At 59.8% G+C, this 47,284-nt stretch carries 39 protein-coding genes and 3 pseudogenes (1 of these 42 only partly in view); 27 read left to right on the forward strand and 15 right to left on the reverse strand.

Translation table 11 applies throughout. The features are described from left to right. The 4 genes in view from AYK65_RS19560 to AYK65_RS19575 are tightly spaced (each overlapping or abutting the next) and all read right to left on the reverse strand, a layout consistent with a single transcriptional unit that may run on beyond the window. On the reverse strand, positions 1–162 hold the 5' portion of the coding sequence (locus tag AYK65_RS19560) for a PIN domain-containing protein (RefSeq protein WP_210190414.1). 522 nt of this gene lie to the left of the window's left edge; only the first 162 of its 684 coding nucleotides appear in the window; the start codon lies at positions 160–162; its stop codon lies beyond the left edge, outside the window. Beyond that, on the reverse strand, positions 137–1,327 hold the full coding sequence (locus AYK65_RS19565) for an XRE family transcriptional regulator (protein WP_081159760.1): 1,191 nt from the start codon (positions 1,325–1,327) through the stop codon (positions 137–139). The genes AYK65_RS19560 and AYK65_RS19565 overlap by 26 nt, the downstream gene beginning before the upstream one ends. Next, positions 1,311–2,702, reverse strand: coding sequence for a 7-cyano-7-deazaguanine synthase (locus AYK65_RS19570; protein ID WP_244560031.1), 1,392 nt, complete (start codon positions 2,700–2,702; stop codon positions 1,311–1,313). The genes AYK65_RS19565 and AYK65_RS19570 overlap by 17 nt, the downstream gene beginning before the upstream one ends. Continuing rightward, positions 2,686–3,249, reverse strand: coding sequence for a hypothetical protein (locus AYK65_RS19575; protein ID WP_081159762.1), 564 nt, complete (start codon positions 3,247–3,249; stop codon positions 2,686–2,688). Before AYK65_RS19575 ends, AYK65_RS19570 begins: the two co-directional genes overlap by 17 nt. A 209-nt stretch (positions 3,250–3,458) precedes the next feature. On the opposite strand from AYK65_RS19575, the gene AYK65_RS19580 reads away from it, so the two are divergent. Further along, positions 3,459–3,920: a hypothetical protein gene (locus AYK65_RS19580; RefSeq protein ID WP_081159765.1), complete on the forward strand. Its 462-nt coding sequence runs from the start codon at positions 3,459–3,461 to the stop codon at positions 3,918–3,920. A 325-nt stretch (positions 3,921–4,245) separates the two neighbouring features. Here the strand turns inward: AYK65_RS19580 and AYK65_RS19585 are convergent, their stop codons facing one another. Then, complete coding sequence (locus AYK65_RS19585) at positions 4,246–5,145, reverse strand: LysR family transcriptional regulator (protein WP_081159767.1); 900 nt, start codon at positions 5,143–5,145, stop codon at positions 4,246–4,248. Positions 5,146–5,252: 107 nt separating this feature from the next. Between AYK65_RS19585 and AYK65_RS19590 the strand changes: the two genes are divergently transcribed. After that, the gene (locus tag AYK65_RS19590; RefSeq protein ID WP_081159770.1) at positions 5,253–6,257 is read left to right on the forward strand and encodes an NADP-dependent oxidoreductase; all 1,005 of its coding nucleotides are present in this window, start codon (positions 5,253–5,255) and stop codon (positions 6,255–6,257) included. Between the two features lie 103 nt (positions 6,258–6,360). Further along, positions 6,361–7,136, forward strand: a pseudogene (locus tag AYK65_RS19595) (SDR family oxidoreductase). Here the strand turns inward: AYK65_RS19595 and AYK65_RS19600 are convergent. Beyond that, a complete protein-coding gene (locus tag AYK65_RS19600) occupies positions 7,122–7,670 on the reverse strand; it encodes a LysR substrate-binding domain-containing protein (RefSeq protein WP_338031417.1) in 549 nt (182 codons plus the stop codon). The pseudogene AYK65_RS19595 and the gene AYK65_RS19600 overlap by 15 nt on opposite strands. Between AYK65_RS19600 and AYK65_RS32495 the strand changes: the two genes are divergently transcribed. Both AYK65_RS32495 and AYK65_RS19610 read left to right on the forward strand, forming a co-directional pair. Further along, positions 7,594–7,776: a type 2 periplasmic-binding domain-containing protein gene (locus AYK65_RS32495; RefSeq protein WP_244560055.1), complete on the forward strand. Its 183-nt coding sequence runs from the start codon at positions 7,594–7,596 to the stop codon at positions 7,774–7,776. The genes AYK65_RS19600 and AYK65_RS32495 overlap by 77 nt on opposite strands. A 170-nt stretch (positions 7,777–7,946) precedes the next feature. Beyond that, the gene (locus tag AYK65_RS19610) at positions 7,947–9,332 is read left to right on the forward strand and encodes an endonuclease/exonuclease/phosphatase family protein (protein WP_081159774.1); all 1,386 of its coding nucleotides are present in this window, start codon (positions 7,947–7,949) and stop codon (positions 9,330–9,332) included. Positions 9,333–9,390: 58 nt separating this feature from the next. Here the strand turns inward: AYK65_RS19610 and AYK65_RS19615 are convergent, their stop codons facing one another. Then, positions 9,391–9,981, reverse strand: coding sequence for an SOS response-associated peptidase (locus tag AYK65_RS19615; protein ID WP_081159775.1), 591 nt, complete (start codon positions 9,979–9,981; stop codon positions 9,391–9,393). A 56-nt stretch (positions 9,982–10,037) separates the two neighbouring features. Here AYK65_RS19615 and AYK65_RS19620 point away from each other — a divergent pair, with 56 nt between their 5' ends. Beyond that, on the forward strand, positions 10,038–10,535 hold the full coding sequence (locus tag AYK65_RS19620) for an SOS response-associated peptidase family protein (protein WP_081159776.1): 498 nt from the start codon (positions 10,038–10,040) through the stop codon (positions 10,533–10,535). On the opposite strand, the gene dinB is transcribed toward AYK65_RS19620, so the two are convergent. Together dinB and ltrA are read right to left on the reverse strand one after the other, a co-directional pair. Further along, positions 10,532–11,656, reverse strand: coding sequence for a DNA polymerase IV (gene dinB / locus AYK65_RS19625; protein WP_081159779.1), 1,125 nt, complete (start codon positions 11,654–11,656; stop codon positions 10,532–10,534). The two genes, AYK65_RS19620 and dinB, sit on opposite strands and share 4 nt — an antisense overlap. Then, positions 11,649–13,163, reverse strand: a complete 1,515-nt coding sequence (gene ltrA, locus AYK65_RS19630; protein WP_244560048.1) for a group II intron reverse transcriptase/maturase — start codon at positions 13,161–13,163, stop codon at positions 11,649–11,651. Before ltrA ends, dinB begins: the two co-directional genes overlap by 8 nt. A 1,119-nt stretch (positions 13,164–14,282) precedes the next feature. On the opposite strand from ltrA, the gene AYK65_RS19645 reads away from it, so the two are divergent. The 3 genes from AYK65_RS19645 to AYK65_RS19655 are packed head-to-tail and all read left to right on the forward strand — an operon-like array spanning position 14,283 to position 19,742. Beyond that, complete coding sequence (locus AYK65_RS19645) at positions 14,283–15,044, forward strand: ImuA family protein (protein WP_081159788.1); 762 nt, start codon at positions 14,283–14,285, stop codon at positions 15,042–15,044. Next, the gene (locus AYK65_RS19650) at positions 14,965–16,479 is read left to right on the forward strand and encodes a Y-family DNA polymerase (protein WP_081159790.1); all 1,515 of its coding nucleotides are present in this window, start codon (positions 14,965–14,967) and stop codon (positions 16,477–16,479) included. Before AYK65_RS19645 ends, AYK65_RS19650 begins: the two co-directional genes overlap by 80 nt. Then, complete coding sequence (locus AYK65_RS19655; RefSeq protein WP_081159793.1) at positions 16,479–19,742, forward strand: error-prone DNA polymerase; 3,264 nt, start codon at positions 16,479–16,481, stop codon at positions 19,740–19,742. Before AYK65_RS19650 ends, AYK65_RS19655 begins: the two co-directional genes overlap by 1 nt. 59 nt (positions 19,743–19,801) lie before the next feature. On the opposite strand, the gene AYK65_RS19660 is transcribed toward AYK65_RS19655, so the two are convergent. Together AYK65_RS19660 and AYK65_RS19665 are read right to left on the reverse strand one after the other, a co-directional pair. Next, entirely contained in the window at positions 19,802–20,584 is a 783-nt protein-coding gene (locus AYK65_RS19660) for a pyrroline-5-carboxylate reductase (protein WP_081159795.1), read from the reverse strand. A gap of 2 nt (positions 20,585–20,586) precedes the next feature. Continuing rightward, a complete protein-coding gene (locus tag AYK65_RS19665) occupies positions 20,587–21,306 on the reverse strand; it encodes a GntR family transcriptional regulator (protein ID WP_081159798.1) in 720 nt (239 codons plus the stop codon). Positions 21,307–21,503: 197 nt separating this feature from the next. Between AYK65_RS19665 and AYK65_RS19670 the strand changes: the two genes are divergently transcribed. The 13 genes and pseudogenes from AYK65_RS19670 (at position 21,504) to AYK65_RS19730 (ending at position 34,836) form a co-directional block, all read left to right on the forward strand. Then, positions 21,504–22,337, forward strand: coding sequence for a substrate-binding periplasmic protein (locus AYK65_RS19670; RefSeq protein ID WP_081160197.1), 834 nt, complete (start codon positions 21,504–21,506; stop codon positions 22,335–22,337). A 61-nt stretch (positions 22,338–22,398) separates the two neighbouring features. Then, positions 22,399–23,169, forward strand: coding sequence for an amino acid ABC transporter ATP-binding protein (locus AYK65_RS19675; RefSeq protein ID WP_081159800.1), 771 nt, complete (start codon positions 22,399–22,401; stop codon positions 23,167–23,169). Positions 23,170–23,181: 12 nt separating this feature from the next. Beyond that, positions 23,182–23,850, forward strand: a complete 669-nt coding sequence (locus AYK65_RS19680; RefSeq protein WP_081159803.1) for an amino acid ABC transporter permease — start codon at positions 23,182–23,184, stop codon at positions 23,848–23,850. A gap of 11 nt (positions 23,851–23,861) precedes the next feature. Further along, a complete protein-coding gene (locus AYK65_RS19685) occupies positions 23,862–24,530 on the forward strand; it encodes an amino acid ABC transporter permease (protein ID WP_172402029.1) in 669 nt (222 codons plus the stop codon). 37 nt (positions 24,531–24,567) lie between these two features. Beyond that, positions 24,568–25,446 carry a 4-hydroxy-tetrahydrodipicolinate synthase gene (dapA, locus tag AYK65_RS19690; RefSeq protein WP_081159806.1) on the forward strand — a complete coding sequence of 293 codons (879 nt, stop codon included), beginning with the start codon at positions 24,568–24,570 and terminating at the stop codon, positions 25,444–25,446. Positions 25,447–25,509: 63 nt separating this feature from the next. Further along, positions 25,510–26,742 carry an NAD(P)/FAD-dependent oxidoreductase gene (locus AYK65_RS19695; protein ID WP_081159809.1) on the forward strand — a complete coding sequence of 411 codons (1,233 nt, stop codon included), beginning with the start codon at positions 25,510–25,512 and terminating at the stop codon, positions 26,740–26,742. Between the two features lie 12 nt (positions 26,743–26,754). Beyond that, positions 26,755–27,453, forward strand: a complete 699-nt coding sequence (locus AYK65_RS19700; protein ID WP_081159812.1) for an SDR family oxidoreductase — start codon at positions 26,755–26,757, stop codon at positions 27,451–27,453. 7 nt (positions 27,454–27,460) lie between these two features. Continuing rightward, the gene (locus tag AYK65_RS19705) at positions 27,461–28,930 is read left to right on the forward strand and encodes an aldehyde dehydrogenase family protein (protein ID WP_081159814.1); all 1,470 of its coding nucleotides are present in this window, start codon (positions 27,461–27,463) and stop codon (positions 28,928–28,930) included. After that, a complete protein-coding gene (locus AYK65_RS19710; protein WP_081159817.1) occupies positions 28,927–29,958 on the forward strand; it encodes a proline racemase family protein in 1,032 nt (343 codons plus the stop codon). The genes AYK65_RS19705 and AYK65_RS19710 overlap by 4 nt, the downstream gene beginning before the upstream one ends. Then, positions 29,955–30,707 (forward strand): SDR family NAD(P)-dependent oxidoreductase, encoded by a 753-nt coding sequence (locus AYK65_RS19715; protein WP_081159820.1) that lies wholly within the window; start codon positions 29,955–29,957, stop codon positions 30,705–30,707. Before AYK65_RS19710 ends, AYK65_RS19715 begins: the two co-directional genes overlap by 4 nt. A 7-nt stretch (positions 30,708–30,714) precedes the next feature. Continuing rightward, positions 30,715–31,467 (forward strand): SDR family NAD(P)-dependent oxidoreductase, encoded by a 753-nt coding sequence (locus AYK65_RS19720; RefSeq protein WP_081159822.1) that lies wholly within the window; start codon positions 30,715–30,717, stop codon positions 31,465–31,467. A gap of 143 nt (positions 31,468–31,610) precedes the next feature. Then, positions 31,611–32,117: pseudogene (locus AYK65_RS19725) on the forward strand (cupin domain-containing protein). A gap of 382 nt (positions 32,118–32,499) precedes the next feature. Beyond that, positions 32,500–34,836, forward strand: a complete 2,337-nt coding sequence (locus AYK65_RS19730) for a toll/interleukin-1 receptor domain-containing protein (RefSeq protein WP_081159825.1) — start codon at positions 32,500–32,502, stop codon at positions 34,834–34,836. Positions 34,837–34,866: 30 nt separating this feature from the next. Here AYK65_RS19730 and AYK65_RS19735 read toward each other — a convergent pair whose 3' ends face one another. Beyond that, on the reverse strand, positions 34,867–36,117 hold the full coding sequence (locus AYK65_RS19735; protein ID WP_172402030.1) for an autotransporter outer membrane beta-barrel domain-containing protein: 1,251 nt from the start codon (positions 36,115–36,117) through the stop codon (positions 34,867–34,869). Positions 36,118–36,891: 774 nt separating this feature from the next. Between AYK65_RS19735 and AYK65_RS19740 the strand changes: the two genes are divergently transcribed. The 5 genes from AYK65_RS19740 to AYK65_RS19760 all read left to right on the forward strand — a co-directional run bounded on the left by AYK65_RS19740 (position 36,892) and on the right by AYK65_RS19760 (position 42,284). Next, positions 36,892–37,449, forward strand: a complete 558-nt coding sequence (locus AYK65_RS19740) for a hypothetical protein (RefSeq protein WP_081159835.1) — start codon at positions 36,892–36,894, stop codon at positions 37,447–37,449. Between the two features lie 293 nt (positions 37,450–37,742). After that, positions 37,743–38,363 carry a glycoside hydrolase family 108 protein gene (locus AYK65_RS19745; RefSeq protein ID WP_051440570.1) on the forward strand — a complete coding sequence of 207 codons (621 nt, stop codon included), beginning with the start codon at positions 37,743–37,745 and terminating at the stop codon, positions 38,361–38,363. 25 nt (positions 38,364–38,388) lie between these two features. Further along, positions 38,389–39,327, forward strand: coding sequence for a hypothetical protein (locus AYK65_RS19750; RefSeq protein WP_081159836.1), 939 nt, complete (start codon positions 38,389–38,391; stop codon positions 39,325–39,327). Between the two features lie 9 nt (positions 39,328–39,336). After that, complete coding sequence (locus tag AYK65_RS19755) at positions 39,337–40,992, forward strand: S1 family peptidase (protein ID WP_081159839.1); 1,656 nt, start codon at positions 39,337–39,339, stop codon at positions 40,990–40,992. A gap of 272 nt (positions 40,993–41,264) precedes the next feature. Then, the gene (locus tag AYK65_RS19760; protein WP_081159841.1) at positions 41,265–42,284 is read left to right on the forward strand and encodes an IS110 family RNA-guided transposase; all 1,020 of its coding nucleotides are present in this window, start codon (positions 41,265–41,267) and stop codon (positions 42,282–42,284) included. A gap of 478 nt (positions 42,285–42,762) precedes the next feature. On the opposite strand, the pseudogene AYK65_RS19765 reads toward AYK65_RS19760, so the two are convergent. The 3 genes and pseudogenes from AYK65_RS19765 to AYK65_RS19780 all read right to left on the reverse strand — a co-directional run. Further along, positions 42,763–43,693, reverse strand: a pseudogene (locus AYK65_RS19765) (IS110 family RNA-guided transposase). A 454-nt stretch (positions 43,694–44,147) separates the two neighbouring features. Further along, positions 44,148–46,322 carry an anthranilate synthase gene (locus AYK65_RS19770; protein WP_081159844.1) on the reverse strand — a complete coding sequence of 725 codons (2,175 nt, stop codon included), beginning with the start codon at positions 46,320–46,322 and terminating at the stop codon, positions 44,148–44,150. A gap of 685 nt (positions 46,323–47,007) precedes the next feature. Then, positions 47,008–47,284, reverse strand: a 277-nt coding sequence (locus tag AYK65_RS19780; protein ID WP_172402031.1) for an aquaporin, incomplete at its 5' end; no start/stop codon positions are given.

The raw sequence follows: 47,284 nt of genomic DNA on the forward strand, positions 1-47,284 counted from the left end.
CTCGTGATCGAGCTCGCCGGCGACGATGTGTGAGACAACAATCGGATTGGGTATCGCAGCGAGCACCTCGACGCCACGCCGGCATGCGTGCAGGTTGATCAACACGCTCGTATCAAGGGCCAACGCGGCGGTCTTGTCACTCAGAATGCTTGAGTAGGTCATCCGTCTCTTTTTCCTCAAGCTCGATCTGATCGACGATCTCTCGCAGCTGAAGCCTGCTGATCTTCAGCAGTTCCGAAAGCTGACCCTCCGACATCAGCTCGCGCTTCCATGCTGCGTGGGCCATCAGGCTCATCCGATGTGAGATCAGCCGATCTGCATCCGCCTTGCCGGCATCGCGCCGATCGGTCGCGCTGCCAAGCACTTCACGGGCGTGGTCATCCGTGATGCCGCCGTTGTTTTCGAACCAGGACCAGGTTCCCTTTTTTACAAGGCCCAGCTCTTCTAAGCGGAGAACGCAGGCCTGGCGGGAGATGCCATACTGGTCAGCGAGGAGGATGATGAGCCGGCGCGTCGTTTTGCCAGTGATCTCCTTGAGCTGGCGGAAGCTCTCGCCAAAACTATCCGCCGGCGTCATGAAGGCGCGGCCGAAAGAATTTGCATAACGCTCGTCCCGCGAGAGAAATTTCTCGTCTTCCTCCAGAACCTCCGGCATACGCCGCGTCCCGTAGAAATGCCCGGTTTCGTGCGCGGCGGTCTGAACTCGTCGAGGGAGCGGATGGTTCGCATTAAGCAGAATGCATGCCCCGACGTTGTCGTCGTAGGTGAAGAGACCTGCGACCCGTGAACGCGAGGACAGCCGCCGCTGGTAGAGGCGAATTCCGAGCCCGTGCTCAATGACGGAAAAAATATCGGCGATAGGACCCGACCCTAGCCCCAGCCAATCTCGAAGCTCCCTCGCATGAGCCTCGCCCAACATTGCTGCGTCGCCTTCGTTTAGGCCTCGCTCAGGCGGATAGTTGTGCCGGCGTTGGATCCCGAGAATATTCTCCAGTTCGACGTCGGCCTTGATAAGGTCATTGAAGAGCCGGATGGCCTCTATCGTATGTTCGTCCTCCGCCTCCCGAAGCTTTCGAAATCGTGGCACCAGATCCGTATGAACAGCCTCGCGACGCAATAGCGCGTTGACCGATACGCCATAGTGGCGGGCCAAAGTCTGGATCTCCTGGATCCGTACCCGTCGTGCACCCTTTTCGATCGAGACAAGGGTCGGGCGGGAGACGCCAATGAATTGCGCGGCGTCGTCTTGGCGAACGTCGGCATTCTCGCGGGCGATCCGGAGTCGGCGGCCGATCTCCTGCGCACTCAGCTCATTTAAAGCGGTCATGGCGACCTCCGTCCAGCCAACTTTTCAGGAAGCTTCCGTCACCTTGCGCGGACAAAAAGGCCCGCCATTCTTTGGCATGCGTCATCAACATCAGTCTCAAGTTTCGAAGGGTCTGCTCATAAGCCTCACCAGTCGCCGCCGCAATCTGCGAGGCAAAAGGGCGCAATGCTGTGTCGGGCAGCTCAGCCATCTCGGCGAGATGTTGAAGATGGCGCGCTCCAACACTCCCATACTCGATCATGATATCGCGATCGGCATCTGCTGCGATTTTCGAAAGGGCTGCCTCAATCTCAACGACAGCGAGATCCGCGATAACATAGGTGTCTTCAGGCTCGACGACTTCCGCTGCGTAAAGGCTCATCCGGCGCAGAAGGCACGCCGCGCAGAGCCCGCATTGCCGGCGCCGCTCAGCATTGACGATCCTGCGCGTTTGCCAGCAGGAGCGAGTGTGAACGAGGTACTCTTTCTTTTTACCGGGCAAGCCGAGGAACGCCGTCAGGGTCTCCCCTTTCGTGGACCAAAGCCGTGGTTGTTCAAACCTGATGTTGGTCCCGAGAAGGGCGCGCGTGAACCGCTCCATTTTTCTGAAGAACGTCGGGAAATTTCGGTAGTCGGTATAGATATTGTAAAGCGGCACGAGCACCGGCCCGAGCGCGCCTTGGCCACTCTCGGGAACCACGATCCTGGTTATATTCGACAGGTGCGAGGCGATCGTCGCGATAGCCGCAAACTGAAATCCGCGTGATCGGAAGCTGCTCTCCTTGCCCTTAAAGCCCTTCACCCTGAAAGGGATCTGCGTGAAGTAGCTGTCACCATCCATCCTGCGCTGTTTGGTGCCGGCAACGCGAATACACAACGCCTCGGCAGGCGCTCCGCTGAGCGCTGAGACAGCGCGTGAATCCAATCCGTTGCTGTAGGCAATTGCGAAGGTCTTGGCCTGATCAAAGACGAGTGGCATCTGCCGCGATCCGATCGGCGAGTTATCAGTGGCTTTGACAAAGGTGAATTGCCAACTGTCGCCTGTAAGAAAGTTCATTGCGCTGCGGAGCGACGATTGAACTTCGGGCCTTGACCAGGAATCGTCGTCGATGACGGGGACGGTAATGTGCAGTTTACGCAGCCACGACGTTGGCCGCTTCCAACGACGATCGGCAAATTCGATTGCGGCCGCCACCACCATCAAGTCGTAGTGCTTTGCGGCAAAGCCCTTCACATCGAAGGTATCGAGAATATCAGGGACGAACCTGATATGTTTTCCAATTTCGGCGAACACCAGATTTTGCGACGTGGGACCTCCGGCGCGCTGACCTTTTTCAAGTGCGAGAAGGTGCTTTTCTTGATGGACGTCCGGGCCCGTTTCAGTCATCTGGTCCATCATTCACATCCTTGCGCGCGGTCCGGCGGAACGCGTTTTTGTTGCCGTTCTCGAGCGCCGCACAAACGCTTCCGACGTCTATGGCAGCGAAGGTTTCTCGGTTTCGCTGTAAGCCTTTCGAAAAGTCCGACCGGCTCATGTCGCCGACATCACGCGCTCGGATACATTCTTCGTCTATGCGGTTCTTGGCATTCGCGAGGATTTCACCGACGGCTTGCTTGAGAGCTAAATCGAGTGACTTCCGTTCAGGCATCCCTTCCCTCAGGTTGCACAGAAGGCTTCGCTCCAACGCGTCGCCGAGCGTCGACCGTTCGTTGTTGTCAAATATCGTTTCAGTAGCCGCGACGGAATCGAGATCCATCTGTTCACGCGAGGCGCGAGCGTCGAGCTCACCGTAGAGCCGATCGAATACCTTAATATCGCCAAGAACGCTGTGGCAGGCCTGCTTGACACGTTCGTCTTGGGAAACTGCGTCGCTGACGAGGTCCTGGCCGTACTGCTTCCATCTCTTGGTCAATGCAGAATTTCGGAAAGGGCCATCAGTCATCGTCGCCTCCAATGTTTGCAATATCGCTTTAAAGTCTGACAAAGTCAACATACGATATAAAAAAACTGACATTATGACGTTGCAGCTTGAAGTCGCAGCCTGCGGTGAGCATTTCAGGAGAGGCTCGCGTCGCGCCAGCCTTCGCTATTAACTGCTTGCACCGCTTAAGTACTGAACGAAATTATGTTTATGGCTAGGAGGAATTTCAAATGTGGACAGACGTCAATTTTGGTAAGTGGAGAGACAAAGGCAAAACGCTGCCGCAGGTTCTGGTTGCGGATCCCGACTGGTTCTTTTGGGCGCTGGATGAAGGTGCATTTAAAGGGGCGCTTGCGACGCAGGCACAGAAGCTGGCGCGTCGGGCCCGGGCTATAAAACTACCGTCAGCGCTGGCGGGCACGCATTGCGTCCAACACTGGATCTCGCACGAGGGGAAATATGCGCATTTCGACCTTATTGAATCAGACCAAGGGCCGCATCATGGCTCCAGCACCGAAGTGCGCCGATCCACCCTCAATATGGAGTTCCCACGTGGGATCAAGCACTACGACAAGCTAGGGTGTAAGCAACTAATGAAAAGCTTCAAACATCACTGGTTTGAAGGAAAGCCTTTGACCAAGGCAAAAGTAGAAGCGTTCTTTGATGATGCGGCGAACTTTGAAAACCCATAGACCACGGACGCAGCTGAGCGTCTCAAATGATTGAGGAGACTGAGAAATTTAAGGCGAAGGACTTCTGTAACAGCGGGGTAGCTGGTTCATATCCCTTCAACTGCAAAACAGATGTCGGATGGCGGGGTCGCAGGTTCTGCTCCCATCAATGGCATGATCTGCGAAATTGCTGTCTGGTCAATTTGGTAGGCGACCTAATGGTCGCTGACTTCCGCAAATGGGCCCAATGCGGACATCCACGCAGGGCGAAAAGCAACTCCTGACGTTCGATCAATAACGAGTTCAGCCGCGAAATTTCGTAAGTTGGGTAATCATCTCGCGGCACTCACGAGCGAAGTCTTGCCTGTACTAAGACCTCGTTGAGATAGTCGATGAACACCCTGATTTTTCGTGGTGTGTGCCTTCTTTGCGCATGGAACGCGAATATCGGCTGCTCGTCAGGTTCATGGTCTGCTAGCAAGCGGACTAGGCGTCCCTCTGCAATGTCCGAGGCGACGACGAAATCCGGTAATAGGGAGTAGCCCCATCCGGTGAGGCATGCGTTCCTAACGGCCCGCGCCGAGTTCATAATGAGATGTTGCGGCACTTCGAAATCTACCGCCTGGCCATCAACGAGAAAGCGTTGTGTCCGGCCCCATTCGCCGCTGACTTGAGTGATAGCTGGCCAGCCTTTCAGCGCCTCGAGCGATGCTGGTGTGCCATGCCTCTCGCAGAATTCTTTCGTTGCGACGATTACGATCTTCTGCGTGAAAATCTTTTGTGCGATCAGCGACGAATCGATCAAGGGGCCCACCCGGATGGCGATATCGAAATGCTCGCCTATGAGGTCGACCAGACGATTGCCGAAATCGATCGAGACGTCGACATGCGGGAAGCGGCTCTTGAACTCCGGCATCAGCGGGGCAATGCATTCGCTTCCGAAGGCGGTCACGCAGGAGACGCGCAAATGGCCCTTCGGGGTCTCTTGGCGTTCTCGGACGGCGTTCCGCATTTGATCAAGCTCCTCGACCAGGCCGGAGCTTTTCGCGACGAATTCGGCCCCCGCATCGGTCAAACTCAACTGTCGCGTTGTCCGGTTAAAAAGCCGAGCGCCCAGATCGGCCTCCAAATCCGCGATGATGCGGCTGACCGAAGGAGCCGACAAACCCAATTCTCGGCTCGCCGAAGAGAAGCTTCCATGTCGCGCGACAGCGACAGCTGTCCGCATGGCCTCAACGAAATCCATCCACCATTCTTTCGGAATTCAAAACAATGTTTCTCACCCTTCGCCTATTATCACGTGCGGCGAGTTGATGCATCAGTTTGTGACAGTTGGAAATCCGGAGCAAAGACATGGAAACAAATCCTAGCTGGACTCTGCGGAGCTATCCCTCGGCGATGCCGACGGTGGAGAACTGGGTCTTGGAAGATCGGCCAATCCCAACGCCCGCCCCAGGAGAGTTGCTGGTGAAAACACTTTGGCTCTCAGTTGATCCCTACATGAGGGGCCGGATCAGTCCCGCGAAAAACTATGCCAGCGGTTTCAAGCTCGGTGATCTGATGTACGGAGGTGGCGTCGGTGAGGTCGTCAGGTCGGAGTCTTCCGACTTCAAGCCGGGCGACGTCGTCATGAGCGACTACTTCGGATGGCAGCCGTTCAGCGTTATCCCGAGCCAGTCGGCCAAACGGATAACGAACTCGGACGCGCCCGTGCAGGCTTCGTTGAGTTATCTCGGAATGCCGGGTCTCACCGCGTATTTCTCCCTTCTCAGGACTGGAGCCGCCAAACAGGGAGAGACCGTCCTTATCTCCGCGGCTTCGGGTGCCGTCGGGCAAATCGCCGGACAGATAGCTCGGATTAAAGGTTGCGATCCCGTCGCTGTTGCGGGCTCCGACGAGAAGCTCGCATGGTGCCAAGAGCTTGGGTACCGTGCTGGAATCAACCACAGGACTTCGAAAGACTTGGTGGCGGACGTGGCCGCTGCTTGTCCGAATGGAATCGATGTCTTCCTGGACAACACTGCAGGCCCCATCCACGACGCCGCCATGCTGAACCTCAACGTCTTCGGCAGGGTGGCGATAGTCGGGACGATCGCCTTGGCCGACCGTTTCGACCAGCCTGACGTCGGACTTCGGCACTTGCGCAAGACGTTGATCACGCGCGCCCGGATCGAGGGATTCTTGCTAGACGATTTCGCGGCCGATTATGCGTCCGCACTGGCTGATCTGCTTTCCTGGTACAAACAGGGCCTGCTTCAAACCCGCGAGGATGTCGCGGTTGGAATCGAATCCGTCCCTCACGCCTTCGTCCGGATGCTGAAGGGAGAAAACTTCGGGAAGCAACTCATCAAGCTCTGAGATCGGCAGACGGCGTTGCCGAGGCAGATCGCTATCCGTTGCCGGACTTGCGCGACCTCCTCAAGTCGTGAATGCTTCGGCGGGTTTGAACCGGGGGACCAACATGGACTTGGGTATCGACGGAAAACGGGCGCTGGTCCTCGGCGGTACGAAAGGTCTCGGCTGGGCCACGGCAGAGGCGCTTGCGAACGAAGGTGCTGTCGTGGGCATCACCGGACGGGACGCGTCTGCCGCCGAGCGTCAGGCTCAAGGCCTTGGGCCCGAGGCTCGGGGATTTGGCCTTGACCTTTCGCGACCTGATCAGATCGATCTCTTCGTTCGCGAAGTGGCCGATAGTCTCGGCGCGCCGGATATCCTCGTCCTCAATGGAGGCGGGCCTCCACCTTCGCCGCCATGCCTGTCGATCCTGACTTCTGGCGCAGACAATTCGAAACGATGTTCGTCGGGCTTACGCGCATCGCCGACTACTATTTGCCGGGAATGCTCGAACGCGGTTGGGGCCGTATTATCATCGTCAGTTCGACGAGCATCTGCGAGCCCCTCGCAGGACTGACAGCGTCGAACGCACTTCGCGCTGAGGTGGCGGGCTGGGCCAAGACACTCGCCGGAGAGGTCGCCGAAAGAGGCGTCACGGTGAACGTGGTTATGCCCGGTAGCATGGCGACCGACAGGCTCGTATCTCTCGATGCTCGTGAAGCGCAGCGTCGAGGCATTTCCATTGAGGAGGTCTCCGCGCGTAATCAAGCTGAAATCCCAGCCCGTCGATATGGCCGCCCTGAGGAATTCGGGTCGGTGATCGCTTTTCTCGCAAGCGAACAGGCTTCGTATGTAACAGGAGTCTCGATTCCGGTGGACGGCGGCGCGCTACGGTCCCTGTGAGGAGATGTACTTGGGACGGTCGGATTTCATCCCAACGCGCCTAAGCCCCGACCCCTCTGTAAGCCACTCCACGAATACCGAGAGCCTCGCGCAGCGGCGTTTCCCCGGTGGAAAAACGATATTGAATGGAAGAGCCGGCCGCCACCACGTCTGAAGAATTTCGACCAGTTCACCCGACCTCAGATAATCTTCGAGCAGACGCGCCGTGAACTGACCCACACCGAAACCTTCTCGGATCATCAGGAGCTGAGTTTCACCGTCGTTGGTCGAATAGGCGCACTCGCTGACCTCGATCCGTTCATCACCGAGTTGGAACACCATGGGCGATAATCGCTCGGTCGAGGCCGAGAAGTGTCCAACACAGGTATGCTCCGACCGCAGCTCCTGCGGAGACGCGGGCGTCCCATGCCGGGCGAGATAAGCCGCGGAAGCGTACGTGCCGTAACCGACGTATATCGTGCATGACGACCTCGCGGCAGGAAGGCTCATCCGTGTTCTGGACGAATGGGAACTGCCTCGCCTTACAATGAACATCGCCTTTCCTACGAGAGCCAACATGGCGGCGAAGACGAGGCTGTTTATCGAGTTCCTCGTGCAGGAATTCAAGGATCGTGACTATGAGGCGGAATGGACTCGATGACGGGGCGAGGCAGGCGTTTGTCGCCCTCGACGTCTCCTCGACCGTCGGGGCGGCGGACCCGACTCAAATCAGTGGGACGTCTCTTGCAACTTTAAGCGGTTAGGGTTTCACTCGTGAACTTAATCCAGAGGCTGATCGTCCTTGCTGGAAGTGGGAGGGGAAGAAAACAGATGCCGTTCTATAGCCGACTTCGCAAGAGCTTTGCCGCAGGGTCCGCAGAAGAGGTGACCCGTAAGCGCACCATCGCGGGATTACGTCGTCTTCGGACAGCGCTCGCCGAACACTTCCCGAGAGAGAGCGACCGGATGACCACGGTCCGTATTGGCACTTGGAATATCCGGGAATTCGGAAATACCACACATGGTGGCCGTGATTCCTATGAGCCGCTTTATTACATGGCGGAGATCATCTCGAACTTCGATATTGCCGCCATTCAAGAGGTGCGCGATGACATGCGAGAGTTCCTCCAACTGCGGCAGATCTTAGGTCCTGATTGGGATTACATCGCCACCGACGTGACTGACCACGGTGCCGGCAATAGCGAGCGTATGGTTTTTCTGTTCAACCGCAACCGCGTGCGGTTCCGCAATATCGCGGGTGAGTTGACGCTCCCCGATGGAAAGAAAGTGCTCGCCAGCTTTGGTGAGCGTATCAGACTGGAAAATGGGATAAAACTGAAACTACCAGATGGCGTCGACCTCTCCGGTATCTACGCCGCTACCTCTGAGGCAAAGGATAGTGGTGCGATCACCCTCGCGGAGGATGTCGAGATTCCCCTGCCGGCTGGCTCGTCGCTGGCGCTGCCGGAAGGCAGTGCGTTGGCCGTGACCAAGGGCACGAAGGTGACCCGGCCGGCGGACACCAGGGGCAAGGTCAATATAGACGTCCCCGTGGGCACGGTCGACGGAAAGAGGTTCCGTCTGCGCTTTCCTGGCGAGGCGCTCGACGAAAGCTTCAAGCAGTTTGCCCGGACGCCCTTCATGGTCAGCTTTCAAGCGGGCTGGATGAAGATCGATTTGGCCACGGTTCACATCTTCTTCGGAAATAATGAAGACGCGAAACTACTTGCTCAGCGCAGGCGCGAGATAGCACGACTAACCGAGGCACTCGGCGAGCGGGCTGAACGGGAAATGGAAAGCGATCCAGACAATCCCGTGCTGACGGCTGTACTTGGCGACTTCAACATCATCAGCGCCGAGCATGAGACGATGAAAGCCCTGGAAGACCATGGGTTCGAAGTTCCCGAAGCCATCCGTGCGATTCCTGGATCCAATGTGCCTCAGGACAAGGCGTATGATCAAATCGCTTTCTGGCAACCCAAGCGCGACCGCGGCTATGTCCGAGTCGATGTCCGCGGCGCTGGCGTCTTCGATTTTTACGACCACGTCTACCGGCTAGACCAACGCGACATGTATCAGCCGGAGCGAAGCGAAGGATCGTACAAGATGTGGCGGACCTATAAGATGAGCGATCACCTGCCAATGTGGATCGAGCTCAGCAGTGATTTTTCGGATGCTTATCTTGATGCGTGTGATGCTACCCAACCGACGGAGTGATATCGGCAAATTATGGGTGGGATTAGTGGGGTTTGCACTTGTTTGAGCACGACAGGCTCTAGCCAACCTGCTCCACTGTCAACGTCCCCGCTGGAAGGGGCTTGATCAGAGATTTCGCTGAGATGGTCGGATCGAGCCAATCGGCCCAGGCGTTCCGCTCCAGAACGACAATCTGCCGGTCGTGATACGGCGCAATGTCCGGACCCGGTTCCATTGTCAGCATGGTGAAAGCTTGGCCAACCTCCGGCGTGTCGCGCCAGATTCCGGCAATGCAGAAGATCGGCTCGTCCTTCTTGGTGAACAGCCACTTGTCCTTGCGCTTCTTTTTCGGATCCTTCGGATCGGTGAACTCGTAGAAGCCATCGGCAATGATCAGGCAGCGATTGGAACTGAACTCCCGGCCTTCCGACCGAAAATTATAGACCGGCCGCTTGTTCGGCCCCGGCCAGCTCCAGCGCCGCTGCACCAGCTCGGCCTCATCGCGAACGCCGTCGATCGTTCTGACGATTGGACCGATATCGGTGATCTTGATGTCCTCACGCGCTTCCAGGTTCGGCGCGCCCTCGCCGAAGCGGATCTTGATCTTCAGGTCGGCGAAGTCCTCGACGATCGAGGCGACATCCACCATCAGCCGATAATCATTGCACATGCGTCCTCCGTCTCAGTCTGGTTGTCTCTCGATGATGTTCCTGATATGTTCTATCTATGACGAGTGCGACCGTTTTCCAGTCCGACGCCCCGCTTGATGAGCGCCGCATCATCATAAGGCGCCATCACGGCGATGTGGAGATGGTGGAACTGCCGTGGGGGCTGCGTCCACGCGACGGCGATGCGCGCGCCGTCCACGTCGTTCGATCGGAAGGAACGACGTTTCCCACCCATCGTTGTCTCGTGCCCGCTTCCGAGTTTCGCCATAGGAGCTTTAGCTTCTCGCTCGCGAACGGCGACTGGTTCTATTTCGCGGGGGTCTGGCGGTCGGCGATCGGGGATTGGCCGGAGGCTTACGCCATTCTGACAATCGAGGCGAATGCCGATCTCGCGCCGTTTCACGATCGGCAGATGGCGGTGTTGACACGCGATCAACGCATGGCCTGGCTCGACGGAGTTGTGCCTGAAGATGAAATCCTGCGCCCGCTGCCGGCAGGGACCTTCCGGGTCAAGCGCCACTCGATCGATCCAGCCCAGCCGACGCTGGCGGTTTAAAGCGCCAGCCGCAATTGCGGCGCCACTTCAGAGGTTCGCCGTTCCAGTGATGACAGCGTGACGCCGAGCAGGCGGATTCCCTTGCGCGGCGGAAAGATCGGCGCGAGAAGCAGGTCGACCACCTCCTCGAGATCGGTAATCGCCGGCAGAGGCGCCGCAACCGTCTTGCTTCGCGTGATCTGGCTGAAGTCAGCATATTTGACCTTGAGCGTCACCGTCTTGGCGCCGATTTCATTGGCCTCGCAGTAACTCCAGACCTTCTCGATCAGCGGCTGAAGCCCTTCCCGTGCCGGCTCAAAGGAGTGTATGTCCTCGGAAAACGTGTCTTCCGCGCCGACGGATTTGCGCACCCGGTCCGACTTGACCTGGCGATTGTCGACGCCGCGGGCGATCCCATAGAAATATGGCCCCGATTTCCCGAAATGTTCCACCAGAAACTCGAGTGTCTTGTCCTTGAGGTCTGCGCCCGTCTCGATGCCGAGCCGATGCATCTTTTCGGCGGTTGCGGGGCCTACGCCATGGAATTTCTTGACGGGGAGGGCCTCGACGAAGGCCGGCCCGTTCTTCGGCGTGATGACAGCCTGACCGTTGGGCTTGTTCAGGTCGGATGCCATCTTTGCCAGGAACTTGTTGTAGGAAATCCCGGCCGACGCATTGAGGCCGGTGACCTGCTTGATCTTCGCTCGGATCTCCGCGGCAATCTCGGTGGCGATCTCCATGCCCTTCAGGTTTTCGGTGACGTCGAGGTAGGCTTCGTCGAGCGAGAGTGGTTCGATGTCAGGCGTGTATTCGGCGAAGATCGCGCGGATCTGCAGCGAGACGGCCTTGTAGACGTCAAAACGCGGTCTGACGAAGATGAGGTCGGGGCATTTGCGCTTGGCGGTCACCGAAGGCATCGCCGAGTGAACGCCGAACTTGCGTGCCTCGTAGTTGGCGGCAGCCACCACGCCGCGGGCGGCAGGATAGCCGACGGCAACCGGCAGGCCCCTGAGTTCCGGATTGTCGCGCTGCTCGACCGACGCATAAAAGGGTAGAGTAGGCGGTGAGCGCCTAACCCGCCTCGCGGCGGGCGGTTTCTCACCGCCTCTCGCCGAACCGGACGTGCGCCTTTCGTTACGCATCCGGCTCTCCAGAAGACATGGCAAATGCAGGCGTTTTCATCCAGCCAAGCAAGAACCGACTGATAGGAGTCCAAGCAAGAATATATTGCTCGTGGAGACCCTCTCGCCAGACGCGTCTTGTCGGGCGGCGACGGCTCGGCCCGAAGGACCGCATTATGTCGCGTACCCGAGCTTTTCGGCGCTTCTTGCGAAGCCAGCGCCAGATACGGCGTGTCACGAACCAGTCTATGGCCGTAAACACTTTCCCGGCTCGGGCGCAGTGGCGATAGTAGCCAGTCCAGCCTCGAAGGATAGAGTTCAGTTCATCGAGCTTCCGCCCAAGAGGCACCAAGTTCTTGTCCACCTTGGTGAGGACCTTTATCTTGTGGCGCAGATCAGCAGATTTTGCTTTGGGTATCTCGATACGGGGGAAATATCCGTATCGTTTGTCCCAGCGCATGGCGACGTGAAATCCGAGAAACTCGAACCCTTCCGTCACAGCCGTGATCCTGGTCTTTTCCGGTGACAGTTCGAGACCGGTCATCCGCCGAAGGTAATCCGCCAGTGCGGACTTCTCCGCGATGGCATCTTCCTTCGAGCCTGAAACCAACACGACAAAGTCATCGGCATATCGGATAGGGAAGAACACACAGCGTCCTAGCCGGCGATCCCGTCCTCGTGCGCCAAGTGCCGCCGCTGCCCCGTCGCCGAGGCGGCGGTTCCGGAGTTTCGAACGGTGATAGGTCCATCTCTCGTAGCGTTCCTCGATCGCGCTCAGCGCGATGTTGGCCAGCAACGGGGAGATGATCCCTCCCTGTGGCGTGCCGTTGTCCGTGCGCAGGAATTGGTCCTCCGCTAGGACACCGGCCTTGAGGAACTGCCCCACCAACCCCGTCACCCGCCGGTCGGCCACGCGAGCGCGCAGTCTGTCCATGAGATGATGGTGATTGATGTTGTCGAAACAGCCCTTTATGTCGCCCTCGATTATCCAGTTGTATGGCATTTGGTGCCGTCGGCTATCCGCTTCCCGCTTGCGCGGTTGGAGAGATAGCCGGATATGCTCCAAGGCCCCATGCGTGCTTTTTCCGGGCCGAAACCCGTAGGAGACAGGCCAGAATTGGGCCTCGAAGATTGGCTCGAGAACTGCTTTGACCGCGCCTTGGACGACGCGATCCCTCACCGTGGGAATGCCCAAGGGTCGGAATTGCCCCGGTTTGCCCGGCTTGGGGATGAGCTTCCGCCGTGATGGACTCGGTCGGTATGCGCCAGAGCGCAATTCCCGCCGAATTCCATCAAGAAACGCTTGTTCACCGATCCTTTGCCGGACGCGGTCCACGGTGATCCCGTCGACTCCGGCGGAGCGCCTACCTTTGTTGGTCGAAACGCGCCGCCAGGCATGACGGATCATGCGGGCGTCTGTAAGCCACCCCCAGAGATCGCGCCACGCTTCGTCGGGGTTTGCCTTGCTCTGCTGGTAAAGTTTGCGTTGAACGCCGAGTACCCAAGCCTCATCGGCCTGATAATCCATGTCCACAGATTGCTTCTCCGTCGTGCAAACCTACCGTCTTCCTGCTTTCCTTCGCCCTGTGCGCGGTTTTCCCGCACTCCGACTACTACGAAAGCTCCGCCCTCGGTGTCGTCCGTCTCCTGCCGTCGAGGCTAGCCCGGTTCCGTGCCGGGCAGACGATCCGAATTCCCGTGTTCCGATTTCCAACCTTTGTGCCGTTAGACGGTGAGCTCTACCCCTGGCGATACTGGGAACAGGCTGAGAGAGCCGTTCCTGTCCCGGACACGATACTCGTGCCCAGCAGCAGAGATGGACTGAACCCTGCCGCTTCGGATCGTGTTACCTCCGGTGCCATCACACCAGCGGAGGCGGTATGGATAAATACAGAGGCTTCCGGCGCTCACTTCGTTGTCTCGTCATAGACACTGCGGTAGCCCGGCCTGCGAGTGGTGGCTCGCACCCGGTACATTTAAGGCCGATCTGCTTATGACACCCAACCGGCGACGCCCGGTCGAGCTTCTCGGCCCCCTTTCGGCTGTTGCTCTTACAGTCAAGACGGCATTTCAGCCGTCGGTCGAAAATCAGCAAGCTTGAGAGATGATGTCTAAGTCATATTTCACCCTCTCTCGCGCCTTCACGGCGCACCATCCATGTCGATGTGAACGATCTTACCCGGCCGCTCGCTGCCTTCGTCGTTTGTCATCGCCTAGCTTCCATCAGGTCCCTCAGCCAAACATGGGAAGTGTGCGCCGCATTTGTCACCGTCCGGCGTTTGCATGTGCTCGCAGCCCCATCGCCATGCGGCGGCGGATCGCCGCGAAGCTTACACCGGCACCAAATGCTTTCACCAACAGCTTGTGCTCAAGCGCAGCGGCGATGACATGGGCCACAGATGAATTCAATTGTCGGCGCCCGGTGATCCCTCAGTCTCGGACCCAGATCGTTCACAGCCTGCCGTCGGTGCATGCGAAAAAATTCCCATTCCTGCCATCGAATTGAATCCCTTCACGGATTTCTTCGATGGGCACTCTCGCGCAACTTCCACGCGCCACATGCGCATTGACTCATTTTCGCTTTGAGAACAAATACAGAACATATTCCTGCTTCTCAAGCCGAAAACGGGTTGCCGTAAAGGAGATCATGACCGCAGCCGTCGCCATTTCGAATCCCGTCCTCGACGAGTTGCGCGAGAAAATCGCCAGCCTGGAAGGGGCAGGCTCACGCAAACGCAGTGTTCTGCCGTTTGGGGTGCCGGAGCTTGACGCGCAGCTGCCGGGAGGTGGGCTCGCCTATGGCGCGCTGCACGAAGTGGCAGGCGGCGGAAACGGCGCGGTCGACGGGGCGGCCGCGGCACTCTTCATCGGCGGTATTGCCGCGCGCACGACCGGCAAGGTGGTCTGGTGCCTGACGCGCTTTGATCTGTTCTTTCCGGCGCTCGCCCAAGTCGGGCTTCATCCCGACCGCGTCATCTTCGTTGAGTGCGACAAGGAAGAGACGGTGCTCGCAAGCTTCGAGGAGGCCTTGCGCTATGGCGGACTCGGCGCCGTGGTCGCCGAACTGGTGCGCCTGCCGATGACGGCGTCGCGCCGGCTGCAGCTTGCGGCGGAGAAGTCGGGCACATTGGGCCTGGTGATCCGCCGCTGGCGCCGCCAGACGGAAGCTTCCGACTTCGGGATGCCGACGGGCGCGGCAACCCGCTGGCGGATATCGGTGCTGCCGTCCGAGCCGCTGCCGGTGCCGGGCCTCGGTCGGGCGCGATGGCTGACGGAACTGATGCGGGTGAGAGCAGGGGAGGGAGGAGAATTTATTATCGGAGCATGCGATGGCCAGGGTCGTATCTGTCTTTCTTCCAACGCTGCCGACCGACCGGATCAGGCGGGCCGATCCTTCGCTCTCTCCTGACACGCCGCTGGTGGTGATCGCCAGGAGCGGCTCTAAGCGATGGATCGTGGCGGCCGATCGGGCAGCTCTCAAACTCGGTCTTCGCGTCGGCATGCCGGCGGCCAAGGCGCAGGCACTGGTCCAGGGTCTCACGATGATCAATGCCGATCCGGTCGCCGACCTCGCTACGCTGGAGCGGCTGACACTCTGGGCCTTGTCGCAATATTCTCCCGTCGTCGCGATGGATCCTCCGGATGGCATCATCATGGATACGGAAGGCGCCGATCATCTCCAGGGCGGCGAGGAACTGATGCTCTCCGGTCTCGTCAATCGCTTCCGCGGCCGAGGTCTCGCTGCGCGTGCGGCAATCGCCGATACCTGGGGTGCGGCACATGCGCTGGCCCGTTCCACAGATCGCGAGACTGTCATCATCGGGCGCGGCGAGACCGCCACGGCAGTGAACCGGCTGCCGCTGTCGTCGCTGCGGCTGCCGGCGGAAACTGTTCAGAGCCTCCGAACCCTCGGCTTTGCCACCGTTGGCGATCTGGCTGCGACACCGCGGGCGCCGCTGACCCTGCGTTTCGGGCCGGAGATCGGGCGGCGTCTCGACCAGATGTTCGGCCGCGTCGCTGAGCCGATCGACCCGATTCGACCGGCCGATCTTGTTGAGGTCCAAAAATCCTTTGCCGAGCCGATCGGTGCACCGGAAACGATCGAGAAATACGTCAGCCGCCTGGTGCGGCAGCTCTGTCTGGAACTCGAGAAGCGCGGGCTTGGCGTGCGGCGTGCCGACCTCATCGTCCACCGCGTCGACAACACGCTTCAGTCGCATCGGGCGGGCACGGCGAAGCCGGTCCGCGACATCGCCTGGCTGACAAAGCTCTTCCGCGATCGCATCGAGAGAATCGAACCTGGCTTTGGCATCGAAAAGCTCAGTCTTGCCGCCATTATCGCCGAGCCGCTCATCGAAACACAGTCGGCGTCATCGCTGATCGAAGAGCAGGTTACCGATGTGACGCCGCTGATCGATGTACTCGGCAATCGCGGCGGACAGCGGATTTTCCGCGTCGCGCCGGTTGCAAGCGACGTCCCGGAGCGCAGCGTCCAGCGGATCGCACCGACGGCCGATGAGGACGGCGCCACCTGGCCGCTCCATTGGCCGAGGCCATCCCGGCTCCTGGCGCGTCCGGAAGCGATCGAGGTGATCGCCCTTCTGCCCGATCATCCGCCGGTCTCGTTTACCTGGCGCGGCAAGCGGCGTCGCGTGAAGCGCGCCGACGGTCCGGAACGGATTTTTGGAGAGTGGTGGAAACGCAGCTCAGAATGGATCGCCGTCCGCGACTACTTCGTCGTCGAGGATGATACTGGCGAGCGCTTCTGGATCTTTCGATCCGGCGATGGCGTCGATGCGGAAACCGGATCGCACAAGTGGTTCCTGCACGGGGTGTTTGCGTGATGCGCTACGCCGAGCTTCAGGTCACCACCCATTTCTCTTTCCTCCGCGGCGCGAGCTCGGCCGAGGAATTGTTCGCCACCGCAAAGCTGATGGGGATCGAAGCGCTCGGTGTCGTCGACCGCAACAGCCTGGCCGGTATCGTGCGGGCACTGGAAGCCTCGCGCGCCACCGGCCTCCGGCTCGTCGTCGGCTGCCGGCTCGATCTGCAGGACGGCATGTCGATCCTCGTATACCCCACCGATCGGGCCGCCTATTCGCGGTTGACGCGGCTACTGACGCTCGGCAAGGGCCGGGGCGGGAAGGCCAACTGTGTCCTGCACCATGATGACGTGGCGCTTTATTCAGAGGGCCTGATCGGCATCCTGGTGCCTGATATGCCGGACGAACCCTGCGCCGTGCAGTTCAGGAAGATGGCCGAGATTTTTGGCGACCGTGCCTATGTCTCGCTCTGCCTGCGCCGCCGGCCGAACGATCAACTGCGGCTGCATAAATTGTCGAACCTGGCGGTCAAGCACCGGGTGAAGGCTGTGGTCACCAATGACGTGCTTTTTCATGAGCCCGGCCGGCGGCAGCTGCAGGATGTCGTCACATGCATCCGCACGGGCACCACCATCGACGATGTCGGCTTCGAGCGCGAGCGGCATGCCGATCGCTTTCTCAAGCCGCCAGAAGAAATGGCGCGTCTCTTTCCCCGCTACCCGGAGGCGCTGGCGCGGACGATGGAGATCGTCGAGCGCTGCAAGTTCTCGCTTGAGGAGCTCGTCTATCAGTACCCAGAGGAAGCTCTGATCCCGGGGATGACCGCCCAGCAGTCGCTGGAGCATTACACCTCGGAAGGCGTGAAGACCCGCTATCCCGAAGGTCTGCCGGCGCATGTCGAAAAGACCATCCGGCACGAGCTCGCTCTCATCGAGACGATGAAATACGCCCCCTATTTTTTGACGGTGTTCTCGATCGTCCGTTATGCCCGGTCGCAGGGCATTCTCTGCCAGGGCAGGGGATCGGCCGCCAATTCCGCCGTCTGCTATGTGCTCGGTATCACCTCGATCGACCCCGAGACCAACGACCTCCTGTTCGAGCGCTTCGTCAGTCAGGAGCGCGACGAGCCGCCCGACATCGATGTTGATTTCGAGCACGAGAGGCGCGAGGAGGTGATCCAGTGGATTTATCGGACCTACGGCCGTGACAAGGCAGCACTCTGCTCGACGGTCACCCGCTATCGAGCCAAGGGCGCCATTCGCGATGTCGGCAAGGCGCTGGGGTTGCCCGAGGACCTGATCAAGGCGCTCTCCTCCGGCGTCTGGTCCTGGTCGGAGACCGTTGGAGAGCGACAGGTGCGCGAGCTCGGCCTCAATCCGGAGGACCGGCGTCTCGCACTGACCCTACGGCTTGCCCAGCAGCTGATGGGAGCGCCGCGGCATCTCGGCCAGCATCCCGGTGGATTTGTCCTGACCCATGACCGGTTGGATCATCTTGTGCCGATCGAACCGGCGGCGATGGTCGACCGGCAGGTGATCGAATGGGACAAGGATGACGTCGAGGCGCTCAAAATGATGAAGGTCGACGTGCTGGCGCTCGGCATGCTGACCTGCATGGCCAAAGCTTTCGCGCTGATCAGTGAGCATAAGCATCAGGACCTCGACCTCGCCACGATCCCGCAGGAGGATCCCGCCACCTATGCGATGATCCGCAAGGCCGATACGCTCGGCACCTTCCAAATCGAATCCCGCGCGCAAATGTCCATGCTACCGCGCATGAAGCCCAAGACCTTCTACGATCTCGTCATCCAGGTGGCGATCGTCCGCCCCGGGCCGATCCAGGGCGACATGGTGCATCCCTATCTCCGCCGGCGAGAGGGCAAGGAGAAGGTGGAGTACCCGACGCCCGAACTGGAGGCGGTCCTCCACAAGACATTGGGCGTTCCGCTGTTTCAGGAGTCGGCCATGAAGGTGGCGATGGTCTGCGCGGGGTTTACCGGCGGCGAAGCCGACCAGCTCCGCAAATCCATGGCGACCTTCAAATTCACAGGTGGTGTTTCGAAGTTCAAGGACAAGCTCGTCTCCGGCATGGTCCGGAACGGCTACTCGCCGGATTTCGCCGAGAAGACATTCAGTCAACTCGAAGGTTTTGGCTCCTATGGCTTCCCGGAAAGCCATGCCGCATCCTTTGCGCTGATCGCTTACGCCTCCAACCACGTGAAATGCCATTTCCCGGATGTCTTCTGCGCGGGGCTATTGAACTCGCAGCCCATGGGCTTTTATGCGCCGGCCCAGATTGTCAGGGACGCCCGCGCACACGGTGTTGAGGTCCGACCCGTCTGCATCAATCGCTCGCGCTGGGACTGCACGCTTGAGTCGATCGAAGGCACTGGCCGCCATGCCGTTCGGCTCGGCATGCGGCTTGTGCGCGGATTGGCGACGGCTGACGCGGCGCGCATCGTCGCAGCGCGCGCCGACGAACCTTTCGCGTCGGTCGACGACATGTGGCGGCGGTCCGGTGTGCCGGTCGCGTCGCTGGTCGAGCTCGCCGAAGCCGATGCCTTCCTGCCGTCGTTGCGTCTCGAGCGACGCGATGCGCTCTGGGCGATCAAGGCGCTACGAGATGAGCCGTTGCCTCTGTTCATGGCAGCAGTCGAACGGGAGGCGCGGGCGATCGCCGAGCAGCGGGAGCCGGCAGTCGAGCTCAGGCAGATGACCGATGGCCATAACGTCGTCGAGGATTACAGCCATACCGGTCTGACGCTCCGGGAGCACCCTTTGCGGTTCCTGCGGATCGACCTTGCCAAGCGCCGGATCGTCACCTGTGCCGAGGCGATGACAGCGCGCGACGGACAATGGCTGATGGCGGCCGGCCTGGTGCTGGTGCGCCAGCGGCCGGGATCAGCCAAGGGCGTGATGTTCATCACCATCGAGGATGAAACCGGCATTGCCAATGTCGTCGTCTGGCCAAAGCTTTTCGAGCGATCGAGGCGTGTGGTGCTCGGCGCCAGCATGATGGCGATTAATGGCAGGATCCAGCGGGAAGGCGAGGTGGTTCACCTCGTCGCCCAGCAGCTCTTCGATCTCTCGGCCGACCTGTCTGGGCTTGCCGGGCATGACCGATCGTTTCATCCGCCGACCGGCCGCGGCGACGAGTTCGCCCATGGTTCGCCGGGCAGTCCGGACTCACGCGAAAAGGCGCCTCCTGGCGTTCGGGCGAGGGACATGTTCGTGCCTGATCTTCATATCGATACGCTGAAGATCAAGAGCCGGAATTTTCAGTAATGATGAATGCAGACGACAGGGCCCGCGTTTCGGATCTTTTCGAGACCTAAATCATGAATTCAGCTTGAAATGCGTTCCAACACTCGGGCCAGCGCCTGTTTAAGGGCGTCGGAGCCTCCCTTCCCGTCGAAATCCCGAAACACCTGCTCGTTCAGGCCGCCCTTCGTGGCGAATTCGCGGCTGAGATCGATGAAATCGACTTTCGTGTCAGCCAGTAAGGCCGTCTCGGAGAGACCGGCGAAGAGGGGCGCAAGATAAGCGCGGCCCTTCTCCTCAGGCAAGCCGTTTTCCACGAGCCATTCCGTCGTGCGATGCATGATTCCGAAATATGTCGCCATCAGGGCGCTTGCAGCGGCAAGGAGGTCATATTCCGTCTTCGTCTCACATTCGACAGCACTGCCGAGCACGTTGAAGATCGCCGCGGTATCGGCGTCCGGTGGATAGACGGCGGTAACACCCTTACGCCGCGTCACAAAGGGCAGTGGGATTGCTTGGGAAAGGCTTACGTGCGCATCGATCCAATCGAAAAGTGCTTCGCGGCTGGTCGCGGCGACGACGCTGATCACCTTCTGCCCATCGCGGAATTTTATCGGACGGATGACCTCTTCGGCGATCTGCGGGCGGATCGCCAGCACGACGGTGTCGCAGCCCTCGACGATCGCCTGATTGTCGCTGGAGACGAGCACCTGGGGAAAATCGGCCGCAAGCTTCGCCGAAATATGCGCGCTGCGCTGTGACACCATAACGTGGGATACGGCGGCAGGTTTGATCAGCAGGCCGCGCACCATGGCGTCGGTGATCGCCCCGGTTCCGATGAACCCGATTCTCTCAGGCAGAGGCATGGTCACTCCGCGGCAGCTCGAGAACCAAGGGAAACGTCGGTCGTATAGTTTTCGCGCAAGAACCGGATGAAGTTGTCTTGAAACTGCCGCGTATGAGCATGGGCAAGCTCGTCGGCGCGCTCGACGTCCTTCGCGCGAATCGCTTCGAGCATGAGGTCATGCTCGTCGGTCAGGAGATAACCGTCGCCGGTGCGCTCCAGGTACTCGAAATGCAGGTGCAGCATGCGCTGGCCCTGGTTCAGGAGCCGCTCATAGAAAGAGGCAAGATAGGGGTTCTTGCCGGCATAGGCGATTGCCATGTGGAACTGCTTGTTGGCCTCCGACATCTTCAGATGCACGTTTGTCTTCACCGCCGCCTCGAATTCCTTCTGGCGTTTGGCGATGATCTTCAGGTCCGCCTCTGTGCGCAGCGCCGCGGCAAGTCGCGTGTTCATGCGCTGGGCGACGTCAAGGGCTTCGACGTATTTCGGGAAGCTCGCCACCTCAATTGGCGCGACGATCGTGCTGCGGTTCGAGAGAGTCACCACGAGGTCTTCGCCGGCCAGCCGGATCAGCGCCTCACGCACCGGTGAGCGCGACATGTCGAAGCGTTCCGCGAGTGTGGTCTCGTCGAGCAACTGGCCCGGCGGCAGGGTCAGCGCGAGGATCTCGCCCCGGAGCGTCTCGTAGACATTTTTCCAACCGGTGCCGCGCACCCGTTTCGATTCAAGTTCCTCAGACACTTACGTCCCTTTTCGTCAGCGGCGGGCATTGGGCCAGAAAAATCAAGCCGTCATCAATCGTAAAATTTCCGCTTGACTTTGTCGACAGCGAGACGACATATTTTTGCCAGTCGACACGGAGCCGACAAAAAGACTGCAAGAACGGCCGAAGCCGACGGGTGGAACCGCGCTTAAGGCGCTTAAGATGGGGAATGCACATGCTTTCGAAGATGATGACGTCCGCTCTGCGGGCGACGGCCGCGCTCGCCCTGGCGGCGGGTGTTTCGACCGCCACTGCCTCGGCTCAGACGGCAGAAGGCTATTGGCAGGGCGTTCAGAAATCCGGCACACTGCGCTGTGGCGCCGCCGTTGCCCCGCCTTATGTCATGCGCGATCCGGCCAGCGGCGAATATTCCGGCTTCTTCGCCGATCTCTGCCGGGAATTTGCTGACGTGCTGCAGGTGAAGCCCGAGTTCGTCGATACGACCTGGGATAACATCGTCGCGGGCCTCCAGGCCGGCAAATGGGATCTCTCCCTGGCACTGAACCGCACGCCGGCGCGCGCCATGGCCGTGCAGTTCTCGATCCCGGCGATGGAGTACCAGATCTCGCTCGCCTACAACAAGGACAATCCGAAAATTCCGGCGGGCGCCACCTCAGTTGCCGATATCGACAAGGCAGACATAACGCTCGCCGTCATGTCCGGCACGGCCCAGGACAAGGCGATCTCCGCCGCGGTCAAGACTGCGACGATCCTGCGCCTGCCGACCAATGACGAAACGCGTCTCGCCGTGGTCTCCCGTCGTGCCGACATTCTCGTCGATGCCTCAGACACCAACCAGTTGTTCACCCAGTCGAACCCGGATTGGGCGGTTGCGATGAATCCGACGCCGGCGCTCGCCAAGCAGGGCGTTGCCTTCGGCCTGCCGCATCAGCTTTCGGCCGCCGACGTTGAAGTGGTCAATATCTTCCTCGAAGAAAAGGTTGCAACCGGCCACGTCGAGGAACTGATCCGCAAGGCCGTCGACCAGGTTCTCAAGGCCAGCAACTAAGCCATGCCGGGGCCGCCGAAAGGCGGCTCCGTTCCCTGTCTTAAGGAGGAGAGTTGGGACGATGTCGGATACCGCTGCGCTGGTCAAAATCGAGGGACTGCACAAGAGCTATGGCGGCGTCATAAAGGTGCTGCAGGGCCTGGATATCGAGATGAAGGCTGGCGACCGTGTCGTCGTCATCGGCCCCTCCGGCGGTGGCAAGTCGACTCTTCTCAGGGTGCTGATGGGGCTCGAGCAAATCGACAGCGGATCGATCCTCTTCAGCGGTAAGCCCTACATCTCCGCAAACGGCTCCGGCAAGACCGTCATCGATGCCAAGGTCCGGCGCTCGATCGGCATGGTCTTCCAGCACTACACGCTGTTTCCGCATCTCGACGTGATCGGTAACCTGATCCTAGCACCGACGAAGGTGAGGGGCGAAAGCAAGGCGGTAGCTCGCGAACGGGCAATGGCGCTGCTCACCCGCTTTGGACTGGCGGCCAAGGCGAACGCCTATCCTGCCCAGCTCTCCGGTGGGCAAAAGCAGCGGGTGGCGATTGCCCGCGCACTGATGCTCGATCCAAAACTGATGCTCTTCGACGAGGTGACGTCGGCGCTCGATCCCGAGCTCGTCGCCGAAGTCGAGCAGGTGATCTTGCAGCTCGCCCAGCAGCAGATGCCGATGGTCATCGTGACCCACGACATGTGGTTCGCGAAGAACATCGCCTCCCGAGTGATCTTCTGCGCCGGCGGCGTGGTCGTCGAGGATGGTCCGCCGGAACAGGTGCTCGGCGATCCCAAGGAGGAGCGCACACGCGAATTCATCGAGCGCGTCTTCCACATCAAGCACTGAGGGAGCGACGTCATGAACTACAGTTTCGACTTCGCATCCGTGTTTCGCAATTTCGGACCGCTGTGGGATGGTTTGCTCGTGACGATCCAGCTCACGATCGCGGCCAATGCCATTGGGCTGACGCTCGGCTTCCTGCTTGCATTGCTCGTGATGAGCCGCTGGGCAGTGATCCGGCTCCCGGTCACCCTCTTCATCGAATTCTTTCGCTGCACGCCGGCGATCATACAGATCGTCTGGTTCTTCTATTGCGTGCCCATACTGTTCAACGTGTTCCTCGGCTCGGTCACGATGGGCATCATGGCGCTTGGCCTCAATCTCGCGGCCTTCAATGCCGAGGCCTATCGCGCCTCGATCCAGGCGGTTCCACGAGAGCAGCTGGATGCCGGTATAGCGCTCGGTCTCAACCCGTTCCAGCGCATCCTGTACATCGTCCTGCCGACCGCGGTCCGCAATTCGATCCCGGTCCTGCTGACCAACGGGATCGGTATCTTCCAGCAAAGCGCATTGGTCGCCATCGTTGCGGTCCAGGACCTCATGTACCAGGGCAAGACGCTCGCCACGCAGACTTACCGCCCGATCGAGACCTTCACGATCATCGCGCTCGTCTATTTCGCCGTATCGTTCCCGGTCTCGCAGGTCGTCGGCTATCTGGAACGCCGCCGCGAAGCCATGGCGAGCTGAGGAGACCAACGATGATGAGCTTCAACTTCGCGATCGTGCTCAAATTCCAGGAGGCGCTCCTTCTCGGCCTCTGGACCACACTCAAGCTGACCCTGATCTGCATCGTGCTCGGCTGCGTTCTCGGGTTCCTACTGGCGCTTGCCCGCGCATCGAAAAGCGCCATCCTGCGGGGCGTTTCCGGCGTCTACGTAGAATTCTTCCGCGGCACGCCCGTGCTCGTGCAGTTGTTCTGGATTTTTTTCTGCTTGCCGCTGATCCTCGGCGTTGAACTCTCCAACATGGCGTCGGGCATCATTGCCCTAACCCTCTACATGGGCGCGATTAGCAGCGAGACCTTCCGCGCATCGCTGAAATCCGTAGGCCGCGAGCAACTGGACGCGTGTGTGGCGCTCGGGCTTTCTCCTTGGGTCCGGACGACGAGCGTCGTTCTTCCACAGGCGGTGCTGCGCGCGGCGCCCACGCTGCTCTCCAATTGCGTCAGCCTCTTCAAGGAAAGTGCGCTTGTCTCGGCCGTCGGCATGGCGGACCTGATGTTCGTCGGCCAGAACATTTCCAACAACACGGCGCGGCCGGTCGAGGTGCTGACCGTCGTCGCGCTTATCTACTTCGTGATCGCCTTTCCGCTGACGCGTGCCGTCACGGTTGTCGAGCAACGCATTCTCAAGCGGCTGGCCGTGTGAACGCGCCAGTCACCCGAACCCCCGAACGGAGACCCTCATGAAACTGTCAGGCGTCATGCCCGCACTCGTCACCCCCTTCGATGCCAAGGGCAAGATCGACTTCAAGGCATTCGAAAAGCTCATCGTCCATCTGCGCGAAGCTGGGGTTACAGGCTGGGTGCCGAATGGCTCGACCGGGGAATATTTCAGCCAGTCGGCGGAGGAGCGTCGCGAAGTGCTCCAGTTCGTCAAGGACTTTGCCAAGCCGGGTGAAATTTTGATCGCCGGCACGAACGCACCTGCCACGCGCGAAGTCATCGAACAGACCGCCATGGCAAAGGAGATCGGCTACGACACGGTCCTGCTCGCGCCTCCCTTCTACACACGCCCGACCCAGGAAGAGCTCATCAAGCATTACGAGACCGTGCTTTCCGCTGTCGATGTCAATCTCGTGCTGTACAGCTATCCCGCAAAGGATGGTTCGGACATCAGCTTCGAACTGATGGATCATTTTGCCGACAACCCGCGCGTTATCGGCATCAAGGAAAGCTCCGGCGTGCTTCAACGCGCGATCGACATCGCAAGCCGCTATGAGGGTAAGATCCAGCTCGTCAGTGGGTCGGACGACATCGCGCTCGACTTCATGTTCTGGGGCGCCGAAAGCTGGATCTGCGGCCCGTCCAACTGCATGGCCAAGGCCTGCTGCGATCTCGATCGCACCTACAAGTCGGGGGATTTGAACAAGGCCCGCGAGATGATGAAGACCCTCTACCGAGCGATGAATATCCTCGAATCCGGCAAGTTCGTCCAGAAGATCAAATATGGCTGCGGATTGCAGGGTCTGCCGGTCGGCGAATGCCGCGCGCCGCTTGGGTCGCTGACGGATGAGGAAAAGGCGGAGTTCCGAGCCGCCATGGAGCCGATCCTGAACTGGTAGGCCGATATGACCGGGCGGAAGGCCGCTCGGCCACCTATGAAGTTTGACGGGAGAGAACCCAGCATGACCACCGTGGTTGTCGGGGCAGGCATTGTCGGCACTACCATCGCCTACGAGCTGAAAAAGCGCGGGCGGCGGGTGGTCCTGCTCGACAAGGGCGAGGTCGGGGGCGGTGCCTCGTACGGCAACATGGCCTCGATCGCCGTGACCGAATTCATGCCCGCATCGCGTCCGTCGATCTGCAAGCAGATTCCGGGCTGGATGCTCGACCCGGAGGGACCGGTTCGGGTCCGGCCCGGTTACATGCCGAAGCTACTTCCCTGGTTCGCACGCTTCGTTGCGGCGTCTCGGCCAAGCAAGCTGCGTCAACTCGAAGCCGAGGGGGCGGTTCTTTGCAAGCGCGTCTATGACGACCTGCTGCCGCTGCTGCGCGAGACGGGACTGGAAGGTGAGCTGACGGAGGAGGGCTGCCTCTCGCTCTATAGCAACGAGGCGGAGTTCAGCGCCGACCGCGAGCATATCGAAATACTGGAGCGCTTCGACTTCCCGCACCGGCGGCTGACGGGCTCCGAGGCACGGGAACTGGAGCCGGAACTCTCCGACAGCATCGGTATCGCCGTGCTCTTCCCGCAGAACCGGAGCCTTCGCGACCCGTTCCGCCTTGTGCAGAGCCTTGGGCAGCGCTTCGCCGAGCTCGGCGGCGAATTTCGGCGCGGTGCGGTGGCCGGCTTCGACCGCTCCGACCGCATCTCTGCCGTCCGGATCGTCGGCGGTGATCCTATTGCTGCCGATGAGGTTGTGATCTGTGCGGGTGCACACAGTGGCATTCTGTCAAAAATGCTGGGTGAGCCAATGCCGCTCGAGACGGAGCGCGGCTATCACACGCAGATTATGTCGCCCGGCATCTCCATGCGCCATTCGGTTATCTGGCCGGCCCGGGCCTTCATGGTCACACCGACGGCGGGCGGCATCCGCGTCGGCGGAACGGTCGAGATGGCGGGTCTCGATGCCGCACCCGACTATCGGCGGTCAAAGGTTACTGTTCGGCGGGCGCAGACTGCGTTGCCCAACCTGCGCTGTGAGGATTTTTCCGAGTGGATGGGCCATCGCCCGGCCTTCCCGGATACCGTTCCGGTCATGTCGGCTTCGGCAAAGACACCAGGGGTCTTCTACGCCACCGGTCACGGTCACTTGGGCGTCACCTATGCGGCGACCACCGCGCGGCTGATGGGTGATCTGATCACCGGCGCGACACCGCCCGTCGACATGCGTCCCTATCGCATCGACCGGTTTTGAAAGGAGTTCTCCATGACCGATAAGGTTTGCCTGATCACCGGTGGCGGCAGAGGCATGGGCGCGGCCGTGGCGCGCGAAATGTATGCGCGTGGCTACAAGCTCGCTCTGATGTCGCCTTCGGAAAATTGTGAGACGCTGGCCGCAGAACTCGGCGGTGTCGCCCGCCGTGGGGTGGCGCAAAGCGCTGCTGATCTCAAGGGCATCGTCGATCTCGCCATCTCCACCTACGGCAGGATCGACGCTTTACTGAACCACACCGGCCATCCCCCAAAAGGCGACCTTCTCGAGATCACGGACGAAAACTGGGATCTCGCCAATGACATGATCGTCAAGTCGGTCATCAGGATGGCGCGGCTGGTGACACCGGTCATGGAGGTTCAGGGCGGCGGTTCGATCGTCAACATCACGACCTATGCGGCCTTCGAGCCGTCCTTGTGGTTCCCCGCTTCCTGCGTCTACAGGGCAGGGGTTTCCTCCTTTACCAAGCTCTATTCGGACCGTTACGGTCCGAAGAACATCCGCATGAACTGCCTCCTCCCCGGTTTCACCGACAGTCTCGATGTCGGCAAATTCGCAGATCTGACAGCGCTCAAGAGAATCGGCCGGGTCGAAGAACAGGCCAAGGCTGCGGCTTTCCTGCTCAGCGACGATTCCAGCTACATCACCGGCCAGAGCCTTCGGGTCGATGGCGGCCTAACGCGTCACATGTGAGGACACCATGCAGAACAAGCTTTTCATCGATGGCCAGTGGGTCGCTCCAGCCGACGGGGCCATGCTTCCAGTGATAGATCCGGCGACCGAGGAGGTTTTCCACCACATCGCGGCGGCCGGCGCTGCGGAAGCCGAGGCCGCCGTGAAGGCAGCCCGCGAGGCCTTCGATCACGGGCCCTGGCCGCGCCTTTCGGGCAAGGAGCGCGCAAAATATCTCCGCGCGATGGCGCAGGGTATTCGTGACCGTCTGCCCGAACTGGCGCGCCTGGAAACCCGCGACAACGGCAAGCCGTTGCCCGAGTCCGAATGGGACCTGACGGACGCCGCCGGCTGCTTTGACTTCTATGCCGACCTTGCCGAGGAGCTGGATGGCGAGGTCGAAGAGGTGAAACTTGCCGATGCGCGCTTCGTCTCGAAGGCCGTGCGCGAGCCTCTAGGCGTCGCCGTTGCCATCGTCCCTTGGAACTATCCGCTGTTGATGGCGTCGTGGAAAGTTGCGCCGGCGCTGGCCGCCGGCTGCACCATGATCCTGAAACCCGCCGAAACCACCTCGCTGACGGCGCTGGAGCTCGGCGTCATTGCCGAGGCGGTTGGCCTGCCGAAAGGCGTGCTGAACATCCTTTCGGGTAAAGGTTCTGTCGTCGGCCAGGCGCTGATCGAGCATCCCAGGGTGGATAAGGTCGCCTTCACCGGCTCAGGGCCGGTCGGCTCGCGCATCATGGCCGCCGGCGCGAAGGACATCAAGCGCATCAGCCTGGAACTCGGCGGCAAGTCGCCCTTCGTCGTCTTTGCCGACAGCGATATCGAGAAGGCCGTCGAATGGATCATGTTCGGCATTTTCTGGAACCAGGGCCAGGTCTGCTCGGCCACCTCTCGGGTTCTTGTGGAAGCTCCGCTCTATCCGCAGCTCTTGGAGCGGCTGGTCGAGGAAGCGGAAAAGATCAAGATCGGCAACGGCCTCGACACGGGCACGCTGCTCGGTCCGCTTGTCAATAAGAGCCAGTATGAGGACGTCCTTCGCCACATCCAACGCGCCGCCGAACAGGGCGCGACTGTCGCCTGCGGCGGCAAGCATGAAGGTTTCGACAAGGGTTTCTGGGTCGCTCCGACGATTCTCACCGACATGGCACTCGACAGCGATGCCTGGGTGGAGGAGATCTTCGGCCCGGTCGTCTGCATCCGTCCGTTCGAGACCGAGGAGGAAGCGATCCGCCTTGCTAACGATTCCCGGTTCGGCCTTGCCGCCGCCGTCATGTCGGCTGACAATCAGCGCTGCGAGCGCGTCGCAGCCGCCTTCCGCGCCGGGATTGTCTGGATCAACTGCTCGCAGCCGACCTTCACCGAAGCGCCGTGGGGCGGCTACAAGCAGTCCGGGATCGGCCGGGAACTCGGCCGCTGGGGTCTCGACAACTATTTGGAGACGAAGCAGATCACGCGTTTGGTCAGCGACGAGCCCTGGGGATGGTATCTGAAATGATCTTCGACAAGGCGCTCGATATCCTGCTCGTCCATTGTCAGGGCGAAAGCGGCAATGTCCTTGTCAGTGGCGCGCCGGAAATCCCCGGCGCGACCGTCCTCGACAAGATGAATCATCTGAACAATGTCGACCCGTCGCTGCGTCTGTTCCTGACGCGAGAACCGCGGGCGCAGGTCGTCCACACCACGAACCTGCTCCTGCCTCCGACCCGGTCGGATGCTGATGTGGCCTTTGTCGTGCTGCAGCCCGATCGCGCCCACCCGATGTCGGGTTCCAACTGCATCTGCGTGGTGACAGCGCTGCTGGAAACTGGTCGGGTCGCCATGACGGAGCCGGAGACGATTGTGCGGCTGGATACGGCCGCCGGGCTGATTGTCGCCCGGGCGCGCCGCGAAAACGGACGCTGCTTGTCGGTTAGCCTCGACAATGTGCCGGCCTTCGTCCAACAGCTCGACGTTGCAATCGATACACCGAAATGGGGGCAGATCACCGGCGATGTCGCCTTCGGCGGCGTTTTCTATGCCCAGATCGATGTCGATCAGGTCGGGTTGCGCATCGAGCCGGAAGCGGCGCGCGCGCTGGCCGAGGCGGGGACCGAGATCAAGGCGTTGCTCGCCGGTCACGTCAGCGTGGAGCACCCAGAAATCTGCAGTCTGAACGAGATCGCTTATGTGATGTTTCGCGACTACCAGCCGAATGGATCGGTCATCACCTGCACGACGCTGAAGCCCGGCCGAGTGGACCGTTCGCCCTGCGGCACGGGCTCCTCAGCCAACCTCGCGATCCTGCATGCGCGAGGTCGGGCCAGAACCGGCGACAGGTGCATTTCGCGCAGCATCATCGGCGGCACTTTCACAGCAGAGATTCTTGGTGAGACCACGGTAGGAGGCCGCCCCGCTGTTTTGCCGCGCATCACGGGCCAAGGTTACATCTTCGGCCGACAGCAATTGCGGCTCGATCCGCAGGATCCCTTCCAGCAAGGTTTTGCGATGTCGGATACCTGGGGTCCGCAGGTGGGTGAGCTATGAAGCTATCAGGACAATCAATCCTCGTGACCGGCGCGACAGGCGCCATCGGGCAAGCGATCTGCCGTGCTCTCGCGGCTGACGGCGCACAAGTCGTCGTCCATTATGGCCGTAATCGCGAGGCCGCAGAGGCGCTTGTGAAAACGCTGGACGGCAGAGGCTGGGCCGTATCGGCTGATCTGTCGGATCCGGCCGGACCGCAAGCCTTGTGGGATCAGGCCATCGCAACCGCCGGCCGGCTAACAGGTCTGGTCAACAATGCCGGCATCCGCTCAGAGGTTGCAGTGGACGCGCCGATGGAGGAATGGCAGCAGGTCTGGGCGCGCGAAATGCGGGTCAATTTCCTGTCGGCGGTCGATCTGTCGAAGCTCGCCATCCTGCATTTTCGCGACAATGGCGGCGGCCGGATTGTGAATATGGCGAGCCGTGCTGGGCAGCGCGGCTACACCTCGAGCGCCATGGCCTATGGTGCGTCGAAAGCCGCCCTGATCAATCTCACCAAATCCATAGCGCAGAGCCATGGGCACGAAGGCGTGACTGCAGTGGCACTGGCACCCGGCTGGGTGCGCACAGAAATGGCCGAAGCCTATATCGCCGAACACGGCGAGGCGGCGGCTCTGGCCGGCATCCCCATCGCCCGGATGGCCGACCCGCAAGAAGTCGGCGAGATCACCGCCTTTGCCTTCCGTCCCACACAAGTCTCGCTCAACGGCGCAGTTCTGGACGTGAACGGCGGCAGCTACCTGAGGTAAATTCCCCATGCGTTTTAAGGACAAGGTTGTCATCGTCACCGGCGCTGCCGGCGGCATCGGAGGCGCCATCAGCGCTCGCTTCGCCGCTGAAGGCGCCCAGGTCATCGTCACGGATATGAACAGCGAAGGCGCGGACGCAACCATCGCCCAGATCGTGGCCGAGGGCGGAAGAGCGCGGGCGCTCGCCAGCGACATCTCGACCGCCGAAGGCTGCCGAGCGATCATCGAAAATGTCATCGAGACGGAAGGCCGCATTGATGTGCTCTGCAACAATGCCGGCATCAACCGCCGCGGCAACCTGCTTTCTCTGACACCCGACGACTGGCGGCTGAGCTTTGCCGTCAATGTCGATTCGATGTTCCACCTGTGCCAGGCCGCGCTGCCGCACATGATCGAGGCCGGAGGTGGGGCGATCGTCAACACGGCCTCCCAATGGGGCCTCTACCCCGCTCCGAACCACATCGCCTACAACGTGACCAAGGCGGCGGTAGCGAGTTTCACGCAGAACCTTGCCCGCGATTACGCGCCGAACAAGATCCGCGTCAACGCCGTCTGTCCTGGCGAGATTCACACGCCGATGCTTGAGGCCGGGGTGAGGCGGTCGGGGCGGACCATTGCCGACCTCGACAAGCTGGTGCCCTTTGGTCGGATCGGGAAGCCGGAGGAAGTGGCGGCCCTGGTTGCCTTCTTGGCATCCGACGAGGCCGCTTTCATGTGCGGTTCGCTCGTCGAGATCACCGGAGCTCAGGCGGTCGCCTAAGTAGGCGGACGTGCACCTTTGCGCTACGAAATCGCATAACATCTCGTCTGGAAGCGATTTTGCACGGCACCAGTAGGCTGCTAAATTCTAGCGAGCCGATCTAGGACCTGGTGCGGTCCCGATGCCAAAAAACGGCGGCCAGCATGTCGGATCACCCTCATCATCACGGTCATGACCACCACCACGCAGAGGACCGGTGGAAACATAACGGCGTTCGCGTCATCAAGGGGGACCAACTCGATGACAATACGGCCCAGACTCCCGGCATGTATCGGCAGGCGGCCATCAATCATGCGCGTGTCGGCGCCCAGAAGATCTGGGCCGGCACCGTCTCGATCGAGCCCAATGCCAAGACCGGCGTGCATCACCATGGTCCGCTCGAAAGCGTAATCTTTGTCGTTCGCGGCAAGGCGCGCATGCGTTGGGGCGACAGGCTCGAATATGTCGCGGAAGCCGGCCGAGGCGACTTCATCTAGGTACCACCCTTTGTGCCGCACCAAGAAATCAATGCCGATCCCGAGAACGTGCTCGAATGCGTGCTGGTGCGATCCGACAACGAGGCGGTGGTGGTCAACATCACCGATGTCGATCCGGTGGAAAAGCCAGAGGAAGTCTATTGGATTGATCCAATCCATAAACATCCAGGCTGACCGTTTGGGAGCCTCTGTTTCGTTCGGCGGGACGGGCTGTCCCGTTTGCGGGACGGACTTCGCTTCACGTTGCCTTGCAGTGCGCGCCGTCGGAAAACGCTATGGAAGTCGACCGCTTGCGCCAGGATCAGGCGCCCGCCTAATGGCAGGGTCCGCGCTTCGAATCCGTTCAAGGCGAGGGATGCAAAATCCGCTTTCGGTGACGGCCGGGTAGGTTCTGTTGAATCCACCCGCTCGACGCCGGCACGTTGTGACGATCACCGCCACGATCCAGAAGCGTGAAATTTCTCTCGCCTAGGTGGAGCGCAGGCTAGTATAGTGGTGGTTATATTTTGCGGCACGAGCACTGAGGGGCCTGAACGTGCGTGCAGCGCTGTCCTTGATGGGGAAGAAATCTGCAGACGCAATCCCGGTCGGGGAGGGTGGCGAGGGATATAGATACAGGGCCTTCATCAGTTACTCCTCCAAGGATCGCTCGGCAGCAGAGAAGCTTCAAAGGTCATTGGAGTCATACAGGATACCTAAGCCACTCCGCAGGTCCGGGATCCATCGGAACGAAAGAGTCTCTCCGATCTTCCGAGATCGATCTGATCTAAAGGCGTCTGCAGACCTTGGGCAAACAATCAAGGACGCACTGGAGAACTCCGAGTATCTGATAGTGCTATGCAGTCCTGCAGCCGCCAACTCTAAGTGGGTGGACAAGGAGATTTCCTTCTTCAAGGAGCTTGGGCGATCGGACAACATCATAGCGGTGATCGTTGGCGGTCTGCCTGCCGTTAACGATCCTCTTCGGGAGCCGCAAGGAGCTTTCCCAAAAGCCTTGGTCGGCCTACTCAGCGGCGATGACTCGTTGACGGAGCCTTTGGCCGCCGACATCCAGGAGCCGGCTGCGGACGGACGAGGCGGTGACGGTTTTAACTTGGCGAAGCTCAAGGTTATCGCAACGCTGCTTGGTGTTTCCCTTGCCGAACTCACGCAGAGACAGGCTGAGGTGGATCGACGTCAACGTCGCGTAGCTCAAGCCGTTGCCGCTGGGATGCTTGTCCTTGCCGTTGTCGCGGGTATAGGGGCATGGATTGCAGTGGAGCAAAGTAGGGCCGCCGAGCGACGCCTTCAGAACGCTGTCGAAAGTGCAGCTAGGCAGATAGGGGCCACGGTCCGATATAGAGACCGATATGGTGTGCCGTCGGACGTAATCCAGGAGCTGCTGAGATCTGCGGAGGTAGATTTCGGCAAGCTCATCTCGGACGATGGCACTTCGCCGAAGCTCGTGTTTCAACGCGCGCGGCTCAATCTGGAATTTGCCGAGCTGTTCAATCTGGTTGGCGATGAGCAATCGCAACAGAAGGTCGCGCCTCTCATCGAGGAGACGAAGACAGCCTTAAATCGGTTGGAGCAAAGGTCATCAACGGCTTGGGAATGGATTGGCCTGTCTTCAACACCGGATCCCGCTGCGATTGCATTGTTGCGATTGAAGCTGCTCGATGCGGAAGGCCAGGAAAAAACTTATGGAGGACGCTTTACTGAAGCAATCGCGTCGGCGGAATCAAGGATTGCCTTGGCCCAGGCATGGTTAGCCAAGACAGGTGACCTGGCGTGGCTTCGCGAATTGGCCCAGGGACATTGCCGCCTGGGAGCATACAATTACCAATGGGGGCGGCTCGCCGCCTCCGCGGCTTCATACGAAAAATGCCTGGAGACAACCAGGTCGCTCATGCAAAAGAGGCATGCCCCGTCGGATCGCGGAGATCTGATGGCTGCACTTTCTGCGCTGGCCACGACACTTGTGGAGATGGACCGACGTTCCGATGCGCTGTCGCGGCAACAGGAAGCTGCGGAGACTGCAAAGGCCCTGGTTTCCGCCGAACCCCATAATACGGATTACCAGCGAACTGAACTGGTCACATTGACGAGGCTCGGCGATATGATCCTGTCGGTGCAAATGAATGTCGCTGCGTCGCTGCAGCGTTATGGGCAGGCTTTGCTTATTTCGGATAAGCTAACGAAATCGGATGCCTCCCGGCTGGACTGGCAACGGGACCGCTCTCTCTTGCTGGAGAGATTGGCGAGCGTCCTTCTCCGTTCGGCGGACAGCGCAGATGCGACGACATCGCTGGAGAATTTGCGCCGGGCGGATTTTTATGTTGTGGAGGCTTTGCAGATCGCCGAGCGCCTCCTCAACAATGATCCCCTGAACCAGGAATGGTTAAGAGATCGAAGCGTCCTTGAAGAAAGGCAGGGTCAAATAGCCTTGGCGGCCTATAAGCGCGGCGGCCATGCGAGTAAATTGGTTGACTCTGCGCGCTGGTACGCCAACGCAATCTCCGATCGGCGCGCTATCCTAAAAGCGGATCCGGGGCGCTCGTTCTACAAGCTCGACTTGGCTGTCGTCCTGGTCCAATTCGGCGAAGTCGCGATGGAAAGACGGGAGAACCAAGTGGCAGAACGTTCACTGCGAGAGGCGTTGTTGCTTTTGGAGGACCTAACAAGTAGCAATGAGGCGCAGCCAATATGGTTGCGCGAGGTCGCGAAAGTCCGGGCCGCGCTTGCAAACCTTCATCAGCAGCAGGGAAGCATAGCGGACGCTCAAACAGAAATTCAAAGGGCTATAGAGATAATACGCAATTTACGCGGAAAGTTCCCAGATATACTTCAGTATCGAATGGATGAAGAATACCTGATCTACAAGCGGGGTGAACTTACCAGTTTGCGGAAATGAGAGCTTGACGGGCATCTTCCTAGGCCTGTCTTAGAACGCTATCCGTAATCCACCTTTGACGCCATAGTTGTCGACCAGGTCGTGGCCCAGGATCGCTCGTCCGTCGATGTAGGCTACCCCTCCATTGAAGATTTCGGCGACTATGCCGCTGCGTATCTCAAAAAAGTCACGGTCCGGCGGGTTGGATTTGAAAGTGAAGGCGAAGGGATTGGGACGACGATCCTCGACGAAGGTCGCGCTAATGGTGCGTTGATCGTTCGCGAATTCATGAATGTAGTCAAACTGCAAGAATGGAATGACGGCTAGCGCGTCGAACACAAAAGGCTTGGAAACGGCAAAGCCGATGCGTGTCTGGACAGACGAAATATCCTGCTCGTCGTAGCGTAGACTGGCACCGGTGATCGGGACGTGTTGAAGACTGCCGGCCGCTTCCGTCTCTGAGTAGGCATCAATGCTCTTCCACCACGTGTTCAAGGAAAGCCGTGGACCGACGGCGACTCCGCTTAATTCCCAGTCGTATCCAGTGTGAATGTCCGCGGAAAATCCAACATAGTCAGGATCGCCACTGATGATGCCGGCAGTGACATTGGCGGGGGCTAGCTCACCTGGCTGCTGCGTCTCGTCAATCGCTGCGTCGATAGTACATAAGCTGTTGCGGTATTTTTGACGGCCCCTGCTGACGCCGACTTCGGCGGTAAGGAAGCCATTCTCTAGGATCTGTGTCTGGTAGAACGCAGATCCTCCGAATTCGTCAAGGTCGACATTACCTTCATTAGGGATGCCACACACGTCTTCAAAGTTTGCAGACAGGAATCTTCCCGTACCCTGCTCGCTAATCAACACGGTTTCCGGCCCTGAATATGAACCATTTCCGGTCGAGTAGGTTCCCTTTAAACCTACTATGCTGTCGTCTGAGATGTTCCAGGTTGCGCCGATATCCGCGCTGAAGGTGTCGATCTCCCATGCAGGCTCGTAGGCGGTGGGCGCCTGTTGGTAGTTTTCGTATTCGAGTTGACCAAAAACGCTGAAACCATCGAACGGGATAAGGGCGTTCGCATTCAGCACCCCATCCCCACCATCGAACATACTGGAAAAAACGTTGCCGGATACGTTTCCCTGATAAAAGTAATTCGAAACGGTTTCGCTTACAGGACTCTTACAGTCAGGGTCTTCAGATGGATCGCACTCTTCGGATCTCCGCCGACTCACATCAAACTGTGACACGGTTCGAGTGGACTGGAGGGAGGATAAGCTGCCCCCAATAACCGATCCGCCCGACAAATTAGTCTCCTCTGGTCTGCAATGACGCGCAAGATTGGGTCCGATAAGACTGGGAACGGCGGCGGGATTGTTTACGAATTTGCAAGGGTCTTCCCCCTGTCCGAGAAGAATCCTCAGTGCCTGGCTGTAAGTCTCGAAGTTATGTCTAAGAGGGGTGGGAGCGCTTTGGGCATAGACACCGCTGGAATACAGAGCGCAGGCGCAAGTCGTCGCTGTTACCAGTTTTGTTCGCATCACGTCCCCCTTGACGCGTTGACGTCCCGCAATCTGGTTCCGGGAAGAAAGTAATGATCCGACGGCGGGTCAAGCTCTCACCGGATTGATGATCACATCATTTTTATCGAAGACAACATAATCTTCGACTACTCCTCTAGATTGTGGCCGAAGGATGCACAAAAACAACACCCGCTAATTTAGTGGGAGCGCCCGGCGGGGATCGGTACTCCAGTCCGCTGGTTAGAGATTGAACACTTCCAGTGTGTAGGTGGGGCGGAGGCTCCGAGGCAGGAATCGATCCGAAGGTCCGAGAATGGACCTGGTTGGCGGAAGAGGAGGACAGCCGGGCGGTGAGTAGGCGGGTCTCCGTCAAGAAAGTACTTGTCTCCAATTGCGAAGGCGTTGCCTTCAGGTGTGCGGTAGGACCCGCGAAGAGCGCTGTGCCTGCAAGCGCGTGCAATTGCTGGAGTTGCGCAAGCAAAAATTTGCTATCATTCGTGCACACTGCGGCGTTTGAATATTCGGTTGGTCTCGTGCAGATCCCGGATCGGAGCGGCGATGGCGGTTTCTATTCTTTTCACCGGCCATATGATTGACCAACCGGGCCGGCCGAAGGCGCGTTTTCCATCGGAGCTGGAGGCGGCGGCTGCAGCACGCATTGCTACAGCAATTGCACCGTACGCAACCATAGAGAAGGACCCTGTTATTGGGTTTGCAAGCTGCGCCCGGGGTGGGGACATACTTTTTCACGAACAATGCAGGGCCGTTAGAATCCCGACGACTATCGTGCTACCATACTCTCCAGAGCTTTTTGTCGAGACGTCGGTGAAGGGGATTCCCGGGACCGATTGGGAGCGACGCTTCTGGCATCTGTGGACCACGACATCCGAGGCGCAGCGTGAAACCATGAACCTACCTCGGTCGGACGAAGCATACAGCATCTGTAACGTTCGCCTCCTTGAGCGCGCCAAGGAGCATGGCGCAGTTCATTTGATCGCTCTATGGGACGGCCAGCGCGGCGATGGGCCGGGCGGGACGGCCGATCTCGTGGACCGTGTAGGCATTTCGAACAAGCCGGACATATTCACGCCGGCGGGTTTGGAGGCGGACGAATAGCACCTAAGAGACGGAGGAGGGGTGTCCTGATCCGGAATTCCAACCTCGTCTCGATCCGAGGGGCATTTGGTAGACAATCTGGCGTAGATTTGGAATTGTGAATTTTAGGAGGTCGGTGACTTCTGCAAGTATGCCCAGCCATTTGCAAGACCAACGTTTGCCTGCGGGGATGGCGTCTGGTCGGAAAAGCTGGCCTAGAAACTTGAAGGCGGCTGTAGCGGAGAATAACGGGGGCCAGCTGCCAATCGATTCCCGTCGGCGCGTTCCGGCATGGACTGGGGAGGAGGGTGTGTATGGCGAGGGAAAGTCTGCCAGATTCGATGCGCTTTATTATGAAGTGGGAGGGCGGCTTCGTTGACGATCCCGACGACCGAGGCGGTCGCACGAATAAGGGGATCACGCAGAAGGTCTATAATTCTTGGCGGAGCCGCATTGGCCAGCCTTCGCGCGACGTCAAGCAGATCGACGATGAGGAGGTCCGGGCCATCTACGATGGCAACTATTGGACTCCCGCGGGGTGTGATCTGCTGAGGCGTAGGCTTGACTTGGCGCAGTTCGATACAGCGGTGAACATGGGAACCGGCCGCGCAATTCGGATTATTCAAGAGGCTGTTGGCACGCGGATTGATGGGCAGTTCGGACCCACGACGAAGCGCGCCTGCGATGTCTGTGATCTCGGTACGACGCTGATTCATTACACTCAAATACGGGAAGGTCTATACCGGAGATTTGCGCAGGCGCCAGGCCAATCTAAGTTCCTGAGGGGTTGGATGAACCGGTTGAACGATCTTCGCCGTGAGATCGGATTACCGGGTTTCGAACACATTCCGCAGGAACCAGACTTCGGGGATATGCCCTACATCGCTCGCATTCCTGATTTGCCGGAAGGCGCGCCGTTGGAACGCTGGGATTAGCGAAGGGGCCGAGGAGAGGGGACGCATGGCACACGTCACGATGATCCATGGCATCGGTCAGAAGCCCGAGGAGGCCGCGCTCCTGGGGGTCTGGCGACGCGCGTTGGCGGGTGGTCCACAGGAGAGTCGGATCGATTTAGGCGCGAAGGGCGTGAGCAGCTCTATGGTTTACTGGGCCGATGTGCTCTATCCGGCGCCCGATCCGAATGTCGCGGCTCACGAAAGTACAAATGAGCTGGAGACATTGAAGAGCGACGTCGGCCACATTGGGGACGCGATCACAGTGGATGGCGCGGAAGACCCCGTGTGGCTAGCCCGGCTGGCCGGACGGCTGCTTCTCGAAGATCCGGCACTGGACGAGCCAGAAAATTCGGTTGGTTCCGCCTCCCTTCTAGAGGAGCGCTTTCCTCTCCCTTGGGCGCTTAAGCAACGCTTCCTTGCTGCTTTTCTGCGCGACGTGCATCATTACCTTTTCAATGTGTCCTGGACACCCCGACCGGGTGAGACCTACCAGGTTCAGGGCGAGATTCGGCGGCGATTCGTTGAGAAGATCGCGGCTGGCGCCGAAAAGGGGCGGCCCCACGTGGTCGTCAGCCATAGCATGGGCACCGTGATCGCTTATGACTGCCTAATGCGGGTACCAGAGTGCCCTGCCATTGATGCCCTGGTGACACTCGGCAGTCCACTCGGCATTGATGAGGTTCAGGACAAGCTCACGCCAGAATGGACGCGGTCACATGGGTTCCCCAGCGAAAAGATTGAAGGCGACTGGGTAAACATCTTCGATCGCCTCGATGTTGTCGCCGCACTTGATCCGGAACTTGCTAACGATTTCCGCCGCGCAGGCCTTGATGTGGTCAGGGACCTCCATGAGCCTAATAACGGTCTGTGGCGCCACAGCCTGAGAAAGTATTTCGAGGGGCAACTGTTCAGGACGGAGCTCCGAAGACTGCTGAAAATATAGGGAACGCCGATGAAGTGCTCGGCAGAGGCAACGAAAATTCTCGTGGCGGCGGCGAGCCTCGAGGAAAATCAGGTTGAATCGGCATGTAACGCTTGGATCGAACGGTTGAGGGAAGGGAACAAGGTTCCGGAACCACAGATCGCTCGCCAAGTACTGGACGAACTTCGAAAACACCGGCACATGGGCGCGCTAAAGCGGCTTGCCGACAAACTATTGCGACTCGGATGTCGAGAGGACGTTGTCGATCGTCACTACTGCCAGGCCCTGATCGAGAGCGGCGAACTCATTGCTGCGATCGCGGTGCTTCAGGGCCTGGTCAGGAGAGTGACGCTTGGGGGGAGCGAGTGGGACGAAGCTCAGGGGCTGCTCGGTCGCGCTTACAAACAGATTTACATTGACGCCTGCGGCTCCAAATTGGGAATGGCAGAGGATGCGTTGAAGGCTGCAATTGCTGCCTATCGTCAGGTATTTGACCGTGACCCAACGCAGATCTGGCACGGGGTGAATCTGGTCGCCTTGTTGGCACGGGCTGAACGCGACGGTGTTGAGATTGCAGATTTCCCGCGGAAAGACAGCCTTATTGAAGGATTGCGTCGTGAAGTCGAGCAGCGCTGGTCGGCAGGCACACTTGAGGCGTGGGACTATGCGTCTGCCGCTGAACTGTCACTCGCGCGCGGGGATCTGGCTGCGGTGCAGCGATGGCTGCAGGAGTATCTGAGTGCGGCCGACGTTGACGCTTTCAAGATCGCCGGGACCCTGCGCCAGTTCACCGAGGTGTGGAGACTTCGGGCGGATGAGGGCGAAGCGGGGGCTGTGATAGCTGTTCTCAGAGCGGCATTGCTCCGAAACAGGTCCGGCACACTCAGCCTCACGCCACAGCAGGTCCAACGCACTGCCGAAGCGGACATGGTGTCCTTCGAAAAGATTCTCGGAAATACTGGAGTTCAGACGTACTGGTGGATGCGAGCGGCGATGAACCGGGCGCGTTCGGTTGCGCTGATCCGTCAGCCTGATGGGCGAGGCGTCGGGACCGGATTTCTGGTCCGCGGCCGCGACCTCCACGAACCGCTCGGCGACGAACTCTTCCTGCTCACCAATGCTCATGTGGTGAGCGATTCCCCAGAACAGAGGGGAGCGCTTCGAAGCGACAAGGCATCCGTAGCCTTCGAGGCAACGGCCGACTGGGACCGGACCGCGCGGCGACATCTGGTGCGTGAGATTGCATGGAACTCGCCACCTGAACTCCTGGACGCCAGTCTGCTGCGCTTTGTGGAACCGCTAGTCGGGATAGAGCCGTGTCCTGTGTCGGATTCGCTTCCGGTGACAGATGAGGATCAGCGGGTTTACGTGATCGGCCATCCACTTGGGGGCGAGCTCAGCTTCTCGCTTCAGGATAATCGACTGCTGGACCACGAAGGTCCGACCAGCGGCAAGCCGACAATCGCCGGCCGGGTTCTCTTGCATTACCGAGCTCCTACCGAACCGGGAAGTTCCGGTAGTCCGGTATTCTCAGCTGATTGGGACGTGATCGGTCTCCACCACGCGGGAGCGGACTTCATGCCAAAGTTGAACGGGAAGCAGGGGACCTACGCGGCCAACGAAGGAATATGGATTCGTTCGATCAAAGAGGCGATTGCGCGCAGCTTCATTGGTGGAAGTCACTGAGCCGACGGACGGAACGCTGATTGACTGTATTAGGTCGGCGATAGCCCCGAATGCGAGCGCTGATCGATAATCATCGGCCGTTGTTGCGTCATGAAATAGACGTCGGTGACGATATGTTCTCGTATTGTACTCAAAAGATGGTGTAACGGGCGGAACCCGGCCCGCCCGGTTTGAAGGGCCGGTGGTCGTCCCTCACAATGATGGTGTCGCGGAGTCAGGAGTGGCCTGCTCCATAGCAGCACGGAGAGACGACCAGGAAGCAGTATGCCGGCATCGACGTATCCCTGGAATACTCAAGTGTGTGCGTGGTGGATGCGGACGGCGGCATTGTGCGGGAAGCAAAGATCCTCAGCGAACCCGATGCGCTGATCGCCTGGTTCGGCGCGCACGGCGTGGCGATGGAGCGAATTGGTCTGGAGGCCGGTCCCTTGTCGCAGTGGCTCCATGCCGGGATGGCGAAAGCAGGTCTTTGCGTCGAGCTGATCGAGACGCGTCACGTGCGTGCAGCCTTTAAGACGATGCCGGTCAAGACCGACAAGAAGGACGCACGGGGCATTGCCCAGTTGATGCGGCTTGGCTGGTTCAGACCGGTCCCCTGCAAATCTCTTGCCGCCCAGGAGGTGCGGGCGCTGCTGACCGCCCGCAAGCTCATTCAGGGTAAGCTTCACGACATCGAGATGAGCATCCGCGGCATCCTGCGCGGTTTCGGTCTCAAGGTCGGGCCGACGACGCGGCGCACTTACGTGGGGCGCATCCGCGAGCTGGTTGCAGGCCATTCGACCTTGCAAGCGATCGCCGCTTCGCTGCTGAAGGTGCGCGACGCGCTTGTGCAGGAATTTGCAGGTTTTGAGCGCCAGCTGCGCGCCATCGCCCGCCAGGATAAGAACGCACAGCGGCTGATGACGACGCCAGGCGTTGGCGTCCTGGTGGCGCTGACGTTTGTCGCGGCCGTCGATGCGCCGGAGCGGTTCCGCTCCTCACGCGCGGTGGGGCCGCACTTCGGATTGACGCCGAAGAAATATCAATCGGGCGAGACCGATCATAGCGGTCGCATCTCGAAGATCGGCGATGGGAGCGTGCGCACCGCGCTCTACGAGGCGGCCAATGTCATCCTGACGCGACCGGTCAAAGGTTCCGATCTGAAGGGCTGGGCGTTGGCGGTCGCAAGACGTGCCGGTCCCAGAAAGGCGGGCGTCGCGCTGGCCCGCAAGCTGGCGGTGGTGTTGCATTGCCTGCTCAGGGACAGAACCAACTTCATTCCGCATAAGCGAGCGCCAGCCCTGGCGGCTTGATCGGAGGAGACGACAAGACGGGCTTTCGGACGGGCACAGCCATCAGCCCGCCGCAGCAAGGTCCCTTCGCCGGGACGATGGATGGGTTAGGCCGCTATGCGATCAGCAGCACGCGGTGACTGCGCCTCTAAAAGATTGGCCAACCGGTCCTCAGCAGACCCCATAGAGCAGCGGCAAAGCTCCCAACTGCGGACATATGTGGACGGCCCCCTCCTTGCAAGAACTCTTATGATGATTCTGATCGGATCGCTTGCGTTCATATGTCCGGCCTGTTGCTGCGCTCGCATATGAACGCTGGCCAAGATGGGTTCCGCGACATGGATTCCAAACAGAAGCTCGACTTCAAAAGCCACTGTCCGCAACGGAGTGTCCCGCGTCTCGGATCGATCGATCACACCATCTGCTCGTTTCCTGCAAGTTCACGCATCAGATCAACGTCGTAGCTTTGATTGCCAGCTTGCCGTGGTTGCCTGATCTCTTAAGCCGCGCTTGCCAACTTTGGCGGCTCAGCGCTTTGGCGATAGGTTGCGCCGGTCACCAGCATCTTCCAGGCAATCCGGGCGATCTTGTTGGCCAGCGCGATAGCCACGAGCTTAGGTGACTTGCGCTTGAGCAATCCGACAAGCCATGGTGAAGCGTTCCTTCCGCGTCCCGCTCGCAGGTGCTGCAACACCGCCGTCGCGCCCACAACCAGTGTTTTGCGCAATGCCTCATCTCCGGCCCTCGTAATGACACCAAGCCTGACCTTACCCGCAGTCGAATGGTCCCGGGGCGTCAGCCCCATCCAGGCGGCAAATTGTCTTCCCGACGCAAACAACTGCGGCGCCGGCGCTTTCATCACCAGTAGTACTGCGCCGATCGGCCCGACACCCGGGATTTTTGCAAGGCGACGGCAGTATTCGTTCTTTCGATACCATGCCATCAGTTTTGCCTCCACTTCCTTCCGGCGCTCTTCTAGCTGCACAAATTCGTCAGCGACAGATGCGAATAGATCGCGTGCCAGGGCTGGAATGGTTTCGTCAATCATGATCCGCTCAAGCAGTAGTGGGATATGAGACATGGCTTTACCGGCGGTCAGCCCAAACTCAGCCGCATAGCCGCGAATCGTGTTGGCAAGCTGCGTTTGTGCGGCAACAACGCGCTCGCGCATGCCGACTAGCATTAGCACGGCTTGCTGATCCGCCGATTTCACCGGAACGAACCGCATGGTCGGGCGGCTCATCGCCTCGCATAGTGCCTCCGCATCGGGCCCAGTGATGCGAAGCACCACAGGCTTCGATCGCAACCACAGTCGGCGGGCATTCTGTGAAAAAGCCCACCATTTCCTTACGGCGCAACTTCTTGCGCAGGATCGGTTGCTCAGCAGCGTTAACGCCATGCAATTGAAAGACATGTTTTGACGTATCCATGCCAATACGAATAAATCTCGTCCACGGACGGCTCCCTTTGCTTGAGTTCACAACGACTCACTCTGGCACATTTCGATGCCGTTCGGGGGCCGTCCACCCCAACAGAAGCAAGCACCCGGCGAGGAATTAAGCTCACAAGGGATTGACGCAACGCCCGTTACAGAAGATCGCATAATGTATCGACTGGAATGGTGGTTGCCGCGATTTCGGTGGCTCGGTTTAAAGGCGTGTTCGTTGGCAAGGATGCTGTACCGCGAGCAAGTTTGCATTCGTTGCTCGGCGTCAGGTCGAAATAGGAGAAGCCCTTCTGTGAGGGATAGCTAGTCGGGCAACGGCTGCTATTTAGTATCGAGAGAACCCCGGTCTTGCGGCCAAAATCTCCAAATCGTGCTGCCGACCACCACACAAAGTGAGGAAGCCCCTTTTTTCTGGTGCATGGGTCACTCGGCTTCGTCTACGCCCGCCGCGCCAAATGCGCCACCACGTTCTCGATCATCCGCATGCCGGCGTCGCCGCCGAGCGTCATGATCGATTCCGGATGGAACTGCACGGCCGCCACCGGCTCTTTCATGTGCTCGATGCCCATGATCGTTCCGTCTTCGCTTTCCGCCGTGATCATGAACTCACGCGGCAGACTGGAGGGATCGGCGAAGATCGAATGGTAGCGGCCGACCGTCACGTCCTTGCCGAGGCCGGAGAAGACGATGCCGGGCTCAAGCACGCGGATGCGCGACGGCTTGCCGTGCATCGGGATTGCGAGTTGACGCAAGTCGCCGCCATAGGCTTCGGCAAGCGCCTGCAGACCGAGGCAGACGCCGAAGATCGGAAGTTCGCGCGCCCGCGCCTTCTTGATCGTCGCCTTGCAGTCGAAATCCTTTGGGCTGCCGGGGCCGGGCGAAAGCACGACTAGGTCCGGCTTCACCCGATCGAAGAGTTCTTCGGCCACGGGCGTCCGCACAGTAGTGACCGTCGCGCCGGTCTGACGGAAATAGTTCGCCAACGTATGGACGAAGCTGTCCTCGTGATCGACGAGCAGGATATTGACCCCGGCGCCGACGGGCGCGACATCGCGCGCCGCCTTGGCGCTGTTGGCGGCTTTGGCATCGCGAATGGCTGCAAGCATGGCAGAGGCCTTCAATTCGGTTTCGGCTTCTTCTTCTTCGGGATTGGAATCATAGAGGAGGGTCGCGCCCGCCCTCACCTCGGCGATCCCGTCCTTGATGCGGATGGTGCGCAGCGTCAGTCCGGTGTTCATGTCACCGTTGAAGCCGACCATGCCGATCGCGCCGCCGTACCACGCGCGCGGGCTCTTCTCATGGTTCTCGATGAAGCGCATCGCCCAGAGCTTCGGCGCGCCGGTGACGGTGACTGCCCAAGCGTGGCTCAGGAATCCGTCGAAGGCGTCCATGTCGTCACGCAGCCGTCCCTCGATGTGATCGACCGTGTGGATCAGCCGCGAATACATTTCGATCTGCCGGCGGCCGATCACCTTCACCGAACCCGGCACGCAGACGCGGCTCTTGTCGTTGCGGTCGACGTCCGAGCACATGGTGAGTTCGGATTCGTCCTTCTTCGAGTTCAGAAGCTTCAGGATCTGCTCGCTGTCGGCGATCGGATCGTCACCGCGCTTGATCGTGCCGGAGATCGGGCACGTCTCGATGCGCCGACCAGACACGCGCACGAACATCTCCGGCGAGGCGCCGACCAGATATTCCTGATTTCCGAGATTGATGAAGAAGGAATAGGGCGACGGATTGGTTGCCTTTAAGCGCTTGGAAATATCGGACGGCTTGCTCTCGCAGCGCTCCATGAACTTCTGGCCGGGAACGACTTCGAAGAGATCGCCCTTGCGGAAGCTTTCCTTCGCCCTGACCACGAGCTCGGCATATTCACCGGGCCAATGATCGCTCTTCGGCGGAATGGCGTCCGTCTGGCGGAAGGGCTCGGCGGCGATCTCGCCCGACTTGCCTTCGGTGGAGACGCCGCCCTTGGCGAAATCGTAACGATCGACCCAGGCCTTGGCGGAGTAGTTGTCGACCACAAGGATTTCATCGGGCAGATAAAGCACCATGTCGCGCTGATCGGCGGGACGCTTGAGCTTCAGATCGATCGCCTCGAACTGGAAGGCGAGATCGTAGCCGAAGGCGCCGTAGAAGCCGATGCTGGCATCGGGCTGCGAGTAGAAGAGATCGGTCACTGCCCGCAGCACGGTAAAGACCGTCGGAGTCTTCGAACGTTCTTCCTCGGCAAAGACGCGATCCGGCGTCTTCACAGTCAGGTCGAGCCGGCGGGCCGTGGAAGCGCCAAGCACCAATTCGGAAACCGTCTTCAGCTTTTCCGCGATGAAACCGAGAATGACCTCGCCGCGCTCGTTGTAGGCCTCGATCCATACATCGCGACCGAAACAGGACAGACCGAGCGGCGGATCGACGATGGCGGTATCCCAGCGGGTGTAGCGGCCGGGATATTCGTAATTTGACGAGAAGACCGCGCCGCGGCGCTCATCGAGCTTGTCGATACAGGACGAAACCGCATCCGCATACGGCGTCGGCCGGCGCTGCCGGGTGACGGTGATCCCGCCCTTCGTCTCATAGATTTCCGCACCATCACCCCGAAGAATCGTTACCATTGTTCCTCGCTCCGATCAGTGGTTTCCAATCATTCAATACTGCTCATCAACAGTTCGGGTAGATGGTGTTCGACACCGTTCATGCCTCACACGCCGAAAACGCTCGCCACATCTGTTTTGGCCGGCGCAGCGTCCCCAGCTGATTGATCTTCGAAGCGACCACCGAGCCGATGCAGGGCCACGTTGACACTTTGTACCTCGAGGCGGTTCTGACCGTGTATTCGAGAGATGGCAATCGCTGCGGGCGGCATCTCATTCACGATGTCCTGGCACGCGGCTATCGGGGGCAGCTTGTCAAATCTTTACTGCTGCTCGCAAAGTGCTGACGCGCCGAAAGGCGGGTTGGCGTAATGCGGCGCCGACTGCGATCCCGTTCCCTCCCAATACGTGATCCGGCGAGCGCCACATCGCGCACCGATGTTTGCTGCGGCACGTTGCCCGCAACCACAAGCATGCTGACGATCAGGCGGGCTAGAAAGGTCGATGCCTTGAAACAGGGCTCGCCTTAGTTCGGCTTTGATGCGCTAGCTTTGGAACACTTCCGCTACAATCATCCTTTGACTGACGCCTCATCTTTTCGGCAGTCGTATTTGGGGGGCATGAACCCTACTCCAACAAATCGCATCGCCGCTTTTTCCGAAAGAAATGAAGGCCCGGTTAGCGACAAAAGTTTGCGGACAAGCCCCTAATTGGATTGAGCAGCGGCATGGTGGGCGGTGCCACCGCGCTTGCGTGGGCGGTGTGACAATCCACGGGCGAGGGCTCCACTCAACTGAAGGAGGCCCGCCGCAGCGCCGCCAAGCATGGGGGCGAGGATATAGAGCCAGAGTTGATCGACTGCGGCTTCTCCTACGAAGAGCGCCGGACCGAGAGAGCGGGCCGGGTTCACACAAGAACCGGAAACCGCGATGCCGGCAAGATGGATCGCGACCAGGGTAAAGCCGATCGCCAACCCGGCAAGC

This window comes from Ensifer aridi, assembly GCF_002078505.1.
Taxonomy (GTDB): Bacteria; Pseudomonadota; Alphaproteobacteria; order Rhizobiales; family Rhizobiaceae; genus Sinorhizobium; species Sinorhizobium aridi.

What these genes read in the sequence shown, in the direction of transcription:
- AYK65_RS19670 (WP_081160197.1), top strand. Translation starts at nt 21,504, where the DNA reads ATGCTTTCGAAGATGATGACGTCCGCTCTGCGGGCGACGGCCGCGCTC.
- AYK65_RS19610 (WP_081159774.1), top strand. Translation starts at nt 7,947, where the DNA reads ATGCCGTTCTATAGCCGACTTCGCAAGAGCTTTGCCGCAGGGTCCGCA.
- AYK65_RS19620 (WP_081159776.1), top strand. Translation starts at nt 10,038, where the DNA reads ATGACGAGTGCGACCGTTTTCCAGTCCGACGCCCCGCTTGATGAGCGC.
- AYK65_RS19585 (WP_081159767.1), bottom strand. Translation starts at nt 5,145, where the DNA reads ATGGATTTCGTTGAGGCCATGCGGACAGCTGTCGCTGTCGCGCGACAT.
- AYK65_RS19705 (WP_081159814.1), top strand. Translation starts at nt 27,461, where the DNA reads ATGCAGAACAAGCTTTTCATCGATGGCCAGTGGGTCGCTCCAGCCGAC.
- AYK65_RS19655 (WP_081159793.1), top strand. Translation starts at nt 16,479, where the DNA reads ATGCGCTACGCCGAGCTTCAGGTCACCACCCATTTCTCTTTCCTCCGC.
- AYK65_RS19755 (WP_081159839.1), top strand. Translation starts at nt 39,337, where the DNA reads ATGAAGTGCTCGGCAGAGGCAACGAAAATTCTCGTGGCGGCGGCGAGC.
- AYK65_RS19700 (WP_081159812.1), top strand. Translation starts at nt 26,755, where the DNA reads ATGACCGATAAGGTTTGCCTGATCACCGGTGGCGGCAGAGGCATGGGC.
- AYK65_RS19720 (WP_081159822.1), top strand. Translation starts at nt 30,715, where the DNA reads ATGCGTTTTAAGGACAAGGTTGTCATCGTCACCGGCGCTGCCGGCGGC.
- ltrA (WP_244560048.1), bottom strand. Translation starts at nt 13,163, where the DNA reads ATGGATTATCAGGCCGATGAGGCTTGGGTACTCGGCGTTCAACGCAAA.
- AYK65_RS19740 (WP_081159835.1), top strand. Translation starts at nt 36,892, where the DNA reads ATGGCGGTTTCTATTCTTTTCACCGGCCATATGATTGACCAACCGGGC.
- AYK65_RS19685 (WP_172402029.1), top strand. Translation starts at nt 23,862, where the DNA reads ATGATGAGCTTCAACTTCGCGATCGTGCTCAAATTCCAGGAGGCGCTC.
- AYK65_RS19565 (WP_081159760.1), bottom strand. Translation starts at nt 1,327, where the DNA reads ATGACCGCTTTAAATGAGCTGAGTGCGCAGGAGATCGGCCGCCGACTC.
- AYK65_RS19650 (WP_081159790.1), top strand. Translation starts at nt 14,965, where the DNA reads ATGGCCAGGGTCGTATCTGTCTTTCTTCCAACGCTGCCGACCGACCGG.
- AYK65_RS19575 (WP_081159762.1), bottom strand. Translation starts at nt 3,249, where the DNA reads ATGACTGATGGCCCTTTCCGAAATTCTGCATTGACCAAGAGATGGAAG.
- AYK65_RS19615 (WP_081159775.1), bottom strand. Translation starts at nt 9,981, where the DNA reads ATGTGCAATGATTATCGGCTGATGGTGGATGTCGCCTCGATCGTCGAG.
- dinB (WP_081159779.1), bottom strand. Translation starts at nt 11,656, where the DNA reads ATGCGTAACGAAAGGCGCACGTCCGGTTCGGCGAGAGGCGGTGAGAAA.
- AYK65_RS19580 (WP_081159765.1), top strand. Translation starts at nt 3,459, where the DNA reads ATGTGGACAGACGTCAATTTTGGTAAGTGGAGAGACAAAGGCAAAACG.
- AYK65_RS19660 (WP_081159795.1), bottom strand. Translation starts at nt 20,584, where the DNA reads ATGCCTCTGCCTGAGAGAATCGGGTTCATCGGAACCGGGGCGATCACC.
- AYK65_RS19675 (WP_081159800.1), top strand. Translation starts at nt 22,399, where the DNA reads ATGTCGGATACCGCTGCGCTGGTCAAAATCGAGGGACTGCACAAGAGC.
- AYK65_RS19590 (WP_081159770.1), top strand. Translation starts at nt 5,253, where the DNA reads ATGGAAACAAATCCTAGCTGGACTCTGCGGAGCTATCCCTCGGCGATG.
- AYK65_RS19770 (WP_081159844.1), bottom strand. Translation starts at nt 46,322, where the DNA reads ATGGTAACGATTCTTCGGGGTGATGGTGCGGAAATCTATGAGACGAAG.
- AYK65_RS19715 (WP_081159820.1), top strand. Translation starts at nt 29,955, where the DNA reads ATGAAGCTATCAGGACAATCAATCCTCGTGACCGGCGCGACAGGCGCC.
- AYK65_RS19730 (WP_081159825.1), top strand. Translation starts at nt 32,500, where the DNA reads ATGGGGAAGAAATCTGCAGACGCAATCCCGGTCGGGGAGGGTGGCGAG.
- AYK65_RS19750 (WP_081159836.1), top strand. Translation starts at nt 38,389, where the DNA reads ATGGCACACGTCACGATGATCCATGGCATCGGTCAGAAGCCCGAGGAG.
- AYK65_RS19710 (WP_081159817.1), top strand. Translation starts at nt 28,927, where the DNA reads ATGATCTTCGACAAGGCGCTCGATATCCTGCTCGTCCATTGTCAGGGC.
- AYK65_RS19695 (WP_081159809.1), top strand. Translation starts at nt 25,510, where the DNA reads ATGACCACCGTGGTTGTCGGGGCAGGCATTGTCGGCACTACCATCGCC.
- AYK65_RS19600 (WP_338031417.1), bottom strand. Translation starts at nt 7,670, where the DNA reads ATGTTCATTGTAAGGCGAGGCAGTTCCCATTCGTCCAGAACACGGATG.
- AYK65_RS19680 (WP_081159803.1), top strand. Translation starts at nt 23,182, where the DNA reads ATGAACTACAGTTTCGACTTCGCATCCGTGTTTCGCAATTTCGGACCG.
- AYK65_RS19570 (WP_244560031.1), bottom strand. Translation starts at nt 2,702, where the DNA reads ATGGACCAGATGACTGAAACGGGCCCGGACGTCCATCAAGAAAAGCAC.
- dapA (WP_081159806.1), top strand. Translation starts at nt 24,568, where the DNA reads ATGAAACTGTCAGGCGTCATGCCCGCACTCGTCACCCCCTTCGATGCC.
- AYK65_RS19645 (WP_081159788.1), top strand. Translation starts at nt 14,283, where the DNA reads ATGACCGCAGCCGTCGCCATTTCGAATCCCGTCCTCGACGAGTTGCGC.
- AYK65_RS19745 (WP_051440570.1), top strand. Translation starts at nt 37,743, where the DNA reads ATGGCGAGGGAAAGTCTGCCAGATTCGATGCGCTTTATTATGAAGTGG.